The sequence below is a fragment of the Brevundimonas sp. genome (assembly GCF_027484365.1).
In the GTDB taxonomy this organism is placed as follows: Bacteria; Pseudomonadota; Alphaproteobacteria; order Caulobacterales; family Caulobacteraceae; genus Brevundimonas.
In genome coordinates this window covers 221395-262276 of sequence record NZ_JAIXTC010000018.1, presented here as the reverse complement: position 1 = coordinate 262276, position 40882 = coordinate 221395, and the positions used below count along the sequence as shown (strand labels likewise).

The following is a 40882-nucleotide window of genomic DNA, read 5'->3' as shown; positions in this document are numbered from 1 at the left end:
GTCCGGCCTCGGCCCGCGACGGGCGGAGGGTGTCAGGTCCCTCCGGGCTCCACGGTTTGTCACCCCATGGACAGTCCTGCATCAGCGCCGGTTCGTGCCTCCACAGATCCAGGTTCAACGCCAGATCAGGGTCCTCGGCCGCGCGCAGCGATACAGTTTCCCGCTCGATCGCGCCCCGCCGCACGTCCGGGTCCTGGGCCCAGGACGCCTTCCCCACGCGACGGGACGGAGGGAAGTGTAAGCCGGGTTCGGAAGGGGGCGCACAGAAAGCCTCTAATCAGGACCGGGCGTTGAAATCGTTCAGGTCCTGGGGGGATGTGTTGATGGGTATGGGGTGTTTCCCTTCTCCCGCCCGAAGGCGGAACCCGATCACCCGCCCGGGCGGACGACCATGCAGGTGACGCGGCGGGCGTCGAGGGCTTCGCAGGCGCTGCGGGCGGCGGCTTCGGTCATCCCGGTGAAGCGCGAACGATGCCAGCCCGCTACGGCGACGACATTGCGTTCTGCGCTGGTGAACTGGGTCCGGAAGCGGCGGTTCACCTCTGTCAGCCAGTTGCGTGCCACGGTCGCGTCGCGGAAGGCGCCGACCTGGACCGACCAGCGGCCGGCGGGCGGGGTCGCGGCCCGCGCCGGGGGTGTTGCGGCCGGGCGGGGTGGGTTGGCGACGGTGCCGCGGGTCAGGCCGGAGGCGGACCCTGGGGGCGGGGCGACGCCGCCGTTGAGGCTGGCGGTCAGGTTGCCTGTTGCAGTCCCGGCCCTTGGCGGAGGGGCGACCTCTGCGCGCCGAACCGGCGGCGTGGCCGTGGGCTGGACCGGTGTAGCGTGGGTATAGCCGGGCGGCGACGGGGTGGGCTGGGACGTTGGCGTCGGCAGGGCGGTCCAGGCGATCGTGCTGGAGCCCTGGCCTTCCTCGACCTCTGCCGGAGCACCGTTAAGGGCCGCGTAGGCGACGGCTCCGCCGGTGTCGGGACCGCCGATGCCGAAGCCGCGCGCCTCGAAGAAGGTCTGGGCCGTCTGGATCCGCTCACCGGCCGCGCGTCGGGTCTCGACCTCGAAACCGGTATCCATCAGGGCGGCGACGTGGGCGTTTCGGGTCACGCTGGAGCGGCCGCCGAGAACGATGGTGATCACGCGTTTGCCGTTGCGCACCGCCGAGGCTGCGAGATTGTAGCCCGAGGCGTTGGTGAAGCCGGTCTTGATGCCGTCGTAGCCCTGTCCGCTGAGCAAGAGGCCGTTGGTATTGCGGTACTCGCGGCCCTGATAGTTCCAGTCGTGCAGGCCGAAGTAGCTGTAATATTGTGGATAATCCCGCATGATGGCGCGGGCCAGGATGGCGAGGTCGCGCGCCGAGGTCAGCTGGCGGCTGTCGGGCAGGCCGTTCGGATTGACGTAGCGGGTCTGGGTCATGCCGAGCTCTTCGGCCTTGAGGGTCGCCATGGCGGCAAAGCGGGCCTGGGAGCCGCCGATGTGTTCGGCGATGGCCATGGCCATGTCATTGGCGGACCGCACCGTGGTGGCGCGCATGGCGTCGTCGAGGCGGATGGTCTGGCCGGCGGCGAGGCCGAGCTTCGACGGCGGCTGTGAGGCGGCCAGCGGAGAGATGGTGAGGACGTCGTCGAGCGTTGCCGTACCCTTCTCCAGGGCCTCGAACGTCAGATAGAGGGTCATGACCTTGGTGACCGAGGCCGGATAGCGGCGGCTGTCGGCATGGCGGGCGAACAGGACCTCGCCCGTGCCGGCGTCGACGACGATGGCGGCGTAGCGGCTGTTCTCGCCTGACTGGGCCTGAACCCTGTTCCAGCCGAGCCCGGCGAGACCGACAACCAGGGTCAGCGCGCAGAGGCCTGCGATCAGGCGGCGGAATGGGGTCTTTCCGGTACGCATCATCGTCAAGCGAAGCCTCTCAATCCCGTGACGCGACGACGGCCCCCCGGCGCGACGCAAGTGATGAGTCTAGCATGGGGGACGCAGGTTTCAGGGTGGTTAAGCAGGTATCAACGCGGATTTGAACGCTCGAATCCTGACGCGCGAGCTTTGCTCCCGGGAAGGCTTCAGAGAGTGACCAACGTTCATATGGTGCAGTGCACAAAAACCCTTGACGCGTGTTCGCACTTGCATCATATGGCGTTCATCGAGCCCGGAATCGTCCGGGTGAGAGACACATTCAGGCGGGCCAACCGCCGTATCTGGTTCAGGAGAATTCCCATGGCTGACAGCGCCGAAACCGTGAAGAAGTCCATCGAACAGGCCACCGCGACCGCCAAGGTCCAGGGCGAGCAGTTCAAGGCCCAGGCCGAAAAGGTCCAGGCCGCCGGTACCCAAGCCCTGCGTGACGGCGTCGAGAAGACCTCGGCCACGATCGCCGAACTGTCGGCCCAGTCGAAGCAGAACCTCGAAGCCCTGACCGCTTCGGCCGCCGCCGCCCAGAAGGGCGCCGAGGCCCTGTCGGCCCAGGTCGTGTCCTACTCGAAGTCGAGCTGGGAAACCGGCGTCGCCGCCGCCCAGACGCTCTCGCAGGCCCGTTCGATCCAGGAGCTGATCGAGCTGCAGACCAACTTCGCCAAGTCGGCGATGGAAACCTACCTGTCGGAAGTCACCAAGATGACCGAGACCCTGACCGGTTCGGTCAAGGACAGCTTCAAGCCCATCAACGAGCGCGTCACCGCCTCGGTCGAGAAGTTCCAGGCCGCCCGCTAAGGCGCGAGCTGCTTTCAAAGTAGCGTAAGCTGAGGCCCCGGCGGAAACGCCGGGGCCTTTTGCGTGTCCGGCGCTCCGGGCCCGCTCCGGCGCGTGCCGAACGCCTCATCACGACAGCCGTGACTGGACGTGACTCCAAAACCGGCTGACACTTCCTACATAGCGTTTCGACTCCCCCGAAATGACGGACGACGATGCCAACCAAAAGGCCAGGTGAAGGACAGGATCAGGGCTTCGGCTCCGCCACCATCACCGAGACAAAGCCCAAGCTTCAGAAGCCCTCGCTCTATCGGGTGCTGATCCTGAACGACGACTACACGCCGATGGAATTCGTCGTCTATGTGCTGGAGCGGTTCTTCCAGAAGAGCCGCGAGGACGCGACCCGCATCATGCTGCATGTGCACCAGCATGGCGTCGGGGTGTGCGGCGTCTTCACCTACGAAGTGGCCGAAACCAAGGTCGCCCAGGTGGTCGAGACGGCGCGCCGTCACCAGCACCCGCTGCAATGCACTATGGAAAAAGACTGAGAGGATCTCCCCATGCCCTCGTTTTCACGTCCTCTCGAAGAGACTCTGCATCGCGCGGTCTCCTACGCCAATGAACGCCGCCACGAATATGCGACGCTCGAACACCTGCTTCTGGCCCTGATCGACGATCCCGACGCCTCGGCCGTGATGAAGGCCTGCAACGTCGAACTGGTCGCGCTGAAGACGGCGCTGACGCTCTATGTCGACACCGACCTGGCCGCGCTCGCCACCTCGGACGGCGAGGACGCCAAGCCGACCGCCGGCTTCCAGCGCGTGATCCAGCGCGCGGTGATCCACGTCCAGTCCTCGGGCCGTGAAGAGGTGTCCGGCGCCAATGTCCTGGTCGCCATCTTCTCCGAGCGCGAAAGCCACGCCGCCTATTTCCTGCAGGAGCAGGACATGACCCGCTATGACGCGGTCAACTATATCGCCCACGGCATCGCCAAGAAGGCGGGGATGAGCGAGCAGCGTCCGGCCAAGACCGCCGGCCAGAGCCCGGAAGAGGCGGAGGACGCCGCCGCCGCCAAGTCGGGCGGGGAAGCGCTGGAGGCCTATTGCGTCGACCTCAACGAGAAGTCGCGCAACGGCAAGATCGACCCCCTGATCGGTCGTCAGGCCGAGGTGGATCGCTCGATCCAGATTCTTTGCCGCCGGACCAAGAACAATCCGCTGCTGGTCGGCGAGCCCGGTGTCGGCAAGACCGCGATCGCCGAGGGCCTCGCCCGCAAGATCGTCAACCACGAGGTCCCCGCCGTGCTGGAAGGCGCGACCATCTACAGTCTCGACATGGGGGCGCTGCTGGCCGGCACCCGCTATCGCGGCGACTTCGAGGAACGGCTGAAACAGGTCGTCAAGGAGCTGGAGAACCACCCGAACGCGATCCTGTTCATCGACGAGATCCACACGGTGATCGGCGCGGGCGCGACCTCGGGCGGGGCGATGGACGCCTCCAACCTGCTCAAGCCCGCCCTGGCGTCGGGCACCCTGCGCTGCATGGGGTCGACGACCTACAAGGAGTATCGCCAGCATTTCGAGAAGGACCGCGCCCTGGTGCGTCGCTTCCAGAAGATCGACGTCAACGAGCCGACGGTCGAGGACACGGTGAAGATCCTGAAAGGGCTGAAGACCGCCTACGAGGGTCACCACAAGCTGCGCTACACCGATGCGGCGATCCGCTCGGCCGTTGAACTGTCGGCCCGCTACATGACCGACCGCAAACTGCCGGACAAGGCGATCGACGTGATCGACGAGGCGGGGGCGTCACAGATGCTGCTGCCCGAATCGAAGCGGAAGAAGGTCATCGGCCAGAAGGAGGTCGAGGCCGTCATCGCCAAGATGGCGCGCATCCCGCCGAAGTCGGTGTCCAAGTCCGACGTCGAGGGTCTGCGCGAACTGCAGTCGGACCTGAACCGGGCCGTCTTCGGCCAGGACGCGGCGATCGAACAGGTGGCCTCGGCCATGAAGCTGGCCCGCGCCGGCCTGCGCGATCCGCAGAAGCCGATCGGCTCCTTCCTGTTCGCCGGCCCGACCGGGGTCGGCAAGACCGAGGTCGCCAAGCAGCTGGCGTCGACGCTCGGCATCGAGATGCTGCGGTTCGACATGTCGGAATATATGGAGCGGCACACGGTCAGCCGCCTGATCGGCGCCCCTCCGGGCTATGTCGGCCATGACCAGGGCGGGCTTCTGACCGACGCCGTCGACCAGCACCCGCACGCCGTGGTCCTGCTGGACGAGATCGAGAAGGCCCACCCCGACGTCTATAACATCCTGCTCCAGGTCATGGACAACGGGATGCTGACGGACGCGGTCGGCAAGAAGGTCGATTTCAGGAACGTGGTCCTGATCATGACCACCAATGCCGGCGCCGCCGACAACGCCCGGGCCTCGATCGGTTTCGGTCGCGGCAAGGTCGAGGGCGAGGACGAGAAGGCCATCCAGCGCCTGTTCGCGCCGGAGTTCCGCAACCGTCTGGACGCGGTGGTCTCGTTCAAGGCCCTGCAGCCGGAGGTGATCCGTCAGGTGGTGACCAAGTTCGTGCTGCAGCTGGAAGCCCAACTGGCGGACCGCAACATCACCATCGAACTGACCGACGACGCCGCGGACTGGCTGGCCAAGAACGGCTTCGACGAACTGTACGGCGCGCGCCCCCTGGGCCGGGTCATCCAGGAGAACATCAAGAAGCCCCTGGCCGACGACATCCTGTTCGGACGCCTGACGCGCGGCGGCCATGTGAAGGTCGAGCTGGTCGACGGCAAGATCGTGTTCGACATCAAGCCCGCCTCGGGCGGACCGGTGAAAGAGACGATCGAAGGGGTGGCGGTCTAGGCAATCGGTCTCTCCCCCATTGGCGAATGCCGATGGGGGAGTGGATCGGCGCGATCAGCGCCGAGACGAGGGGGGCGACGCCGACGGCTGGAGCGGGGGGCGACAGCCGAGGCCGGAGATATCACCTCGCCCCCTCCACCACCCGCCAAGCGGCGGGCGGTCCCCCTCCCCATCGCCCAGGAGCGACGGGGAGGAGACTTTCAATCAGTAGCGACGGCGGCCCGAGCCGGCCATCAGGAAGGCGATGCCGGCGAGGATGCCGGTGGTCAGGAGCGGCTTGCGGCGGGCGAAGTCGAGGCCGGTCTTGACCGGGCCGCGCAGGTCTTCGGGGGCACGGTCGGACAGGGTTTCCAGCTTGTCGATGGCGCGGCCGTAGGCGTCGAGCGCCTTGCCCTTGACCTCGTCGAACCTGCCTTCGAGCTGGAGCTTCGTGTCGCCCGTGAGATTGCCGAGGCCGCTTTTCAGCCTGCCGCTCGCGCCGGTGGCGGCGCCTTCGATGCGTTCGTCGGTCATGGAAGAAATCCTTGCTGAGAGTGTGCCGGGGAGGCGTGTCGGGATAGCGCACATCAACCGCTACGGTTCCCCTGACGCGGGTGGTTGCGGGCAGGGCGCGGCGGCCCGATATTTGGACCTCGAAAGTGGCGAAACCGGGAACGACGAGATGCTGAGATTCATCCTGCAGGCGGTGGTGACGGCCCTGGGGCTGTGGCTGGCGGCCTGGCTGGTGCCCGGGGTGGAGTTCCTGTCGACCGGGTCTCTGATCGCGGCGGCGGTGTTGCTGGGACTGGTCAACGGTTTCGTGCGGCCGGTGCTGGTGTTCGTGACCTTCCCGCTGACCCTCATCACCTTCGGCCTGTTCCTGCTGGTCGTGAATGCCGCGACGATCGGGATCGTGGCGAGCCTGCTCGGCGGGTTCGTGGTCGACGGCCTGTGGGCGGGCGTGGGCGCGGCGGTCGTGACCGGGGTGGTCAGCTGGATCGCCGGTTCGATCATTTCCGACGACCGGCGTCCGAAGAGGGATTAACCCGGGCGATATTGACGGCAAGGTTTCGTCCGGGTAAAACATTCCTCGATTTCGAGGAGAGTCCGTCATGCCCGCCGCCACTGTTCAGTCCTGCACCGCCTTCGCCGGCCATCGGCGGATCGCGTCCGGCGCGCCGCGCGAGGTCGTCGGCGCGGTCAAGGCGGCGGTCGAGGCGGGCGAGAGCGTCCTGGTCTTTGACGACGCCGACGCGCGGCCGGTCGAGTTCGACCTGCGCGGCGACCTCGAGGCCGTGCTGGCGCGCCTTGCGCCGCCCGTCGAGGAGTCGAAGCGGGGGCCGGGGCGGCCGAAGCTGGGGGTGACGGCGCGCGAGGTCACCCTGTTGCCGCGTCACTGGGACTGGCTGGCCGGTCAGCCCGGCGGGGCGTCGGTGGCGTTGCGGAAACTGGTCGAGGGGGCGCTGCGCGAGGCCGAGGGACCGGACCGGGTCCGCAAGGGCCGGGAAGCCGCCTACCGCTTCATGACCGCCGTAGCAGGGGACCTGCCGGGCTATGAGGAGGCGACGCGGATGTTGTTCGCGGGGGATGCGGCGGGGTTCGAGGCGGCGCTGGCGGGATGGCCGGAGGGGGTGCGGGAGTATACGGGGGAGTTGGTCAGGTCCTGACCCCCAACACCGCACCTTAGCCACGATCACTGGATAACGCGGCCCTCCGCGTTCAGTCGGTCCGTCGATCGGACCACGCCGTAGCCACGGGGCAAGGCCGTCGGCCAGTCAACATCCAGAGGCGCGACCAGCCCTGGACAGGCGGTGTTTACGGCTCGGCGTTCGGAGTTGTTTTCGACGGTCGCTTCGGCCGAACCAGGAGCCCTGACGGTTGTGCTCCATCGGTTTCCATCCTCCCAGCCGGGTTCTCGCCAGAGGGTGTAGATGAAGAATGGTTGCGGCCCGCCGTCGATCATGGCGATGCCACAAAGGGCCTTGGCACCGGGAAGTCCCTCCGGCATCGGACGGTCATGGAATTCCAGGACCTCGGCACCGGGGATACGCTCACTAACCCGCGAGAGAAGGGCCTCGTCCGTCGGGCGCGGGGTCTGAGGGTCCGCGGCGATCGCCAGAATCGCGAGTCCGACGATCAGCATGCTCAACCCCAAGAAGAATCGTTACCCCACCTTCACCCGGGTCGCCGCCTCCGGCAAGTCTTCCCCGAACGCCCGCTGGTAGAACTCCGCGATGGTCGGACGTTCCAGCTCGTCGCACTTGTTGAGGAAGGTCAGGCGGAAGCTCAACCCGAGGTCGCCGCCGAAGATCGTCGCGTTCTGGGCCCAGGTGATGACGGTGCGGGGGCTCATGACGGTGGAGATGTCGCCGTTCATGAAGGCGTTGCGGGTCATGTCGGCGACGCGGACCATGGCGGCGATGGCGCGCTTGCCGTCGGCGGTGTTCCACTCGGGTGCCTTGGCGGCGACGATGTCGGCTTCCACGTCGTGGTCGAGGTAGTTCAGGGTGGTGACGATGTTCCAGCGGTCCATCTGACCCTGATTGATCTGCTGGGTGCCGTGATACAGGCCCGAGGTGTCGCCCAGACCGATGGTGTTGGTCGTGGCGAACAGGCGGAACCATTTGTTGGGGCGGATGACGCGGTTCTGGTCCAGCAGGGTCAGACGCCCCTGGGCCTCCAGCACGCGCTGGATGACGAACATCACATCGGGGCGACCGGCGTCGTATTCGTCGAAGCACAGAGCGATCGGGCGTTGCAGGGCCCAAGGCAGCATGCCCTCGCGGAACTCGGTGATCTGTTTGCCGTCCTTCAGGACGATGGCGTCCTTGCCGACCAGGTCGATACGGCTGACGTGGCTGTCCAGGTTCACCCGGATGGTCGGCCAGTTCAGCCTGGCCGCGACCTGTTCGATATGGGTCGACTTGCCGGTGCCGTGATAGCCCTGGACCATGACGCGACGGTCGAAGGCGAAGCCGGCGCAGATGGCCAGGGTCGTCTGCGGATCGAACCGGTAGGCCGGATCGGCCTCGGGCACATGGCTGTCGACCGTGTCGAAGACCGGCACGATCATGTCGGAATCGATGCCGAAGATCTCTCGCACGGAGACCTTGCGGTGGGGTTCGAACGTCAGCAGCGGATCGGGGGTCGCGTCGAGGGGGGAAGACATGAGCCTCATCTAGAGGCGCCGCGCGCGCGGCTCAACACGCGCGCGGCCCGGCGCGTCAGTTATTCCGCCGACAGGTCCACGTCGACGTTGCCGCGGGTGGCGTTGGAATAGGGGCAGACCTGATGGGCCGCCTCGATCAGGGCGTCGATGATCGCCTTGTCGAGGCCGTGGTCGGTGACCTTGATGGCGATGTCGAGGTTGAAGCCTTCGCCGCGCGTGTTCGGGCCGATGCCGACGGCGGTGTGGATCTTCGTGTCCGGACCGACCGGCGTGCCCGCCTTGCCCGAGACCAGACGCAGGGCGCCCATGTAGCAGGCGGCATAACCGGCGGCGAACAGCTGTTCCGGATTGGTGCCCGCGCCGCCCTTGCCGCCCATCTCGGCCGGAAGAGACAGCAGGACGTCGATCTTGCCGTCGTCGGTGGTCGAACGGCCTTCGTCGCGACCGCCGCCGGTGGAAACGGCGTGGGCCTTGTAGAGAATGTTCATCGGCAAGCTCCTGGATGTGGGGAGCCATAGATAGTCATTCCCTCTGCTTGCGGGAGAGGGGCGTCAGGCGGCCAGGCCCGCCTTTTTCAGCGTCTTGTAGGCCTTGATGACGCGCTGGAGCTTGGCTTCCGCGCCCCGGTCGCCCTGGTTCAGGTCGGGGTGGAAGCGTTTCAGCAGCTCGTGATAGCGCGCCTTGATGCCCGGCTTGTCGGTGCGCAGGTCGAGGTCGAGGTCGGCCAGGGCCTGGCGTTCCAGCTTGCCGATTCGCAGGCCTTCTTCCTCGCGCACCGCCTGTTCACGGACACGGCGGCCGAACAGGCCGAAACTGTCCTGCCAGGAGCCGGCGCCGGTGGTGTTGGCGGTGCCCATCTTGGAGGCGAAGGCGGCGGCCTCCCGGGAGTTCTTTCCGGCCTTCATCTCCCAGGTGGGACGGCCGCCGGTCATGGCCTCGTTTTCCTGGGCCGCGCGGACCTGGGCCTCGTTCATGCCGGCGTAGAAATTCCAGCCCTTGTTGTACTCGCCCGCGTGCGACTGGCAGAATTCATAGAAGTCGTTCAGCCGCTCGCGCGACTTGGGAGCCTTGGCCGTGGCGGCCTTGGTGCAGTCGGGCCAGTCGCACGGCTTTTCGCCGGGCTTGAGGCGCAGGACATCGGCCTCGGCCTCGGCGGCTTCGCCGGCCTTGGGCGGCTTGATCCGCATGTCCTTGAAACGGGGCTTGTAATCGAATGACGCTGGCATTGACCCCAGTGTAGGGTCGAATTGGTCACCATCAAGGAAACCCAGATGCCGGAAGGCCCCATCGCGTCGATTATGCGGGAAAAACTCATGGCTGCGTTCCAGCCGACACGGCTGGAGCTCGAAGACGACAGCGCAAGGCATGCCGGACACCATCATGAAGGCGGAATGGACGCCCGGCCCGGCGGCGAAAGCCACTTCAACCTGACCATCGTGTCAGAGGCCTTTGCGGGCGTCGGGCGGGTGCAAAGGCAGCGGGCGGTCAACGCCGTGCTGGCGCAGGAGCTGGCCGGGCCGGTCCATGCCCTGTCGATCAGGGCCCAAACCCCCGATGAAACCGGGGATTGAGGAAAAATCAGCGTTCACCTCGTCTTAGAAGGTTCGTCATAGCGTCACCTTGGTTCGTTTTTAGGACGTTGGGGGACGTATGGTCGGATCCGAGGACATCGGCAAAAGCCTCGACTCGGGTCGGTCGGCGGGAGTCAGCGCCAGCGAGGCCGCGCAGGCCCTGACCGCGATTCTGCAGACCCAGTATCTGCGTTACGTCATCATCGGCAGTTGGGCGATCGGCCTGCTGGGCACCGTCGGCTGGGTCCAGGGTCTCGTCTGGTTCATCGGCACGATCGGCGCCGGAGCCATCCGCGGCAAGTTCGAAAAGAGCATGGCCGGCCGGGTCGATGCGGGCTGGGGCCTGCTGTTCCCCGCCGTCGCCACTGTGACCACCGCAGCCTGGGCCTCCGCCCCGCTTATGGCCTGGTTCTCGCCCCATCCGTTCGGACAGCCCCTGGCCGTGGCCCTTCTGGTCAGCGGCTATGTGCTCGTCTTCGCCCAGCTTAGAAGCTCGCCGAAACAGGCGATCGTGATCTCGTCGCCCTATACGGTGGTGGCGCTGATCATCGCGGCCAGCCTGTGGGGCGGGCCGCTGTTCTGGCCCTTCCTGGCCATCATGCCCTTCACCTCGGCCGGCATGTTCGTGCTGGTGACGATGACCATGCTCCGCGAGGAGCGGATTCGCGCCTTCCAGGAGCATCAGGCCCACCTGATCGAGGAGCTCCAGGGCGCTCGCGACAAGGCCGACGCCGCCAACCAGGCCAAGTCGAACTTCCTCGGCGTCATCTCGCACGAGCTGCGCACGCCGATGAACGGGGTGCTGGGCGCGGCCCAGCTGCTCGGCGCGACCCGCCTGGAGGCCACGCAGCGGGAGTATCTGTCGATCATCCGCAACTCGGGCGACAACCTGCTGAGCCTGCTCAACGACATCCTCGACATGACCAAGATCGAGGCCGGCAAGATGACGTTCGAGATCATCGACGTTTCGCTCGATGATCTGCATCGCCGCGTTACGGGACCGTTCGCGGCCCAGGCCGAGGCCAAGGGGCTGGAATTCCGCTCCACCTTCGTCGGCGAAACCCCGGCGGTGGTGAAGGGTGATCCCCTGCGCGTCTGCCAGGTGCTCCAGAACCTGCTGTCGAACGCCGTGAAGTTCACCGACGCCGGCGTCATCGAGTTCCGTACCGAATCGACCCGGATCAACGACCGCCGCGTGGGCTTCGCCTTCTCGGTGACCGACAGTGGCTCGGGCATCGCCGAGGCCGATCTCGAACGCCTGTTCCAGCCCTTCACCCAGGCCGACGCCTCGTCGACGCGCCGGTTCGGCGGCACGGGTCTGGGCCTGACCATCGCGCGGCGTATGGCCAACATCATGGGCGGCGACATCACGGTGACCTCCGCGGTCGGCCGGGGATCGACCTTCACCCTCATGGTCGAGGCGGACGTGGTCGAATGGGACGCGGTGATCGAGGCGGAGGCCATCGACGCCGAGGTCGGCGACGGGGAGAGCCTGAACGTGCTGGTGGTCGAGGATCACCCGGTGAACCGCATGATCCTGGAGGCCTGGCTGGGCTCTGCGGGCCATTGCGTCGCCACGGCCGAGAATGGCCAGATCGCCGTCGATATGGCGAGCCAGCAACGGTTCGACCTGGTCATCATGGACGTCAACATGCCGGTCATGGACGGCCTGAGCGCGACCCGTCTGATCCGCACCCGCGGCTTGAACGCCGAGACGCCGATCGCCGTCCTGTCCGCCTCGGCGCGGAACGAGGACCACGCGGCGGGCCTGGAAGCCGGGGCGGACGCCTATCTGAACAAGCCGATCGACTTCGCCGCCCTGGCCCAGCTGATGCAGCGCGTGCGCGGCGGCCGGTCCGGTCTGCGGTCGCCGTCCGAAACGGGCGAAACCGCGGCGGCTGCATGAACCTCGGGTGAGCGGCGTCGTTCAGACGCGGCTCAAACGCGGACTTCTAGTGTGGGGGCAAGTCGGAAGTCCCCGACCATTAGGAGAGTTCGCCGTGAAGACATTCACCACAGCCGCCCTGGCCGCCCTGATCGCCGCCGGCTCCATGGGCGTCGCCTCGGCCGCCGACGCGCAGTCGCGCTACGAGCGCAACGACCGCCAGGAGCAGCGTCAGGACCGTCGTGACGATCGCCGCGATGATCGCCGTGACGATCGCTTGGACCGTCGTGACGACCGTCAGGAATGGCGCCAGGACAACCGTGACGACCGTCGCGAATATCGTCAGGACGTCCGGGCCTACGACCGCTGGCAGCGGTCGGAGCGTCGCTACAACGCCGGCCGCTACAGCCCGCCGCGCGGCTATCAGGTCAGGCAGTGGAGCTATGGCCAGCGGATCCCCAGCTACTATTCGCGCGGCTATGTCGTGAACGACTACAGCCGTTACGGCCTGCGCGCGCCGCCCCGCGGATACCACTATGTCCGCAGCGGCAATGACGTGGTCCTCGCCGCCGTCGCCGGGGGTCTGATCACCGCGGTTGTCGCCGGGCTGTTCAACTAGGAACAGGTCCGCGCCGAAAGCTTCGCCCCGGAGGGAGACCTCCGGGGCGTTTTCGCGTTTGATGGCGGTCCTGCCGTCACGAGGTTGAATGCGCGCTTTTGCCGAACTGCTGGACCGCCTGGCGTTGACCGGGTCGAGGAACGCCAAGCTGGTCTTGCTGAGGGACTATCTGCGCGCCACCCGCGATCCCGATCGGGGCTGGGCCCTGGCGGCCCTGACCGGCGAGCTGGTGTTCGACTCCGCCAAGCCGGCCATGATCAGGAAGGCCGTGGAGGCCCGGGTCGATCCGGTCCTGTTCGGCTGGTCCTATGACTATGTCGGGGATCTGGCGGAGACGGTCGCCCTGATCTGGCCGACCGATCCGGCGTACCGACCGAATCGGGAACCGGAACTGGGCGAGGTGGTCGATGCCCTTGCCAAGGCGAAGCGAGGCGAGGTCCAGGGGCTGATCGAGGGTTGGCTGGACGCCCTGGCGCCCAAGGGACGCTGGGCGTTGCTGAAGCTGGTGACCGGCGGGATGCGGGTCGGACTCTCGGCGCAGCTGGCGCGTACGGCGGTCGCCATGATGCGGCCGGAAACGGTCACTGAAGCGCCGGCGCCGGAGGGCGGGGAGGGGACGACGGGGCTGGAGCCGCTGACCGCCGCCGACATCGTCGAGGTCTGGCATGCGGTGAAGCCGCCCTTCGCCGAACTGTTTGCCTGGGTCGAGGGGCGGGCGGAACACCCGGACACCGAGTCGCCGGGCCGGTTCCGGCAGGTCATGCTGGCGGTCGCCATCGACGAGGCGGTGGATTTCGACAGGCTCGATCCCGCCGACTATGCCGCCGAATGGAAATGGGACGGCATCCGGGTTCAGGCGGTGCGCGAGGATGGCGTGGCGCGGCTCTATTCCCGGCATGGGGACGAGATCACCCATGCCTTCCCCGACCTGATGAACGCCCTGACCTTCGAGGGGGCGATCGACGGGGAGTTGCTGGTGGTTCGCGACGATGCGGTCGCGCCGTTCGGGGACCTGCAGCAGCGGCTGAACCGCAAGACCGTGGATGCGAAGCTGATGGCCGCCTATCCGGCATCCCTCTATGCCTACGATCTTCTGGGCGAGGCCGGTGAGGACCTGCGCGGTCTGCCGCTCAAGGCGCGTCGGGCGCGGCTCGAGGCGGTTGTGGCGGCGCATGCGGGCGAACGCCTGCATCTGTCGCCCGTGGTCGATTTCGACGGTTGGGAAGGCCTTGGCGTCCTGCGCGCGGACCCGCCGGTGGGGGCGGCGGCCGAAGGGTTGATGCTCAAGCGCTGGGACAGTCCCTATGTCGCCGGGCGTCCGAAGGGGCCGTGGTTCAAGTGGAAGCGCGATCCGCACATCGTCGACTGTGTGATGATGTACGCCCAGCGCGGGCACGGGAAACGGTCCAGCTTCTATTCCGACTTCACCTTCGGGGTCTGGACCTCCGATGGAACGCTGACGCCGGTGGGTAAGGCCTATTTCGGCTTTACCGACGAGGAGTTGAAACAGCTCGACAAATTCGTGCGCGATCACACGGTGGAACGGTTCGGCCCGGTGCGGTCGGTCAGGGCCGACCGGGATTTCGGCCTGGTTCTGGAGATCGCTTTCGAAGGCCTGCAGCGGTCGCCGCGGCACAAGTCAGGCGTGGCCATGCGGTTTCCGCGCGTCAGCCGCATCCGCTGGGACAAGCCGGCGCGGGAAGCCAATACGCTCGACGACGTGATGGACCTTCTCGACTCACTTGAGGGCGGCGGGGGGCGGGTGGCCAGATCGGCCTAGGACCAGGCGGGGTTCCAAATCGCACCTGAGGCGTTAGACCCCGCTCATGACTTCCAGAGCCGACCCTCTCGAAACCCTCATCGCCACCGGACAGCAGGCCGTCGCCATCGATACGGTGATGCTGGCCAAACTGACCCAGATCGCGGGCGACTTCGCAGTCAATCTTCTGGTCGCCCTGATCATCCTCGTCGCTACGGTGTTCGCGGCGCGTTGGGCGTCGTCGGCCACCCGCAAGGCCCTCGGCCGCGTACGCGGGTTCCGTCACGACCCGACGGTGCTCAGCTTTGCCGTCCAGGTGGTGCGGGTCCTCGTCTTCCTGATCGGCTTCATCGCCGTCCTGCAGCGGCTGGGTGTGCAGACGACCTCGATCATCGCCGTGCTGGGGGCGGCATCACTGGCCGTGGGTCTGGCTTTGCAGGGTACGCTGTCCAACGTGGCGGCGGGCGTGATGCTGCTGGTGCTGCGGCCCTACAGGGTCGGCGATCTGGTCAACATCGGCGGCAATGTCGGCCAGGTGCAGCGGCTGGACCTGTTCTTCACCCAGCTTTCGGACGCCAACAATGTGAAGATCATGGCTCCGAACGGGAAGGTGTTCGGCGACATCATCCTGAACCTGTCGGGCCAGAAGACGCGCCGGATGGAGCTGAAGATCAGCGTCGGCTACCGCGACAATCTGAATACCGCCCGTGAGGCCCTGGTGCGTGCGGCGTCGAGCATCGAGGCGGTCCTGCCGGATCCGGCGCCCTGGGCCGGGGTGACCGACCTGCTGGACAGTTCGGTCGAGATGACCCTGGCGGCCTGGGCGACGTCCGACGACTACTGGCAGGCCCGGGCGGACGTCTTCCAGGCCGCGAAGGAGGCCCTGGACTCCGCCGGGATCGAGATTCCGTTCCCGCATCAGGTCGCCGTGCCCTATGGCGACGAGGACGTGCCCATGCCGATGGGGGCCGAGGGCCAACGCCGTTTGCGCGGCCGGTCGAATCCCCGCAGCGCCGGCTTCCAGACCCACCCCGACGACGACCAGAACGAGGCCTGATCCGCGATGCGCTATGACTTTGGATCGGACAACACGGCCGGCATGGCGCCCGCCGCCCTGCAGGCGCTGATCGAGGCCAATGCCGGGTTCGCCCGGGCCTATGGGGCGGATGACGTCACCGCCCGCGCGGCCGACCAGATCCGCCAGAGGCTGGATGCGGACGCCGAGATCCGGTTCGTGTTCTCCGGCACGGCGGCCAATGCCATCGCCCTGTCGATGCTGGCCTATCCGCATGAGGCCGTGCTGGCCCACAACGCCGCCCACGTCTGCACCGACGAAACCGGCGCGCCGGGCTTCTTCGGCCAGGGCGTGGGCCTGATCGGCCAGCCGGGCCTGTCGGGCAAGATCGACCCGAAGGCGCTGGAGGCCGCGCTGGACGAACCGGAGGTGGGGCACCGCCAGCCGGCGGCCGCCCTGTCGCTGACCCAGTCCACGGAATACGGCACGGTCTATACCGAAGAAGAGCTGCGCCATCTGATCGAGCCGGTGAAGGCGAGGGGCTATGGCGTCCATCTGGACGGCGCGCGACTGGCCAACGCGGCGGCGGCAGGGTTCGACCTGACCCAGATCGCGCGTCTGGGCGTCGATGTGCTGGTGTTCGGCGGGGCCAAGGCCGGGGGCCTGTGCACCGAGGCCATCGTGATGTTCGACCGGTCTCTGGCCCGGCGGGTCGACAACCGGCTCAAACAGGCCGGCCAGACCGCGTCCAAGGCGCGCTTCCTCGCTGCGCCCTTCCTCGGCATGCTGGAGAGCAACGCCTGGGAGGACGGTGCCGCCCACGCCAACCTGATGGCCCAGCGGCTGGCGGCCGGCATCGCCACACGCTCGCCCTATGCACTGGCCCACCCGGTCGAGGCCAATGCCGTCTTCGTGCGGATGCCGGCCAAGGCCCATGCGAAGCTTAATGCCCTGGGCTGGGCCTGTTACCGCTTCGACGACGGGTCGGTGCGCTTCGTCTGTTCCTGGGCGACCGAAGAAGCGGCGGTGGATGAAGTCATCGAGGCCATCGCGGGCCTTTCGTGAGCCACCGGCGCAGTCCATATCCGTGCGATGGCGCGTGGTGAACGATCGGGACAACGAGGCGGTGGCGGCATAGAGGCGAAGGCGCGGAACGCCGGCGTCGCGGCCGAGCCGCCGGCCGATCCCGCGACGATCCCCGCACTGATGGATCTGATCCGGCTGGTGGGCCGATCCGGCGCGCCACAGCTGCGGTTGCGGCTGGTCGTTTCGATCCTGCTGACCATCGCCGGGAAGGCCCTGGGCGTGCTGGCGCCTCTGGTGCTGGGGGCGGCGGTCAATCATCTGGCGGCGGACCAGCCGACCGGGGTTTCGATCGGGCTCGGATTCGCCGGCTTCGCGGTCGGCTGGGCGATCGTGCGGTTCCTGTCGTCCGCGTCGCCGCAGCTGTCTGACGTGGTGTTCGCCCCCGTGCGGGCGGCGGCGCAGCGGACGGCGGCGACGGAAACCTTCGCCCACGCCCTGAGCCTGTCTCTGGACTTCCACCAGACCAAGCGCTCCGGAGCCCTCTCGCGGACGGTGGATCGCGGATCCCGGTCGGTCGACTTCCTGCTGCGGATACTGGCCTTCAACCTCGTGCCGACGGGCCTGGAGTTGATCCTCGCCGCCGGTGTGCTGGGCGGGGCCTATGACTGGCGGTTCGCGGCCGTCGCGGTGGTGGTGGTGATCGTCTACACGGTCTTCACCTTCTCGATCTCCAACTGGCGGATCGAGCATCGGCGGACGATGAACACGGCCGATACCGAGGCCGCCGGCCAGGTCGTGGACGCCCTGATCAACTATGAGACGGTGAAGTCGTTCGGAGCCGAGACGCGGGCGGCGCTCGGCTACGACCGGGCCCTCGGGGCCTATAACGCTGCGGCGCTGAAGGCCAACAGCTCCCTGGCCCTGCTGAACGCGGTCCAGGCCCTGATCATGAATGTGGGTCTCGGCGTCATGGCCGTGATGGCCGGGTTCGAGGCGGCGGCCGGACGGATGGGGCCGGGCGACGTGACGGCGGCGGTGCTGATCCTGATCTCGCTGTATGCGCCGCTGAACATCCTCGGCTTCGCCTATCGTGAAATCCGCCAGTCCTTCATCGACATGGAGGAGATGCTGAAGGTCACGCGCCAGACGCCGCAGGTCGCCGATGCGCCCCAGGCGCCGGACCTTGTGCGGCCCGAGGGGCAGAACGGTGGAGCGCTGGCGTTCGAGGCCGTCTCCTTCCGTCACGATGCGCGGGCCAACGGGCTGGAGGATGTGTCGTTCACCGTCCGGCCGGGGACGACGACGGCCCTCGTCGGACCCTCGGGCTCCGGCAAGTCGACCATCGTCAAACTGGCTCTGAGGCTGCTCGACCCCCAGGTTGGACGCGTGGTGATCGAGGGGGCCGACGTCCGCGACGTCACCCAAGCCTCCCTGCGCCGGGCCGTCGCCCTCGTGCCGCAGGACGTGGCCCTGTTCAACGACACTCTGGCGGTCAACATCGCCTTCGCCCGCCCTGAGGCGGATGAGGCGGCGATCTGGGCGGCGGCGGAGGCGGCGGAACTGGCCGGATTCATCCGCAGCCTGCCGGACGGGATGGAGACCCGGGTGGGCGAGCGCGGCCTGAAGCTCTCGGGCGGCGAACGTCAGCGGGTCGGCATCGCCCGGGCCCTTCTGGCCGATCCGTGCATCCTGATCCTCGACGAGGCCACCAGCGCCCTGGACAGCCGGACCGAGGCCGCGATCCAGAAGACGCTCCGGAAGGCCAAGGCGGGCCGCACCACCCTGGTCGTGGCGCACCGGCTGTCGACCATCGCCGACGCTGAACAGATTCTGGTGCTGAAGGCCGGGCGGATCGTCGAACGGGGCGCGCACCACGAACTGGTCGCGCGGGTCGGCGGGGAGTACGCCGCCCTGTGGAAGAAGCAGACCCGCGGCGCACGGATCGGTCTGGACGGTGATCGTCAGCCGGCGGATTGAACGGGCCGTGTCGACGGGGCCGGAAGCCTAGCTGGTTCGGCCGATAGCGTAGAAGCGGTCGGACCTCTGTTTGCGCAGTTCGGCCGGCGACAGGGGCAGAAGCTGCTGCAGTTCGTCCCAGACGGCGTCGCCGACCGCTGCGATGGCGGCCTCGCGATTCGAATGGGCCCCGCCGACGGGTTCGGGGATGATCCGGTCGACGATCTTCAGAGCCAGAAGGTCGGGCCCCGTGATCTTCATGGCGTTGGCCGCGTCCTTCGCCCGTGCGCCGTCGCGCCAAAGGATGCCGGCGGCGCCCTCCGGCGAGATGACCGAATAGATCGAATGTTCGAGAATCAGCACGCGGTTGGCGGCGGCCAGGGCGATGGCTCCCCCGGAACCGCCTTCACCCGTGACCGTGGCGATCATCGGCGTGCCCAGGATCAGGCCGCGCTCGGTCGAACGGGCGATGGCCTCAGCCTGGCCGCGCTCTTCGGCACCGAGGCCGGGGTAGGCGCCGGCGGTGTCGACGAAGGTCAGGACCGGCAGGCCGAACCGGTCGGCCATGTCCATCAGGCGCACGGCCTTGCGATAGCCCTCGGGTCGCGCCATGCCGAAATTGTGCGTCAGGCGGGTGGCGGTGTCGTGGCCCTTCTCATGGCCCATGACGACCACGGCCTGACCGCGGAACCGGGCGAGACCGCCGAGGATGGCCTGGTCGTCGCCGAACTGGCGGTCGCCGCGCAGCTCGACATAGTCGGTGAACAGGGCGTCCAGATAGTCGATGAAATGCGGGCGCTGGGGGTGGCGGGCGACCTGGGTCTTCTTCCATGGATCCAGCTCGGCATAGGTCTTCCTGCGAAGCTGCTCGGCCTTCTTGCGCAGGCCTTCGATCTCGGTCTCGAACGAGCCGGAGGTGGCCGCCAGCAGGCCGAGCTCCTCGATCTTGGCCTCCAGATCGGCGATCGGCTTTTCGAATTCGAGATAGTGGGTGGCCATGAGGCGTCCGGAAGGGGCGGGCGAGAAGGCCCAGTCGCAAGGCGGCGGAACCTAGAGATGTCGACGCACCGGGGCAAGCGGGGGTTCAGATCGCTTCGCCGATCCGCAGCCAGTCCAGCACGATGTCATTGGCCGGCACGTCGACATGGGCGGCATGGATCGCGATCGAGCGCCCAGGACGGGCGAGGCTGGAAGGCGGGACGTCAGTGAGCGAAAATCCGAAGCGTGTGCGAAACGTCGACTTCATCTGGCGCACGGAATCGAAGCCCTGCTGGTCCGCCAGGTCCTGGAGGACGGAGGTGGCCCCGCCCCTGGCCCGTACAGCCGCATAAACCCGGTCCAGCTTGCGATGACGGACGTAGGTCAGCACGCCGCCCATGGGCTCGAATGCGCGAAACAGGCTGCTGCGCGACACGCCGATCAGGGTGGCGACCCGCCCGGCGGTCAATTTCCCGTGGCCGATGTGAGTGTCGACAATGTGCATGGCGCGCCGACGGATGGTGCGCTGGACGGCTTCGGTCTGCGCCGGGGTGGGCGCAGGTCCCCTGCGACCCAGAAAGCGTTCGGCGATCACGAACGTGGCCTCGATCGCGGCGACCCCTTCGTCTTCGGTGAGATCGTCGCTGACCTCGACCAGGGTGATCAGGTGCGATGCCACCAACCGGCCCCCGGGGCTCTTCCCCGGCATGATCAGGCCATGAAAATTCGTGGTCAGCAGCCAGTTCGGAATCTGGTGCCGGGGCACCATCATGTTGATCATGTCAATATCGTCGCCGCGGGATCGCGTCGGCTGGTTGAGATCTCGAAACTGGACCGATCCGGGATCGGCCCTGCCATCGCGGCCGTCGAAATCGGCAGCGGCGTTCGAGAAGCTGAGGATCACGCTGATGTGGTCGAGACCCGACCGACGAATAGTGTCGGCATCCCGGACCAGCGTCTGTGCGACAGAGCGCGCCCGACCCACGGTGCTGCCGGCGAACCGCATCATCTTGGTCTGGCTGCTGAAGCCCTTCCGTCCGCGATGCATGACGTCGGAGACGGCGTAAAGTTCGGAGAGCGTCTCGCGATAGATGTCGAACGCCCCCGCATGGGTTTCCGAGGTCACGGACCAGGCGACACTGAGGGGAGTACGTGACCGCGAAATAGTTGACCTCACCGGCTCGCGTTAAAGGTGAGGGCCTGTTGCTTCCTACAGGCGTGTTCGGTCTCGAACAACGATCGAAAGCGATTTCTTCACGATCGACCGTCTGGGCCTCAAGGTTTCAAGGACGGACGCTCAGCGGGTCAAGAGGTCCGCGTCCCAAATCTGGGACGATCGCTGATTGCCCGGCGACACACGCGGCGGCAAAGCATCTCACTGTATTGAGAGGCGATAGCGTCGACGAGCGCGTTACTCGTCGCTGCCGCCGAACATCGGTATTTGTACGCGAGGAAGCTGAAGGTGCAGCGTTCTCCGGAAATCAGTGAGGACGGTATGTTTCGATTTATTCTGGCTGGAATGAGCGCGCTTTGTCTGATGGTGTCAGGCGGTGTCGCGAACGCAGCGCCCGTCACTTACAACTTCAGCGGATCCTTCACCGATGGTCAGGGAGATTTCTCCGGATCCTTCGTTTTTGACGACGCGACCAACCTGGTCACTTCAGGCACCGTTACGGTCACAGCGGGACGGGCGGCCGATTTCGTGAATATCTTTCCGGCAGACAACTTCAGCTTCGTCGGCCAATTCAATACAAGCCGGATAGGTTTCTCTGCCTCGAACCCGGTCGCCGGAAACAGAGGATTCCGGATCATCTTCAATCCGAACCTCGCTTCGGGCGCGCCCGTGGTCACTCAAATCTTCGATGCTGCTTGCGCCGATGCGCCCTGTACCCTGATGACGGCCTATAGCAACACCTACCGCCAGGCGCTCACCGCGACACTGATCCGAGTGCCCAGCGTCACCAGTCTGAGCCCTGCGTCTGGCGCACTTGGCGGCGGAACGATCGTCACGATCACGGGAGCGGGCTTCACGAACGACGCCGGCGTTACGTTCGGGGGAACGGCGGCCAGCAGCGTCACCTATGTGAGTCCGACCGAAATCACAGCCGTGCTGCCGGCGGGCGGTGCTGCGGGCGTGGTTGATGTCGTCGTGACGACGAGCGGGGGGACAAGCCCAAACACCGCCGCCGACGATTTCACCTACGTCGCAGTGGCGGCGCCGGTCCCAACATTGTCGGAGTGGGCGATGATCCTGTTCGGGATGATCCTGGCGGGAGGCGCGGCCTTGTCCTTTCGGCGCCGACAGCCGTCGATCTGAGCTCGCATTTCACGCGGTTCGGGCAAGGCGGAGAGGCAGCGTCCGGTAATCTCTACTCGTCCTTCGCCAGAGGATGATGCCGGTTGACCACCTGGGTCAGCCGGTCGGTGGCGACGTGGGTGTAGATCTGGGTCGTGGCGATGTCGGCGTGGCCGAGCAGGGTCTGGACGACGCGGAGATCGGCGCCGCCTTCCAGCAGGTGGGTGGCGAAGGCGTGGCGCAGGACGTGGGGGCTGACGCGGGCGGGGTCGATTCCGGCGTCGACTGCGGCCTGATCCAGCATCTGGGCGAAGCGACGCGGGGTCAGGTGGCTGGCGGTCGTGCCTGACGGAAACAGCCAGGGGCTGTCGGCCGCTTTCTCGGGGCGGGCAGCGTCGCGAAGGATCAGCCAGGCCTTCACCGCCTCACGCGCCGAGGCGTTCAGGGGTGCCAGCCGCTCCTTGCCGCCCTTGCCGCGCACGATCAGCCAGGCCGGATCGCGGCGTACGGCCTCGACGCGCAGGGCCAGCAGTTCCGACACCCGCAGGCCCGAGGCATAGGCCAGTTCGACGAGGGCGATCATGCGTACGCCCGAGGCGCCGTCGCGTGCGGCGGCGCCGGTCAGCAGGCGGACGACCTCGTCGCGATCGAGAGTGCGCGGCAGGGACCGGCCCTGTTTCGGGGCGTCAAGGCGGCGGGATGGATCGTCCCTGCGCCAGCCCTCGCCCAGGGCGAACCGGTAGAACTGGCGCAAGGACGAACGTCGGCGTGCGGCCGTGGCGGCGGAAAGGCCCCGCGTCGACAGGCCGGCGAACCAGGCCTCGATGGCCGTCTCATCGGCACCCATGAGGCCGGCGGCGCCGAGAGAAGCTTCGGCGTCGGCGAGGTCGCGGGCGTAGGCGCTGAGTGTGTGGGGCGAGGCATCCCGCTCTACGGCCATCATCTCAAGAAAGGCTTCGACCTGCGCGGTGGTCATCGCGTGGAAGCGATCCGTGGGCGCTGGCGAGCGGCGACGCTTGGTGTAGAGACTGAAGCGACCATGGCTTGCCGTACCTCCTCCCGCCGAGACCGATCGTGAGCGCCAGACCTTCGGTGGCCGCGATTCCCGTTCCGACCCGCACCATAGCGCTGGTGGGGTTGATGGGCGTGGGCAAATCGACCGTAGGACGTCGGCTGGCGCAGCGGCTGGGCCTGCCCTTCGTCGATGGCGATGATGCGATCGAGACGGCGGCGCGGATGACCGTGTCGGAGATCTTCGCCCAGCTGGGGGAGCCCGAGTTCCGGGCGGGCGAGGCGCGGGTCATGCGCCGCCTGCTGGAAGGGCCGCCCATCGTGCTGGCGACCGGCGGCGGCGCTGTCCTGAATCCCGAGACGCGTGAGCTGATGAAGGAACACGCGACCTCCGTCTGGCTGAGGGCCGATCTGAATGTGGTGGCGCAGAGGGTGCAGCGCCGCGACACCCGGCCCCTGTTGCGCGGCAAGGATCCCCTCGTGGCTCTGAAGGCGATGGCCGAGGTGCGATACCCCGTCTACGAGGCCACGGCGGATGTCACGGTGGATGTCGGCGCAGGAGCGCATGCCCAGGCGGTCGAGGCGATCCTGTCGGCACTGAACGCCTACTGGACCAGCGGAGCCACGGCATGACGACGGTTTCGGTCTCAGGCGGGTCGTTCGCAGCCTATGACGTCGTGGTCGGACGCGGGCTGCTGGCCGGGGCCGGCGCGCAGATCGCACCGATCGCGCGCGGGCGCACCGTGATCGTCTCGGACGAGACGGTAGCCATGATTCATGGGCCGGCGCTGCAGACCTCGCTGGCGGCGGCGGGCGTCCGGTCGGAGATCGTTGCGGTCCCGGCGGGCGAGGCGTCCAAATCCTTCGCCGAGCTGGAACGGCTGATGGACCGGCTGCTGGCGTCCGGACTGGATCGCAAGGATGTGGTCGTGGCCCTGGGCGGCGGCGTGGTCGGCGACCTCGCCGGCCTCGCCGCGGCCCTCTATATGCGCGGCATCGACTTCGTGCAGGTGCCGACGACCCTGCTGGCCCAGGTGGATTCGTCGGTCGGCGGCAAGACCGCGATCGACACACCGCGCGGCAAGAACCTGGTCGGCGCCTTCCACCAGCCCCGGCTGGTCCTGGCCGATATCGACGTGCTCGCGACCCTTCCGGAGGTCCAGCTGCGCTCCGGCTGGGCCGAGGTGCTGAAGCACGGGCTGATCTGTGACGCGCCGTTCTTCGACTGGCTGGCCGGCGAGGGCGCGGACGGCGTGCGCGGCGATCCGGCGGCGCTGGAGAGGGCCGTGGTGCGCTCGGTCGAGATCAAGTCCGCCATCGTCGGCGAGGACGAGAAGGAGGCGGGGCGCCGCGCCCTGCTGAACCTCGGCCACACCTTCGGTCACGCCATCGAGGCCGAGCTGGGCTTCGAGGCGGCGGCCCTGGCCCACGGCGAGGCTGTGGCGCTGGGGTGCTGCATGGCGTTCCGCTTCTCGGTGCGTCAGGGCCTGTGCGCTGCGGCGGACGCCGAACGGGTCGAGGCTGTCATTGCGGCGGCAGGTCTGCCGTCCCGTCTGGATCAGGCGGGCTCGTTCGAGGCCGAACGGCTCATCGCCCTCATGGCCGGGGACAAGAAGGCCGAAGCCGGGGGAATCACCCTGGTTCTCGCACGGCGAATCGGCGACGCCTTCGTCCAGAAGTCGGTCGATGCGGGGGAGCTGGCGGCCTTCCTGCGGGACGAGGGCGCGGTCTAGTCGATCGCCCGGCACTCCGTCGGCTGGCGTCCGTCGGCGGTCCAGGTGGCGAGGATGCCCTTGCCGCGCAGTTCATAGGCGCTGGCCTTGTACCAGATGCCGTCGGCCGCCCGCTCCTGATACAGATCGACGGCTTCGCCGCTGGAGTTGCGGATCGTCGCCATGGCGCGCGGGTTGTCGAAATCGACCGAAAGGCGTTCGCCGTTGTCGCACAGATAGACGGTGCGGATGACCCGGTTCAGGGCGCGGTCCTGGACCTCGGCGCCCGTACGACGCCGGGCGGTCTGGGCGTCGATCGCGCGCTGGCGCACGGCCTCGCCATCGGTGGGGGCGCTGGCAGGCCGTTGCTGGCTGCAGGCGGCGAGAACGGAGACCGCGGCGGCGATCAGGATCAGGTGACGCATCAATGTCTCTAGCGCGTTACGGTCAGGCTTGGCTAACGGGCCTGGCGGAGCGTCGTTCCCGGAAGAAGCCGCGCAGAAGCGAGGCCGCCTCGTCGGCCAGGACACCGCCCTCGGTTCTCGGGCGCGAATGCAGGGTCGGTTGCTCGAACAGGCGGGGGCCGTTGATCACCGCGCCGCCCTTGGGATCGTCTGCGCCCCAGACCACCCGGCCGATTCGGGCGTGGCTGACGGCGCCCGCGCACATGGCGCAGGGCTCGAGCGTCACATAGAGGGTCAGGCCGGTCAGGCGATAATTTCCGGTCGCCAGAGCCGCTGCGCGCAGGGCCACGATCTCGGCGTGGGCGGTCGGATCATGGGCTGCGACAGGGCCGTTCGCGCCCGTCGCGACGACGGTTCCGGTCGCTTCATCGACCACGACGGCGCCCACGGGCACCTCTCCGGCGTCCGCCGCCGCTTGCGCCAGGTCCAATGCCATGCGCATGAACCGCTCATCATGGCCCGCCATACCGACGACAACGACAAGAAGCCCCGCCCCAGTCAAGCCCCGAGGGCGCACAAGCCGGGCGACCGGCCGAAGAGCGGGTCCGCGCGACCCGGCTCGGCGTCCGCGGCGCAATTCCAGACCGTCACGAAATCGCTCGAAGGCGGTCGCGGCTCGACCGGTCGCGCCTATGCGCCCGACAAGGGCGCGCGGCCGGAGAAGCCGATCAAGGGCAAACGCTATTCCGACGACACCAAAGGTCCCAAGGCCGGCGGCAAGCCTGCCGGCGGCAAGCCGGGCAAGGATGCAGCCCCCGCCGAGCCCAAACGCAGCGAGCGGATCGCCAAGGCCATGGCGCGCGCGGGCATCGCCTCGCGTCGCGAGGTCGAGCGTCTGATCGGCCTCGGCAAGGTGGCCGTGAACGGCCGTATCCTCGACACGCCGGCGACCCTGGTGACCCGGGACGACGTCATCACCGTGGACGGCAAGCCGATCGCGGCGGCCCAGGCCACGCGCGTCTGGCGATACAACAAGCCGGTCGGCCTGCTGACCTCGCACAACGACCCCCAGGGGCGTCCCACGGTGTTCGACGCCCTGCCGAGCGGCCTGCCGCGCGTGATCTCGGTCGGGCGGCTGGACATCAACACCGAAGGTCTGCTGCTGCTGACCAACGACGGCGAGCTGTCGCGGGCGCTGGAGCTGCCGGAAACGGCCCTGGTGCGTCAGTACCGGGCCCGGGCACGGGGTCGCGTCACCCAGGCCGATCTGGACAGGCTGAAGGACGGCGTCACGGTTGAAGGCGTTCGCTACGGCCCGGTCGAGGCGACCATCGACAAGGCCACGACAAAGGAGGACGGCTCCCAGGCCGCCAACCTGTGGATCAGCGTCCAGATCGCCGAGGGCAAGAACCGCGAGGTCCGCAAGGTGCTGGAATCGGTCGGCCTGACCGTCAACCGCCTGATCCGCCTGGCCTACGGCCCGTTCCAGCTGGGAACACTGGCGACCGGATCGGTCGAGGAGGTGGGCCCGCGCGTGATCCGCGAGCTGCTGGGCGAGCACATCCGCCCCGACAACCTGCCCGAGGGCAACACGGTGGCCACGCCGGCCCCGGTTCCGGGTCGCCGCACCGGAACGCCGAAGGTGGCGGGCGTCTCGGGCTCGGCCATGTCGGACCCGTCGCGCAAGCCCAGCCGGGTCCGCGCCGCCGAGGAGGCCCATGTCCAGGGCGTCGAACGCGCCAACCGTCCGCCCAAGAAGGCCGGCTGGGCCAAGGCCGCCCCGCCCAACCCCCGTGGACCGTCGACCAAGGCGCTGTGGAAGCCGCGCGAGGGCTCCGCAGACGGTGAACGACCGGCCCGGGCGTTCAAGCCGCGCGAGGACAAGATCATCGGACCGAAGTCCGCGACCTGGGCCCGCGACGCCGACAGGTCCGGCAAGGACGGACCGAAGCGCGAGTTCAAGCCGCGTGACGGAGCCGCGCCGCGGTCCAGCGGACCGAGATCCGGCCCCGCCGGTCCTCGCTCTGCCGGTCCCCGGACCGGCGGCAAGCCCGGCGGATCACGTGGTCCCTCGCGGGGCTAGCGGAGCCGGCCGCCAGTCACGCGGGCCGTCAGCCAGCCGCTCGATGATCGCGAGCATCACGACGGTGACGAACAGCTCCGGCGCCAGCTGGGACCACTGCGAGTCGCGACCGACCTCCATGGCCGACAGCGGTTCCCAGAACAGGGTGATCATCAGGTTGTTGGCCAGGTGGGCGCCGACCGCGAACTCCAGCCCTCCCAGCCGGATAGCGGCCCAGGTCCAGATTGCGCCCGACAGCGTCCGCGCCACGAAGGCCACCGGGTCCGGGTCCAGGTGAAAGGCGGAGAACAGGATCCCGTTGGCCAGGCAGAGCAGGACGGGATGGTGCAACACCTGGGTCGTCAGTCGTAGCACCACGCCCCGGAATGCCACCTCCTCCGCCGCCGCGGCGATGCAAAGTCCCACGAGGCTGGCCAACAGGAAGACCGGCCGGGTCCAGTCCTCATAAAGGGGGTCGAACAGCGGCGGCGCCCATTCGCTTCCGTTCCACAGATACATCGGGAAAAGGATGGCGCTGAGGCAGGCCATGGCGACGAAGCCGACGCCGAAGTCCCAGGCGTTGAACGCTCGGCCTGGCCACAGGAAGTCCCTCATTTTCCGACCGTAGACCGTCGTCGCGGCTATCAGGATGGCGAGCGCCATAGCGCCGAGGATCATCGCGAGCAGCAACATGTAGCCGTTTTCGTCGAGAAGACGTGTCGGGGTCTCGGGCAGGGCGCCGGCCGGGGCCAGTTCGCTCGGCAGGCCGGGGATCACCCTGACCAGAACCGCCAGGACGATCATCACGACCACCAGCAGCAGCATGGCCAGGCCGAGGAAGCCGATCAGTCTCAGCCACGGGCGGTCCGGCCTGAAGCCGGTGATCATCGGCGATCGACGCGCGAGAGGGACGGCGCGGACAAGGGCTTCGTGGGGAGACATGGGAGACCGTTGCCCGGTCGCGGGGTTTCGGTCCAGAGGTTGCGTGACCGCGACGCTTGGGCGATGGCTGCGACGAACGCCGGGGAGGGGACCATGAGCGACATCGAACACGATCACAGCCACGCGAAGGACAACAGCCTGGACCGGCTGCTGTTCTTCTCCGACGGCGTCTTCGCCATCGCCATCACCCTGTTGTCGATCGAACTGCACACGCCGCACGACTGGGACGGGACGGCGGCTTCGCTGTGGAGCCAGGGCTGGCCGGGCTTCGCGGCCTATGCGCTGAGCTTTCTCGTCATCGGCATCTTCTGGACCTCGCACCGACGGATGTTCACCCAGATCAGGCGCTTCACGACCGGCGTCTTCTTGCTGAACCTGCTTCTGCTCGGCCTCATCGCCCTGATGCCCTACATGACAAACCTCCTCTATATCGATGGACCGAGGGGCGAGGCCTTCCTGATCTATCTGGGCATGGTCAGCATCGTCGGTCTGGTCCAGGGGGCGATGCTGGCCTGGGCGGTGTTCGTGAACCGCGCTGTCGATCCGGCTGTCCACGTCTTCCGGAGGATCACAGCCATCCTGTCCGCCGGCCTTCTTCCGGGTCTGATCTCGGCCGGATCGATGCTGATGTTCGGGGTCGTAGGCGGTGGTGTGGACCTGTGGCTGCCGTCCGCGTTCTTCGTCGTGGCCGCCGTCATCCTGATCACGCGCGGGTGGGCCGAGAAGAGGTACCGTTAGATTGAGAATTGTCGCCGGAAAACTGAAGGGCCGGGCCATCGTGGCGCCGGAAGGACAGGGCACGCGTCCGACCTCGGATCGCGCGCGGCAGGCTGTGTTCAACGTGCTGGAACATGCGGCCTGGGCCGAGCCCCTTCAGGGTGCGCGGATCATGGATCTGTTCGCCGGATCGGGGGCTCTGGGCTTCGAGGCCATGAGCCGGGGCGCGGCCTTCGCCCTGTTCGTCGAGACCGACGAGGCGGCGCGCGGGGCCATTCGCGAGAACGCTGACGCCTATGGGGTGATGGGGGCGACGCGCGTGCATCGGCGCAGCGCCACGGACCTCGGCGTACGGCCTGGCTCGGACGGTGAGGCGTTCGACATCGCCTTCCTCGATCCGCCTTACGGCAAGGGGATGGGCGAGCAATCCCTTCAGCGACTGATCGAAGGAAACTGGCTCAAGCCCGGGGGCCTGGTGGTCTTTGAACGCTGCTCCGACGAGCCGGAGATCGACACGCCCGGCTATGACCGGCTGGACGCGCGCGACTACGGCGCGGCCCGGGTGCTTTTCCTCAAACGGAGCGCTTGACCCTCACGCCGCGTGATGCCCCATAGGTCTGTCCATGCGGAACGACGCGCGCCACACGATCCATACCGTCAGCCAGCTGGCCAGGCTGTCCGGGACCTCGGTCCGGACGCTGCACCACTATGACGCCATCGGATTGCTGAAGCCCGCGACGGTCGGCGAGAATGGATACCGCTACTATGGGCGAACGGAACTGCTGCGGTTGCAGCAGATCCTGATTCATCGGGAGTTCGGGGTCGCCCTCAGCGATATCCCGGCCCTGCTGGACGCCGGAGACCCGGACCGGTTGACGGCTCTGCGCGAGCAGAGGGCGCGGCTGGAACAGGAAGCGGACCGCTATCGCCGTCTGGCCCGGACGATCGACCGCACGATCGCCGAACTGGAAGGACGAGAGACCATTATGGACAAGCAACTGTACGAGGGCTTCAGCCCTGAGAAACAGGCCGGCTACGAGGCCTGGATCGTCGAGAGATACGGCCGGCCCGCCCAGGACCGGATCGACGCCGGGAAGGCGGCGATGGCGGCCATGTCGACCGATGAGCGGCAGGACTGGATGGCGGAGGTCGCGGGGATGGAGGCCGATTTCGCCCGGGCGATGGCGGAGGGGGCGGGCCCGGACGATCCGGCGCTGGACCCGCTGCTCCAGCGACACCACGCCTGGGTCGCACGAACCTGGAAGATGGGCCCGACGGCGGAGGCCTATGCGGGGCTGGGGCGACTGTATGTGGAGAACCCGGATTTCCGCGCACGCTACGAAAGCATCCGCCCGGGTCTGGCGGAATGGATGGCGAATGCGATGGCAGCCTACGGCAAGCGGGTTCTCAGCGCCTGAGCCAGCCCCGACGCCGCGGCCGTGACCTCGGCCCAGGTGACGTCGAAACCGTCGTCGTCGCCGAAATAGGGATCCGTCACCGGCTGGCCCTCGCGACCCGGCACATGGTCCAGAAGCAGGCTGAGCTCCGCGACCGCGCCGGCCGGGGCCAGCCTGCGGAGGTTGGCGAGATTGTCGTGATCGAGCGCGACGATATGGGTGAAGCGGCGGAAATCCGCCGCCTTCACCTGCCGGCCCTGATATCCCGAGATGTCGATGCCGTGGCGGGCGGCGACCGCGCGGGCGCGGGGGTCGGGCGGATCGCCGACATGCCAGTCGCCGGTTCCCGCCGAGTCCACGATCAGGTCGAGCCCCAGCCGCGCGGCCTCGGCGCGCAGGGCGGCCTCGGCGAGGGGCGAGCGACAGATGTTGCCGAGGCAGACGAACAGTACGGAGGGCATGAGGGGAGATAGGGCATCGCCAGGCTGTCGGCAAAGGTCGGTCTGCGGCAGTGGCCTCAACCGTCCGCCTGCAAACAGCTCTGCAGACGACGCGTTACGTCCCGCGCATGTGACAGCCTCTCGGTCAGCAGGGGCCAGCGGTTCCAGCTCTCGGCGAAGGCAAGGATGTAGGAGAGTTGGGCGAAGACGGCGCCCGGTGTGACGCCGGGCGTTGCAATCAGCGCCAACGTGCCGACGATCAGCGCCAGAAGCACAATCCAGTTCAGCAGATAGACCCCGATTTCTGCATCCGAGCGCGCCACCCGCAATCCGCGCCGCTCCGTCAGATGAGCGCGCAGGCTCCCCGGCCGGGACTGGTTCAGCACATCAAGCTCACACTCGGTCCGGTCATTCAGGGCGGTGTTCAGCCGCTCGACCTTGCCGGCATAAAGCCTGTCCATGCCGATGAGGGCTACAGTCGCGACAAGCGCCCCAAGGCCCACCCTCCAGTCGTACAAGGCGGAAACGAGCAGTGAGCCGACGCCCGCCGTGACGGCGGCAAGGCCTTCGGGCACGCTGCGTTCATAGGTCTGGACGACCTCATGGACCTGACGCAGCCGGGCGACCTTCACACCCGGCGGGTCGGGCGCCGACATCACAGCCTGCGACAGCCGCTGTTCGGCTGTGGCGAACACCCGGGTGTCATAGAAGCGGCGCAGGGCCCCGCACAGCAGGACGGCCGCGACCCCTCCGGCCAGCAGGAACAGGCCGCTCCGGTCCGAGGCCAGCAGCCGATCGATCGTCAGGCCGATGAGGGCCGGCAGGGCGAGAAGCGAGATCTCCTCGATCAGCAGCAGACCATAGGCGAGCAGGACCCTCAGCCGCTCGGGCCAGAAAAGGGTCAGCGAGGATGCCGTCATGGCGCCACCGTTCCGGGCGGGGCGAGCAGCAGACGCAGGCGGTCCCGCCACGAGCCGGCCGCCTTCAGATCCCGCCACAGGGTCCCGATCTCGGCGGTATGGACCGTCCACAGGTGGGAGGAGCCGATGGGCGTCGTCAGGCCATAGACCGGCTGTTCGCCCTCCGGTTCCCAGGTGCCGAACAGCCGGTCCCAGACGATCAGAATACCGCCGTAGTTTTTGTCGAGATAATGATCCTGCGAGCCGTGGTGGACGCGGTGATTGGCCGGAGAGTTGAACACCCGGTCAAACCAGCCCAGCCGTCCGATCGTCTCGGTGTGAAGCCACTGCTGATAGCCCACCATCACTCCGAAAGAGGCCGCCACCAACAACGGATCAAAGCCGGTCAGCACGGCCGGCAGGTAGAACCACGGCGAGATGAATCCGTCCGTGAATGACACCCTCAGCCCGGTCGTCTGGTCGAACTGATGCGACGAATGATGCACCGAGTGGGACACGGCCCAGATTGAGCGGACCCGGTGGGCGATGCGGTGATCCCAGTAGAACAGGAAGTCGACCAGCAGCAGGCATAGCAGGGCGCTCCACCATGTCGTGGGAATGCGCCAGGGCGTCAGGGCATCGGCCGTGGTCATGAGCGCGGAGACGAAGGCGAGCACCAGACCGCTGGTGGCCAGGGCGGGCAGCAGGACCCCTGCGCTGGCTGCCATTTCTTTGAGGGCCGCGATGTTGAGAGACCGCCGGCGCGACCACAGCTCGATCGGCAGCATGATCAGGATGGCCGCAGACAGCGCTGCGGCCATGGCTTCGAACAAGGAAATGACCGTCACGTCTGTACCTTTCAATGAGTGAGCGCTCACGTTTTGACGTGTGGAATAATGCGTGTCAACAGAAAGTGAGCGTTCGTTCAATAAATGGAGAACTGTCTTGCGTACTGCTGACCCCGACCTTCACCGACGTCGATCGGGCGAGATCGCCTCAGCAGCCGCACGCGTGTTTCTGGCCAAGGGATTTCACGGCGCCAGCATGCAGGACGTGGCGCGTGAGGCGGGCGTGAGCATGGGTCTGCTGTATCGCTATTTTGAGGACAAGGCGGCGCTCATTGCAGCAGCGGCCACCATCGATCGAGCGCCCTTGCTGGCCAAGATCGCAGCTCTGGTGGACATCGCAGATCCGGTTGCCGGCCTCGAAAGCCTTCTGGTGGACATGGTCAATGTTGCGGGCGAACCGGGCTATATCGACCTCGTCACCGAGGTCGCCGCCGAAGCCTGTCGCAATCCCCGCGTCGCCGCCGTCCTTCAGGAAGACGAGCAGGCGCTGCACACGGCCCTGGTCGCCGCCCTGGCATCGCACCAGGCCGCTGGACGGCTTGGCACCGATGCCGATCTGGCTGCGTTTGCATCCCTTTATCTGACCCTTGCCGACGCCCTCGCGCTGCGGCTCCGCTTCGAGCCTGGACGGTCCATCACCGCACTGATTGGTGCATTCTTGCCGTCGATCAGGACGCTGCAGCCCTAGTCTCGTCGGCCCGCCCCCTCACCGCCTTCCGAACAGCTTCTCCAGATCGTTGAGCTTCAACTCCACATAGGTCGGTCGCCCGTGGTTGCACTGGCCGGAGTGGGGCGTCGCCTCCATCTGCCGAAGCAGGGCGTTCATCTCCGGAGCCGACAGTACGCGGCCTGCGCGGACGGAGCCGTGACAGGCCATGGTGCCGCACACCTCGCCCAGACGCTCGGACAGGGCGAGGGCCGCGCCGTGCTCGGCCAGGTCGTCGGCGATGTCACGGATCAGGCCCTGGACGTCGGTGTCGCCCAATAAAGCGGGCGTCTCGCGGACCAGCACGGCCCCGCCGCCGAAGGGTTCGACGATCAGGCCCAGCTGCGCCAGTTCGTCGGCGCGGGCGACGACCCGGTCGGCCTCGGCCGGGTCCAGTTCGACCACCTCGGGGGTCAACAGGGCCTGACGGGTGACCGAGCCCTCGGCCATCTGGGTCTTCATCCGCTCGTAGACCAGGCGCTCGTGGGCGGCGTGCTGGTCGACCACCACGATGCCGTCGCGGGTCTGGGCGACGATATAGGTGCCGTGGACCTGGGCGCGGGCGGCGCCGAGGGGGAAGTCGATCAGGTCGACCGGCCGCGCATCAGTGGCGAGTGGCGAGTGGCGCGTGGCGAGGTTGGTGGGGTCGAGGCCTTCGAACCGCACCGACCGCTCGTTCAGTCCGGGCAGGACGCCGGTTCCCGTCGCCGGGGCCGGGCTGGAGGTCCAGCCGGCCCAGCCGCTGAATCCGGCGGCCGAGGGCGAGGACGGGCTCCAGGCCGTTCCCGAGTGGGCCGTGAACCCGGCCAGGACGTTATCCGCCACAGTGGTCGAGGCCCGGTGGCCGGCGGCGTGGAGGGCGTGGCGCAGGGCCCCGACGATCAGGCCGCGCACCAGGGCCGGGTCGCGGAACCGGACCTCGGCCTTGGCGGGGTGCACGTTGACGTCGACGAACAGGGGATCGATCTCGAGGAACAGCACCGCCGCCGGATGGCGGTCGCGGGCCAGGAAGTCGGCATAGGCCCCGCGCAGCGCGCCCTGAAGCAGCCGGTCGCGGACGGGGCGGCCGTTGACGAACAGATACTGGTGCCCGCCATTGCCGCGAGAATAGGTCGGCAGGCCGGCATAGCCCGACAGGCGGATACCCTCGCGCGACTGGTCGATCAGCAGGGCATTGGCCTCGAAATCCCGGCCGAGCAGGGCGGCCAGGCGTTTCAGACGACCCTCGTCGCCGGGATGTTCGGCGGGCAGGCGCAGGGTCGTCCTGCCGTCGAGATCGAGGGTGAAGGCGACGCCCTCGTGCGCCATGGCCTGACGCTTTATCTCTTCCGAGATGGCCATGGCTTCCGACCGCTCGGACTTCATGAACTTGAGCCGGGCGGGCGTGGCGTAGAACAGGTCGCGGACCTCGACGCGGGCGCCGTGGGGGCCGGGGAAGCCGGCGGGGGCGACCGGCCGCTGGTCGCCGCCCTCGACGGTGATCTGGTGGGCGTCTCCGCCGGGCGCGCGGCTGGTGATCGTCAGGCGGGCGACCGAGCCGATCGAGGGCAGGGCCTCGCCCCGGAACCCCAGGGTCGAGATGCGGAGCAGGTCGACGTCGCCGGCGTCGTCGGGCTCCAGCTTCGAGGTCGCATGCCGCTCGACCGCGAGGGCGAGCTGATCCGGGGCCATGCCGTGACCGTCATCGGCGATCAGGATGCGCGACAGGCCGCCGCCGTCCGCCTGTATTTCGATCCGGGTCGCGCCGGCGTCGAGCGCGTTCTCGACCAGCTCCTTGATGGCGCTGGACGGCCGTTCGACCACCTCGCCGGCGGCGATGCGATTGACGGTCTCGGGCGGGAGGCGACGGATGGGCATGGGATTCGTGATCCTAGCGCCTAAAGCCTGCGAGGTCGTCAGATCACATGTCTTGCTCCCGGCGAAAACCGGTGTAGCGGTATGCCCCAAGGTCCGCGTCGGGCCTGGGGAGACCTGATCATGTCCATCAAGCTTCTGTCGGCGGCCGCTGCGCTCGCCTTCACCTTCGTCGCCTCCAGCGCCTCGGCCCAGACCGGTCCGCTGGACTTTACCCTGGCCAACACCACCGACGGCGTCGTCGTCCAGATCTTCATCTCCGTGCCTTCCACGAATGACTGGGAAGAAGACATCCTGGGCAGCGAAGTCGTCGGCAGCGGTGAGAGCGTGCACGTCACGATCAACGACGGTCTGGAAGACTGCGAATACGACATCAAGGTCGTGTTCAACGACGACACCCCTGACCTGGTCGTCATGGGAGTCGACTTCTGCGCGGTCAACGGCGAGACCCTGACCCTCGGCTGAGGCTGGACTTTGGACGACGGCCGGGGCGGAAGTCCCGGCCGTTTTCAATTGCGAGGACGCCTGTGAAACCCGCCCCCAACTGACCGAGCGTCAGGCGAAATGGTTCGCCACGGTGAAGGCGTATTTCGAGACCCGGACCGGCCGATCTCTCGAGGCTTGGGTCGAGATCATGACTTCAGAAGCCGGGGATTTGGCATAGCGTCTGTTGCACCACTTTACCGTGTCTGCCTTCTGGACCCTGGCCTTTGCCGGCGTCCGGTGAAGTAGGGAATGTGCAGAAGTGCTGCCGCTCGACCATTCGACCGGGCGGCAGCCGAGACAACTGTCCGAGGCAAGCCTATGGTTCGACGCAATCGGCGTAGAGAGCAGGGTCGGCGCACACCCATTCAGCGCCATTCCAGAAGCAGCCTGCAATGATCAGACAATAGGTAGGGTCGGGGGACCTAGCCTGGACCGAGACGGGCATCAAAGCAGTGGCGACGACCAGCCCTAGCATGATCTTCTTCAGCATGGTGTTTCTCCATCGACAGCGGGATGCTGTCGATGGGAGGGAACCATTATCAAGACGACCAGGGGTAGTAGGAAAAAAAGTGATTGCCCGCATGGCGGTTCTGCTTGCATCTCAACCGCAGGATAGGGATCACTGCTTTCGTGTTGAACGGGAGACTTTTGACCTGCTGCCTGAGAGTTCTGTTTGCCGAAGATATCGCCAGCGGCGGCGTGGCTGATTCGCCCTCGATTTAACGGGGCTGGCCGCTACCAAGCCACGCAACCGGGCCTGAGGAAACCGCCATGCTGACCGCTTTGCTCGTCGTGCTGCTGGCCACTGCGCCGATTCCCCCGCCGTCGCGTGAGACGGTGCAGGAGGTGCCGCCGGTTCAGGCACGAACCGGTCAGGCGGACGAGACCGCTGAGCCAGCACCGGACCTGCTTGAGGACGTTGTGGTCGAAGGGCGGCCGCTCGCCGAGGCCACCACGGACTTCATCGACCGGATTGCGGCTCCGGCTCGGGGTCGAGGGGCGGCGACCTGGTATCGAACCGTCTGTATCGGGGTAGGCAATCTGGAGCGGAACGCGGCGGAATTCGTCATCGACCGGATCTCAACGGTGGTCGAAAGCGTCGGCCTGACTCCCGGGCGGCCCCGCTGTGAGCCACGCGTCTTCATCGTCTTCGCCAGCGATGCGGACGCCGCAGCGCGCGATCTTGTGGAGGCCCGAGGACGGCAGTTTCGGATCGGCGTTTCAGGCACAGACCTTGGCGATGAGGCGCTTGAGGCGTTTCAGACCTCCGACAGACCCGTCCGCTGGTGGCAGTCCAGCATTCCGATCAACTCCGGCACGGGTCGTGTGGTTTCCCGGCTTCCCGGGCAGGCTCCATTCTCTGCGGGGCCAGAGCTCCGCCGGCCATCGGATTTCGGCCCGCAGGCCATCACCGACGGCGCTTCCCGAATCCGCAACCCTGTTCGTGACGACCTGTCCCAGGTGATCATCATCGTCGACATCGACCGGGTGGCGGGCGTCGATCTGGGGGCGCTGGCGGACTATCTGGCGCTCATCAGCCTGGCCCAGATCGATCCGGCGCTCGATCCCGGTCCCTATGACACGATCCTGAGCCTGTTCTCGGATGGGGGCAGTCCGCCGCCGGGTCTGACCGACTGGGACCGGGCCTTCCTGCGTGGCCTGTATTCCGCCGAACAGACCGACGAAAGCCCCCGTTCCCGCCTCGGCGAGGTCGCCACGGGCATGGCTCGTATCGTGCGGGGACAGCAGGCGGGCGAGGATGAGGCTGACTAGGAAGAGCCGTCACCCCCGATACGGCGACAGGTCTGTTGTCATCGCCACCATCTCCGCCTCCACCCCTGCGCGTTCCTGCTCCAGATACCGCGCCACAGGGCTCCTCAATGCGGGGTCGGCGATGTAATGGGCGGAATAGACGGGGGAGGGCAGGTAGCCGCGCGCGATCTTGTGCTCCCCTTGCGCGCCCGCCTCGACGCGCGACAGGCCGCGCGAAATCGCGAACTCGATGGCCTGATAGTAGCAGAGCTCGAAATGCAGGAAGGGGACCTCGTCGAGCGCGCCCCACTGGCGGCCGTAGAGGGCGTCGCGGCCGATAAAGTTCAGGGCCCCGGCGATCGGCGCGCCGTCGCGGAAGGCCATGACCAGGGCGATACGGTCGGCCATCGTCTGGCCGATCAGGCTGAAATACTCGCGCGTCAGATAGGGCCGGCCCCACTTGCGGGCGCCCGTGTCCTGGTAGAAGTCGAAGAAGGCGTCCCAGTGCGCTTCGATGATGTCGCTGCCGGTCAGGACCCGGATGTCGAGGTCGGCGCGGGCGTCGCGCCGTTCGCGGCGAATGGTCTTGCGGCGGTTGGACGACAGGGCCGCGAGGAAGTCGTCGAAGGTCTGGTAGCCCTCGTTCCGCCAGATGAACTGCATGTCCTGGCGACGAAGCATCCCGGCCTCACCCATGGCCGACCATTCGGGCCCGGTCGGGAAGTTCACGTGCAGCGATGAGACGCCGAGCCGTTCCGTCAGGGTCAGGGCGCCCTGGATCAGGGCGGCGCGCACTGTGGCTTCGTCCGTGCCCGGAGCATGCAGGAAGCGCGGCCCGGTGGCGGGGGTGAAGGGGACGGCGCCGAGGAGCTTCGGATAGTAGCGGCCGCCGGCGCGCTGCCAGGCGTCGGCCCAGGAGTGGTCGAAGACGTATTCGCCCTGGCTGTGGCCCTTCAGATAGAGGGGCATACAGCCGAGGACGCTGTCGTCCGGCCCCATCAGGGTCAGGTGACGCGGGCCCCAGCCCTGACCGGCGACGGCGCTGCCCGAGGCCTCGCAGGCGTTCAGGAAGTCGAAGCTGACGAAGGGATCGCCGGTCGGGGCGGCGCAGGCGTCCCAGGCCTCGCGACCGATGGCCGCGAGACTGTCATGGACCTGGAGGGTGAACTCGGGTTGGGCGCTCACCGCACCTCGACGATGGCGTCCACCTCGACGGCGAAGCCGAGGGGCAGCTGGTAGACGCCGACGGCCGAGCGGGCGTGGCGGCCGGCGTCGCCGAAGACCTCGACCATCAGGTCCGAGCAGCCGTTGATGACGGCGGGAATGGCGGTGAAGCCGGGGCCGGCCTGGACGAAGCCGCCCAATTTGACGATGCGGACGACGCGGTCGAGGTCGCCGTCGAGGGCGGCGTTCAACTGGGCCAGCAGGTTGATGCCGCACAGGCGGGCGCCGGCGGTGGCCTGTTCGGGGGAGACGTCCTCGCCGACCGTGCCCTTGAGACCGCCCGAGGCGTCGTTCGACAGCTGGCCCGAGATGTGGACCAGGTTTCCGGTGCGCACGAAGGGCACGTAGTTGGCCACGGCCGCGGCGGGCTGGGGCAGGTCGATGCCGAGTTCGGTCAGGCGGGCGGCGATGCTCATCGGGGGCTCCATGGAGGTGTTGCGGGCGGTTTAGCGCGGGGGCGAGGCGGGTCGCCAGCCCTTAAAGGTTCGCCAACCGGCGTGTGCCATGATCCCGGCATGGAAACGCTCTCGAAGACACAGATCCAGGCCTTCAAGGCCGTCCGGGCCCGCCTCACCGCCGAAGAGCGGACGCGGGTCGATATCGCCTCGGTCGAGGCCGTGGACCCGGCGGTGGCCTCGGCCCCGCACTGGAATTTCGACCTGCCGGCCCACGCGGCGGACAAGGCCCTCGGAGACGACGCCACCGACGCCATGCGCCGCGCCCTGGTCGCGACCTGGGCGCTGGAGCTGCCGGGGCGGGCGAAACAGGCGGCCCTGCCGGGCGAGGTCATGGAGCTCTATCCCTACTGGATGGACAGGATGGCCGAGTTCCTGACGGGGGCCGCCGAAACGGATGCCGCCTATGATCCGGACCACTGGGCCAAGGACGTGCGGATGGCCCTGGTGCTCAGCGTGCCGGGGGCCCTGACCCAGACCATCGACCTGTCGTCGCCCATGGGGCCCGGCCAGGTGGTGCGGAACGGGCGCGAGGGCCATGGCTGGTCGCAGCTGGTCTCCTATGTGCGGGCCCAGGGCTGGAAGAAGCCCTGGCTGGAGGTCCACACCGAAAGCCGCCAGCTGGCCGATTTCAACGAGGCCGGCTGGGACCGCGCCTGGGCGACGGCGGCGGCCATCTGCAAGACACGGCCCGAGCTTGCCGGAATGATCGGTTCGAGCTGGTTCTACGACCCGCCGCTGGAGACCATCAGCCCGCGCCTGGCCTATCTTCGGCTGAACCCGCTGAAGGGCGGGGCCTTCATCATCCATCAGGGGCCGGCGCCGATCCATTCGGAACGGGCCAGCGCGTCCTCGCCAACGCGCAAGGCGATGATCGAGAGCGGCGAATACACGCCGAGCTCCTGGCTGGTGGCCTGGCCGAAATCGACGCTGATTCCGTGGGCGGAACAGCGCAAGGCCGCGATGGCGATGGCCGAGGCGGCCTGAGGGTTCGAGCCGGACTCCAGAACACCGTCCGAAGCGTCCGAAGCGTCCGAAGCGTCCGGACGGGATGATCTGCTGCGCCTCCTTTTCCCTGAGGCGCGACAGTGTACGGCCGTTTCAGACCGTGATGGGTAAACGGCCTCTCATCAGCGCCGGGCGTTGAATTCGTGCGGCGAATTCAGGCGTGTGATGATGGGTATGGTCCACTTTCCTTCTCCCCTTGCGGGAGAAGGTGGCTGAGCGAAGCGAAGTCGGATGAGGGGTCACGCTGACCTCGCCGATGATCGCTGGGGACTCGCTGTCGACGCCGGTGTGACCCCTCACCCGGCCGCGCAAGGACGACGGCTGCGCCGCCGTGCGCGGTCTCCCTCTCCCGCAAGGGGAGAGGGATGGCTTACGCGTGCTTCGCGTCCCACCACCGGACGGCGTCGGCGTCGCGGGCGGAGAGGTCGGGGTACTGCACGTCCGAGCCGACATCGGGGACGCGGCGCCAGGAGCGGGCGCATTTGGGGTGGTCGGCCAGTGCGATGGAGACGGTGATGGCGTCGCCGCCTTCGACCAGTTCTGCGCCGGAGGTGCGGAAGACTTCGGCCGGGTCGAGGTCGGCGAAGGCCGCGAAGGCACCGGCGGGGCCGGTAACGGTCGGCCAGGCGTCGAGCGCGCCGCCGATGGTCTTCTCGCGACGGGCGCCTTCGAGGGCGTCGTTGACGACCTGCAGGACCGACTGGACGGAGGTCCACCGCGCCGCCTCATCCGGGTTGCGCCACTCATCCGGCGTCTCCGGGATCACCCGGGCGCAGTTCGTCCCCGCGTCCGGATAAAGCGTCGTCCAGGCCTCCTCCATGGTGAAGGGCGTCAGGGGGGCGAGCCAGGCGGTCAGGCGGACGAAGACCTCATGCATCACCGTGCGCGCCGCGCGGCGGCGGATCGCGTCGGGGCGGTCGCAGTAGAGGCTGTCCTTGCGGATGTCGAAATAGAGGGCGGACAGGTCGCCGGCGCAGAACTCCAGCACCGGGCGGACGACGTCCTGGAAGCGGTAGGTCTCGTAGGCACCGCGCACCTGCAGATCGAGCTCCCACAGCCGGTGCAGGATGAACCGCTCCAGCGGCGGCATGTCGGCATAGTCGACGCGTTCGGCCTCGTCGAAATCGGCCAGGGCGCCCAGCAGATAGCGGACGGTGTTCCTG

Annotated in this window: 44 protein-coding genes (1 of these 44 cut by a window edge); 23 read left to right on the top strand and 21 right to left on the bottom strand. The window is 67.6% G+C overall.

The genetic code is table 11. The annotated features are described in order from the left end of the window. Both Q0044_RS09370 and Q0044_RS09365 read right to left on the bottom strand, forming a co-directional pair. A partial coding sequence (locus Q0044_RS09370; protein WP_298161687.1) for a hypothetical protein occupies positions 1 to 184 on the bottom strand: 184 nt, incomplete at its 3' end. A gap of 185 nt (positions 185 to 369) precedes the next feature. Further along, on the bottom strand, positions 370 to 1887 hold the full coding sequence (locus Q0044_RS09365; protein ID WP_298161717.1) for a D-alanyl-D-alanine carboxypeptidase: 1518 nt from the start codon (positions 1885 to 1887) through the stop codon (positions 370 to 372). 318 nt (positions 1888 to 2205) lie between these two features. Between Q0044_RS09365 and phaP the strand changes: the two genes are divergently transcribed. The 3 genes from phaP to clpA all read left to right on the top strand — a co-directional run bounded on the left by phaP (position 2206) and on the right by clpA (position 5549). Next, positions 2206 to 2697 (top strand): phasin family protein, encoded by a 492-nt coding sequence (gene phaP, locus Q0044_RS09360; RefSeq protein WP_298161686.1) that lies wholly within the window; start codon positions 2206 to 2208, stop codon positions 2695 to 2697. A 194-nt stretch (positions 2698 to 2891) separates the two neighbouring features. Next, entirely contained in the window at positions 2892 to 3224 is a 333-nt protein-coding gene (gene clpS / locus Q0044_RS09355) for an ATP-dependent Clp protease adapter ClpS (RefSeq protein ID WP_298161685.1), read from the top strand. A 12-nt stretch (positions 3225 to 3236) separates the two neighbouring features. After that, positions 3237 to 5549: an ATP-dependent Clp protease ATP-binding subunit ClpA gene (gene clpA, locus Q0044_RS09350; protein ID WP_298161684.1), complete on the top strand. Its 2313-nt coding sequence runs from the start codon at positions 3237 to 3239 to the stop codon at positions 5547 to 5549. 204 nt (positions 5550 to 5753) lie between these two features. On the opposite strand, the gene Q0044_RS09345 is transcribed toward clpA, so the two are convergent. After that, entirely contained in the window at positions 5754 to 6062 is a 309-nt protein-coding gene (locus Q0044_RS09345) for a CsbD family protein (protein WP_298161683.1), read from the bottom strand. A gap of 148 nt (positions 6063 to 6210) precedes the next feature. Between Q0044_RS09345 and Q0044_RS09340 the strand changes: the two genes are divergently transcribed. Next, a complete protein-coding gene (locus Q0044_RS09340; protein WP_298161681.1) occupies positions 6211 to 6573 on the top strand; it encodes a phage holin family protein in 363 nt (120 codons plus the stop codon). A 67-nt stretch (positions 6574 to 6640) separates the two neighbouring features. Then, positions 6641 to 7195, top strand: coding sequence for a DUF2239 family protein (locus Q0044_RS09335; protein ID WP_298161680.1), 555 nt, complete (start codon positions 6641 to 6643; stop codon positions 7193 to 7195). A 26-nt stretch (positions 7196 to 7221) separates the two neighbouring features. Here the strand turns inward: Q0044_RS09335 and Q0044_RS09330 are convergent, their stop codons facing one another. The 4 genes from Q0044_RS09330 to Q0044_RS09315 all read right to left on the bottom strand — a co-directional run bounded on the left by Q0044_RS09330 (position 7222) and on the right by Q0044_RS09315 (position 9923). Further along, a complete protein-coding gene (locus Q0044_RS09330) occupies positions 7222 to 7671 on the bottom strand; it encodes a hypothetical protein (RefSeq protein WP_298161678.1) in 450 nt (149 codons plus the stop codon). A gap of 21 nt (positions 7672 to 7692) precedes the next feature. Then, positions 7693 to 8697 carry a cobaltochelatase subunit CobS gene (cobS, locus tag Q0044_RS09325; RefSeq protein ID WP_298161677.1) on the bottom strand — a complete coding sequence of 335 codons (1005 nt, stop codon included), beginning with the start codon at positions 8695 to 8697 and terminating at the stop codon, positions 7693 to 7695. A 59-nt stretch (positions 8698 to 8756) separates the two neighbouring features. Next, the gene (locus Q0044_RS09320) at positions 8757 to 9185 is read right to left on the bottom strand and encodes an organic hydroperoxide resistance protein (RefSeq protein WP_298161676.1); all 429 of its coding nucleotides are present in this window, start codon (positions 9183 to 9185) and stop codon (positions 8757 to 8759) included. Positions 9186 to 9248: 63 nt separating this feature from the next. Next, a complete protein-coding gene (locus Q0044_RS09315; protein ID WP_298161674.1) occupies positions 9249 to 9923 on the bottom strand; it encodes a J domain-containing protein in 675 nt (224 codons plus the stop codon). A gap of 45 nt (positions 9924 to 9968) precedes the next feature. Here Q0044_RS09315 and Q0044_RS09310 point away from each other — a divergent pair, with 45 nt between their 5' ends. The 7 genes from Q0044_RS09310 to Q0044_RS09280 all read left to right on the top strand — a co-directional run bounded on the left by Q0044_RS09310 (position 9969) and on the right by Q0044_RS09280 (position 18549). Continuing rightward, the gene (locus Q0044_RS09310; RefSeq protein WP_298161672.1) at positions 9969 to 10268 is read left to right on the top strand and encodes a BolA family protein; all 300 of its coding nucleotides are present in this window, start codon (positions 9969 to 9971) and stop codon (positions 10266 to 10268) included. Positions 10269 to 10347: 79 nt separating this feature from the next. Continuing rightward, positions 10348 to 12174 carry a response regulator gene (locus Q0044_RS09305; RefSeq protein WP_298161670.1) on the top strand — a complete coding sequence of 609 codons (1827 nt, stop codon included), beginning with the start codon at positions 10348 to 10350 and terminating at the stop codon, positions 12172 to 12174. A 94-nt stretch (positions 12175 to 12268) separates the two neighbouring features. Then, positions 12269 to 12772 carry an RcnB family protein gene (locus Q0044_RS09300; RefSeq protein WP_298161668.1) on the top strand — a complete coding sequence of 168 codons (504 nt, stop codon included), beginning with the start codon at positions 12269 to 12271 and terminating at the stop codon, positions 12770 to 12772. Positions 12773 to 12860: 88 nt separating this feature from the next. Further along, a complete protein-coding gene (locus tag Q0044_RS09295; protein WP_298161666.1) occupies positions 12861 to 14552 on the top strand; it encodes a cisplatin damage response ATP-dependent DNA ligase in 1692 nt (563 codons plus the stop codon). Positions 14553 to 14598: 46 nt separating this feature from the next. Continuing rightward, the gene (locus Q0044_RS09290; protein WP_298161664.1) at positions 14599 to 15588 is read left to right on the top strand and encodes a mechanosensitive ion channel family protein; all 990 of its coding nucleotides are present in this window, start codon (positions 14599 to 14601) and stop codon (positions 15586 to 15588) included. Positions 15589 to 15594: 6 nt separating this feature from the next. Continuing rightward, entirely contained in the window at positions 15595 to 16611 is a 1017-nt protein-coding gene (locus Q0044_RS09285) for a threonine aldolase family protein (protein WP_298161662.1), read from the top strand. 27 nt (positions 16612 to 16638) lie between these two features. Next, complete coding sequence (locus Q0044_RS09280) at positions 16639 to 18549, top strand: ABCB family ABC transporter ATP-binding protein/permease (protein WP_524536157.1); 1911 nt, start codon at positions 16639 to 16641, stop codon at positions 18547 to 18549. Between the two features lie 27 nt (positions 18550 to 18576). Here the strand turns inward: Q0044_RS09280 and Q0044_RS09275 are convergent, their stop codons facing one another. Together Q0044_RS09275 and Q0044_RS09270 are read right to left on the bottom strand one after the other, a co-directional pair. Further along, positions 18577 to 19527 (bottom strand): acetyl-CoA carboxylase carboxyltransferase subunit alpha, encoded by a 951-nt coding sequence (locus tag Q0044_RS09275; RefSeq protein ID WP_298161660.1) that lies wholly within the window; start codon positions 19525 to 19527, stop codon positions 18577 to 18579. Positions 19528 to 19612: 85 nt separating this feature from the next. After that, on the bottom strand, positions 19613 to 20632 hold the full coding sequence (locus Q0044_RS09270) for an AraC-like ligand-binding domain-containing protein (protein ID WP_298161658.1): 1020 nt from the start codon (positions 20630 to 20632) through the stop codon (positions 19613 to 19615). A gap of 336 nt (positions 20633 to 20968) precedes the next feature. Between Q0044_RS09270 and Q0044_RS09265 the strand changes: the two genes are divergently transcribed. Next, the gene (locus Q0044_RS09265; protein ID WP_298161656.1) at positions 20969 to 21823 is read left to right on the top strand and encodes an IPTL-CTERM sorting domain-containing protein; all 855 of its coding nucleotides are present in this window, start codon (positions 20969 to 20971) and stop codon (positions 21821 to 21823) included. Between the two features lie 52 nt (positions 21824 to 21875). On the opposite strand, the gene Q0044_RS09260 is transcribed toward Q0044_RS09265, so the two are convergent. Then, positions 21876 to 22778, bottom strand: coding sequence for a site-specific tyrosine recombinase XerD (locus Q0044_RS09260; RefSeq protein ID WP_298161654.1), 903 nt, complete (start codon positions 22776 to 22778; stop codon positions 21876 to 21878). Between the two features lie 68 nt (positions 22779 to 22846). On the opposite strand from Q0044_RS09260, the gene Q0044_RS09255 reads away from it, so the two are divergent. Then, positions 22847 to 23446 carry a shikimate kinase gene (locus tag Q0044_RS09255; RefSeq protein WP_524536156.1) on the top strand — a complete coding sequence of 200 codons (600 nt, stop codon included), beginning with the start codon at positions 22847 to 22849 and terminating at the stop codon, positions 23444 to 23446. Then, positions 23443 to 24546 (top strand): 3-dehydroquinate synthase, encoded by a 1104-nt coding sequence (aroB, locus tag Q0044_RS09250; protein WP_298161649.1) that lies wholly within the window; start codon positions 23443 to 23445, stop codon positions 24544 to 24546. Before Q0044_RS09255 ends, aroB begins: the two co-directional genes overlap by 4 nt. On the opposite strand, the gene Q0044_RS09245 is transcribed toward aroB, so the two are convergent. Then, positions 24543 to 24950 carry an MliC family protein gene (locus Q0044_RS09245; protein WP_298161647.1) on the bottom strand — a complete coding sequence of 136 codons (408 nt, stop codon included), beginning with the start codon at positions 24948 to 24950 and terminating at the stop codon, positions 24543 to 24545. The two genes, aroB and Q0044_RS09245, sit on opposite strands and share 4 nt — an antisense overlap. A 22-nt stretch (positions 24951 to 24972) precedes the next feature. Continuing rightward, positions 24973 to 25431, bottom strand: coding sequence for a tRNA adenosine(34) deaminase TadA (gene tadA, locus Q0044_RS09240; RefSeq protein ID WP_298161644.1), 459 nt, complete (start codon positions 25429 to 25431; stop codon positions 24973 to 24975). A 12-nt stretch (positions 25432 to 25443) separates the two neighbouring features. Between tadA and Q0044_RS09235 the strand changes: the two genes are divergently transcribed. Continuing rightward, positions 25444 to 27012 carry a pseudouridine synthase gene (locus tag Q0044_RS09235; protein ID WP_298161642.1) on the top strand — a complete coding sequence of 523 codons (1569 nt, stop codon included), beginning with the start codon at positions 25444 to 25446 and terminating at the stop codon, positions 27010 to 27012. Here Q0044_RS09235 and Q0044_RS09230 read toward each other — a convergent pair. Beyond that, the gene (locus Q0044_RS09230; protein WP_298161640.1) at positions 26989 to 27933 is read right to left on the bottom strand and encodes a CPBP family intramembrane glutamic endopeptidase; all 945 of its coding nucleotides are present in this window, start codon (positions 27931 to 27933) and stop codon (positions 26989 to 26991) included. The two genes, Q0044_RS09235 and Q0044_RS09230, sit on opposite strands and share 24 nt — an antisense overlap. A 93-nt stretch (positions 27934 to 28026) precedes the next feature. Between Q0044_RS09230 and Q0044_RS09225 the strand changes: the two genes are divergently transcribed. Genes Q0044_RS09225 through Q0044_RS09215 form a run of 3 tightly spaced genes read left to right on the top strand, consistent with a single transcriptional unit; the run spans position 28027 to position 30068 of the window. After that, positions 28027 to 28671 carry a TMEM175 family protein gene (locus Q0044_RS09225; protein ID WP_298161638.1) on the top strand — a complete coding sequence of 215 codons (645 nt, stop codon included), beginning with the start codon at positions 28027 to 28029 and terminating at the stop codon, positions 28669 to 28671. Between the two features lies 1 nt (position 28672). Beyond that, entirely contained in the window at positions 28673 to 29239 is a 567-nt protein-coding gene (gene rsmD / locus Q0044_RS09220; protein WP_298161636.1) for a 16S rRNA (guanine(966)-N(2))-methyltransferase RsmD, read from the top strand. Positions 29240 to 29273: 34 nt separating this feature from the next. Then, the gene (locus Q0044_RS09215; RefSeq protein ID WP_298161634.1) at positions 29274 to 30068 is read left to right on the top strand and encodes a MerR family transcriptional regulator; all 795 of its coding nucleotides are present in this window, start codon (positions 29274 to 29276) and stop codon (positions 30066 to 30068) included. Here Q0044_RS09215 and Q0044_RS09210 read toward each other — a convergent pair. From Q0044_RS09210 to Q0044_RS09200, 3 genes are read right to left on the bottom strand one after another with little or no spacing between them, the layout of a single operon-like run. Then, on the bottom strand, positions 30041 to 30508 hold the full coding sequence (locus Q0044_RS09210) for a low molecular weight protein-tyrosine-phosphatase (RefSeq protein ID WP_298161633.1): 468 nt from the start codon (positions 30506 to 30508) through the stop codon (positions 30041 to 30043). The two genes, Q0044_RS09215 and Q0044_RS09210, sit on opposite strands and share 28 nt — an antisense overlap. A 56-nt stretch (positions 30509 to 30564) precedes the next feature. Continuing rightward, positions 30565 to 31407, bottom strand: a complete 843-nt coding sequence (locus Q0044_RS09205; RefSeq protein WP_298161632.1) for an ABC transporter six-transmembrane domain-containing protein — start codon at positions 31405 to 31407, stop codon at positions 30565 to 30567. Beyond that, a complete protein-coding gene (locus Q0044_RS09200) occupies positions 31404 to 32234 on the bottom strand; it encodes a sterol desaturase family protein (protein WP_298161630.1) in 831 nt (276 codons plus the stop codon). Before Q0044_RS09200 ends, Q0044_RS09205 begins: the two co-directional genes overlap by 4 nt. Before the next feature lie 97 nt (positions 32235 to 32331). Here Q0044_RS09200 and Q0044_RS09195 point away from each other — a divergent pair, with 97 nt between their 5' ends. Then, the gene (locus Q0044_RS09195; RefSeq protein ID WP_298161629.1) at positions 32332 to 32922 is read left to right on the top strand and encodes a TetR/AcrR family transcriptional regulator; all 591 of its coding nucleotides are present in this window, start codon (positions 32332 to 32334) and stop codon (positions 32920 to 32922) included. Positions 32923 to 32940: 18 nt separating this feature from the next. Here Q0044_RS09195 and mutL read toward each other — a convergent pair whose 3' ends face one another. Further along, positions 32941 to 34797 (bottom strand): DNA mismatch repair endonuclease MutL, encoded by a 1857-nt coding sequence (gene mutL / locus Q0044_RS09190; protein WP_298161628.1) that lies wholly within the window; start codon positions 34795 to 34797, stop codon positions 32941 to 32943. A gap of 120 nt (positions 34798 to 34917) precedes the next feature. Between mutL and Q0044_RS09185 the strand changes: the two genes are divergently transcribed. Beyond that, positions 34918 to 35259 (top strand): hypothetical protein, encoded by a 342-nt coding sequence (locus Q0044_RS09185; RefSeq protein WP_298161626.1) that lies wholly within the window; start codon positions 34918 to 34920, stop codon positions 35257 to 35259. Positions 35260 to 35596: 337 nt separating this feature from the next. Here Q0044_RS09185 and Q0044_RS09180 read toward each other — a convergent pair whose 3' ends face one another. Further along, positions 35597 to 35770 (bottom strand): hypothetical protein, encoded by a 174-nt coding sequence (locus Q0044_RS09180; RefSeq protein WP_298161625.1) that lies wholly within the window; start codon positions 35768 to 35770, stop codon positions 35597 to 35599. Between the two features lie 281 nt (positions 35771 to 36051). Between Q0044_RS09180 and Q0044_RS09175 the strand changes: the two genes are divergently transcribed. Further along, complete coding sequence (locus Q0044_RS09175; RefSeq protein WP_298161624.1) at positions 36052 to 37053, top strand: hypothetical protein; 1002 nt, start codon at positions 36052 to 36054, stop codon at positions 37051 to 37053. Positions 37054 to 37062: 9 nt separating this feature from the next. Here Q0044_RS09175 and Q0044_RS09170 read toward each other — a convergent pair whose 3' ends face one another. Together Q0044_RS09170 and Q0044_RS09165 are read right to left on the bottom strand one after the other, a co-directional pair. Beyond that, positions 37063 to 38217: a GNAT family N-acetyltransferase gene (locus tag Q0044_RS09170; RefSeq protein ID WP_298161623.1), complete on the bottom strand. Its 1155-nt coding sequence runs from the start codon at positions 38215 to 38217 to the stop codon at positions 37063 to 37065. After that, on the bottom strand, positions 38214 to 38672 hold the full coding sequence (locus Q0044_RS09165) for a RidA family protein (RefSeq protein WP_298161622.1): 459 nt from the start codon (positions 38670 to 38672) through the stop codon (positions 38214 to 38216). Before Q0044_RS09165 ends, Q0044_RS09170 begins: the two co-directional genes overlap by 4 nt. A gap of 99 nt (positions 38673 to 38771) precedes the next feature. Here Q0044_RS09165 and Q0044_RS09160 point away from each other — a divergent pair, with 99 nt between their 5' ends. Then, the gene (locus Q0044_RS09160) at positions 38772 to 39698 is read left to right on the top strand and encodes a hypothetical protein (RefSeq protein ID WP_298161621.1); all 927 of its coding nucleotides are present in this window, start codon (positions 38772 to 38774) and stop codon (positions 39696 to 39698) included. Between the two features lie 391 nt (positions 39699 to 40089). Here Q0044_RS09160 and ileS read toward each other — a convergent pair whose 3' ends face one another. Next, on the bottom strand, positions 40090 to 40882 hold the end of the coding sequence (gene ileS / locus Q0044_RS09155; protein ID WP_298161620.1) for an isoleucine--tRNA ligase. 2138 nt of this gene lie beyond the right edge of the window; 793 of the gene's 2931 nt are visible here — the last part of the coding sequence; its start codon lies beyond the right edge, outside the window; it ends in the stop codon at positions 40090 to 40092.

Bases quoted from the DNA above. Each gene is read 5' to 3' on its own strand.
- Q0044_RS09365 (WP_298161717.1), bottom strand. From the start codon at position 1,887: ATGATGCGTACCGGAAAGACCCCATTCCGCCGCCTGATCGCAGGCCTC.
- phaP (WP_298161686.1), top strand. From the start codon at position 2,206: ATGGCTGACAGCGCCGAAACCGTGAAGAAGTCCATCGAACAGGCCACC.
- clpS (WP_298161685.1), top strand. From the start codon at position 2,892: ATGCCAACCAAAAGGCCAGGTGAAGGACAGGATCAGGGCTTCGGCTCC.
- clpA (WP_298161684.1), top strand. From the start codon at position 3,237: ATGCCCTCGTTTTCACGTCCTCTCGAAGAGACTCTGCATCGCGCGGTC.
- Q0044_RS09345 (WP_298161683.1), bottom strand. From the start codon at position 6,062: ATGACCGACGAACGCATCGAAGGCGCCGCCACCGGCGCGAGCGGCAGG.
- Q0044_RS09340 (WP_298161681.1), top strand. From the start codon at position 6,211: ATGCTGAGATTCATCCTGCAGGCGGTGGTGACGGCCCTGGGGCTGTGG.
- Q0044_RS09335 (WP_298161680.1), top strand. From the start codon at position 6,641: ATGCCCGCCGCCACTGTTCAGTCCTGCACCGCCTTCGCCGGCCATCGG.
- Q0044_RS09330 (WP_298161678.1), bottom strand. From the start codon at position 7,671: ATGCTGATCGTCGGACTCGCGATTCTGGCGATCGCCGCGGACCCTCAG.
- cobS (WP_298161677.1), bottom strand. From the start codon at position 8,697: ATGTCTTCCCCCCTCGACGCGACCCCCGATCCGCTGCTGACGTTCGAA.
- Q0044_RS09320 (WP_298161676.1), bottom strand. From the start codon at position 9,185: ATGAACATTCTCTACAAGGCCCACGCCGTTTCCACCGGCGGCGGTCGC.
- Q0044_RS09315 (WP_298161674.1), bottom strand. From the start codon at position 9,923: ATGCCAGCGTCATTCGATTACAAGCCCCGTTTCAAGGACATGCGGATC.
- Q0044_RS09310 (WP_298161672.1), top strand. From the start codon at position 9,969: ATGCCGGAAGGCCCCATCGCGTCGATTATGCGGGAAAAACTCATGGCT.
- Q0044_RS09305 (WP_298161670.1), top strand. From the start codon at position 10,348: ATGGTCGGATCCGAGGACATCGGCAAAAGCCTCGACTCGGGTCGGTCG.
- Q0044_RS09295 (WP_298161666.1), top strand. From the start codon at position 12,861: ATGCGCGCTTTTGCCGAACTGCTGGACCGCCTGGCGTTGACCGGGTCG.
- Q0044_RS09290 (WP_298161664.1), top strand. From the start codon at position 14,599: ATGACTTCCAGAGCCGACCCTCTCGAAACCCTCATCGCCACCGGACAG.
- Q0044_RS09285 (WP_298161662.1), top strand. From the start codon at position 15,595: ATGCGCTATGACTTTGGATCGGACAACACGGCCGGCATGGCGCCCGCC.
- Q0044_RS09280 (WP_524536157.1), top strand. From the start codon at position 16,639: ATGGCGCGTGGTGAACGATCGGGACAACGAGGCGGTGGCGGCATAGAG.
- Q0044_RS09275 (WP_298161660.1), bottom strand. From the start codon at position 19,527: ATGGCCACCCACTATCTCGAATTCGAAAAGCCGATCGCCGATCTGGAG.
- Q0044_RS09260 (WP_298161654.1), bottom strand. From the start codon at position 22,778: ATGACCACCGCGCAGGTCGAAGCCTTTCTTGAGATGATGGCCGTAGAG.
- aroB (WP_298161649.1), top strand. From the start codon at position 23,443: ATGACGACGGTTTCGGTCTCAGGCGGGTCGTTCGCAGCCTATGACGTC.
- Q0044_RS09245 (WP_298161647.1), bottom strand. From the start codon at position 24,950: ATGCGTCACCTGATCCTGATCGCCGCCGCGGTCTCCGTTCTCGCCGCC.
- tadA (WP_298161644.1), bottom strand. From the start codon at position 25,431: ATGCGCATGGCATTGGACCTGGCGCAAGCGGCGGCGGACGCCGGAGAG.
- Q0044_RS09235 (WP_298161642.1), top strand. From the start codon at position 25,444: ATGGCCCGCCATACCGACGACAACGACAAGAAGCCCCGCCCCAGTCAA.
- Q0044_RS09230 (WP_298161640.1), bottom strand. From the start codon at position 27,933: ATGTCTCCCCACGAAGCCCTTGTCCGCGCCGTCCCTCTCGCGCGTCGA.
- Q0044_RS09225 (WP_298161638.1), top strand. From the start codon at position 28,027: ATGAGCGACATCGAACACGATCACAGCCACGCGAAGGACAACAGCCTG.
- Q0044_RS09215 (WP_298161634.1), top strand. From the start codon at position 29,274: ATGCGGAACGACGCGCGCCACACGATCCATACCGTCAGCCAGCTGGCC.
- Q0044_RS09210 (WP_298161633.1), bottom strand. From the start codon at position 30,508: ATGCCCTCCGTACTGTTCGTCTGCCTCGGCAACATCTGTCGCTCGCCC.
- Q0044_RS09205 (WP_298161632.1), bottom strand. From the start codon at position 31,407: ATGACGGCATCCTCGCTGACCCTTTTCTGGCCCGAGCGGCTGAGGGTC.
- mutL (WP_298161628.1), bottom strand. From the start codon at position 34,797: ATGCCCATCCGTCGCCTCCCGCCCGAGACCGTCAATCGCATCGCCGCC.
- Q0044_RS09185 (WP_298161626.1), top strand. From the start codon at position 34,918: ATGTCCATCAAGCTTCTGTCGGCGGCCGCTGCGCTCGCCTTCACCTTC.
- Q0044_RS09180 (WP_298161625.1), bottom strand. From the start codon at position 35,770: ATGCTGAAGAAGATCATGCTAGGGCTGGTCGTCGCCACTGCTTTGATG.
- Q0044_RS09175 (WP_298161624.1), top strand. From the start codon at position 36,052: ATGCTGACCGCTTTGCTCGTCGTGCTGCTGGCCACTGCGCCGATTCCC.
- Q0044_RS09165 (WP_298161622.1), bottom strand. From the start codon at position 38,672: ATGAGCATCGCCGCCCGCCTGACCGAACTCGGCATCGACCTGCCCCAG.
- Q0044_RS09160 (WP_298161621.1), top strand. From the start codon at position 38,772: ATGGAAACGCTCTCGAAGACACAGATCCAGGCCTTCAAGGCCGTCCGG.